Source organism: Actinomadura sp. NPDC049753, from assembly GCF_040674655.1.
Lineage (GTDB): Bacteria > Actinomycetota > Actinomycetes > Streptosporangiales > Streptosporangiaceae > Spirillospora > Spirillospora verrucosospora.
The window spans coordinates 1-56,510 of record NZ_JBFARL010000011.1 but is presented as its reverse complement, the minus strand read 5'-3'; the positions used below and the strand labels follow the sequence as shown (position 1 = coordinate 56,510).

The window sequence follows — 56,510 nt, the reverse complement described above, 5'->3', positions numbered from 1 at the left end:
CGCGGGCCCTCCGCCGACCGAGAGGAGCGGCCGATGGAACCGGACGCGTCCGGGGGACACCCCGAGTCGATAGCATCGAACCCCGTTGACCCCGACCCATCATCGCGAGGAGTACCCGTGTCCACCGTGTCTGAGCTGCGCATCACCCTCGACGGGAGCGAGCGGGCGGTGCCGGCGGGCACCACCGCGGGCCAGGCGCTGGAGGCCGACGGCCGCACCGTGATCGCCGCCCGCGTCAACGGCGAGCTGCGCGACCTCGCGGGCGAGCTGCTCGACGGCGACGCCGTCGAGCCGGTGGAGATCGGCTCGGACGACGGCCGGGCGATCATGCGCCACTCCGCCGCGCACGTGATGGCGCAGGCCGTCCAGGAGCTGTTCCCCGAGGCGAAGCTGGGCATCGGCCCGCCGGTGGAGAACGGCTTCTACTACGACTTCGACGTCCCCGAGCCCTTCACCCCCGACGACCTCAAGCGCATCGAGAAGCGGATGCGCGAGATCGTCAAGCAGGGGCAGCGGTTCGCCCGCCGCCCCGTCTCCGACGAGGACGCGCGCGCCGAGCTGGCCGCCGAGCCCTACAAGCTGGAGCTGATCGGGCTGAAGGGGGCCGGCCCGGTAGCGGACGCCGCCGACGGCGCCGAGGTCGAGGTGGGCGGCGGCGAGCTGACCATCTACGACAACCTCGACGCCAAGTCCGGCGAGCTGCGCTGGAAGGACCTGTGCCGCGGCCCGCACCTGCCGTCCACCCGGGTCATCCCCGCGTTCAAGCTGATGCGCTCGGGCGGCGCCTACTGGCGCGGCAGCGAGAAGAACCCGCAGCTCCAGCGGATCTACGGCACCGCCTGGGAGTCCCGCGAGAAGCAGGACGAGTACCTGAAGTTCCTGGAGGAGGCCGAGAAGCGCGACCACCGCCGCCTCGGCGCCGAGCTCGACCTGTTCTCCTTCCCGAACGAGATCGGCAGCGGCCTCGCCGTCTTCCACCCGAAGGGCGGCGCCGTCCGCAAGGTGATGGAGGACTACTCGCGCCGCCGGCACGAGGAGGAGGGGTACGAGTTCGTCAACACCCCGCACATCACCAAGGGCCACCTGTTCGAGACCTCCGGGCACCTCGGCTGGTACAAGGACGACATGTTCCCCGCCATGGAGGTCGACGGCGGCGACTACTACCTCAAGCCGATGAACTGCCCGATGCACAACCTGATCTTCCGGGCGCGCGGCCGGTCCTACCGTGAGCTGCCGCTGCGGCTGTTCGAGTTCGGGTCGGTGTACCGGTACGAGAAGTCGGGCGTCGTGCACGGCCTCACCCGCGTGCGGGGCATGACCCAGGACGACGCGCACATCTACTGCACCGAGGACCAGATGGGCGAGGAGATCAAGCGCCTCCTCGACTTCGTCCTCGGCCTGCTGCGCGACTACGGGCTGAACGAGTTCTACCTGGAGCTGTCCACCCGCGACGAGTCCGACAAGTTCATCGGCTCGGACGAGATGTGGGAGAAGGCGACCGCCGCCCTCCGCGGCGCCGCCGAGTCCACCGGGCTCGACCTCGTCCCCGACCCGGGCGGCGCGGCGTTCTACGGCCCCAAGATCTCCGTGCAGGCCAAGGACGCGATCGGGCGCACCTGGCAGCTGTCGACCATCCAGGTCGACCCCAACCAGCCCGAGCGCTTCGGCCTGGAGTACCAGGCGGCCGACGGCACCCGGCAGCGGCCCATGATGCTGCACCGGGCGCTGTTCGGGTCGATCGAGCGGTTCTTCGGCGTGCTGCTGGAGCACTACGCGGGCGCGATGCCGCCGTGGCTGGCGCCGGTGCAGGCGGTCGGCATCCCGATCGGCGACGCCCACGTCCCGCACCTGGAGAAGGTCGCCGCGCGGCTGCGCGAGCACGGCCTGCGCGTCGAGGTGGACGCCTCCTCCGACCGGATGCAGAAGAAGATTCGCAACGCGCAGAAGCAGAAGGTCCCGTACATGCTCCTGGCGGGCGACGACGACGTCGCCAAGGACGCGGTGTCGTTCCGGTACCGCAGCGGCGAGCAGAAGAACGGCGTCCCGATCGACGAGGCGGTCGAGGAGATCGTCGAGGCCGTGCGGACCCGCGTCCAGGTCTGAGCCGGTAGCCTCATCGATCACGTTCGAGGACCGGGGAGACAGCGGAGATGAAGTCCAGGAGGCCGGGGCGGCCGGGGCGGTCGCTCTGGCTCCGGATCGCCGGTTACACCGGCACCCTGGCGCTCGTCGCGGCCGCCGTCATCGTGCTCCTCATGCCCCTGATGGACGGGGGCACGAAGGGCGCCGCCGGTTCCGGGGGGACGGCGGCCCCGTCCGCGCCGGGAGCGGGGACGGGTCTTCCCGGAGGCGAGGGGCTGCCCGTCACCCCGACCGGTCCCGCCCCGCAGCAGACCGGGGGCGACCGGCCCTATCCGGGCGGCGGGGGCGCCGGGGCCGGCGGCCAGGGCGGCGGACCGCAGATCCCTTCCCAGAACGGATCGAGCGGCGGCGTCGGCGCCTGCCCGAAGGGGGCGGCGTACTACCGGGCCACTCCCACGGGCGTGGACGTCGTCATCGCGGTCTCCGCCAGCGGCGCGATCCGGGCGGAGCTGTCGCTGCGGGGACGGGAGCCCACCGCCCAGCAGAGGACCGTGCGCAGCGGCGGGCCGCAGACGTTCCACTTCACGGGCGTCGCGCCGCAGCTGGTGGAGCGCGTCAAGGTCACCACGATCTCGGTGGGGGGCGGGATGGAGAACTGCTACGCCCGCCCCGCCTGACGGACGTCCTCGACCGACACGTTGACGGCGGCGACCCGCGTCCCCAGCATCATGCCCGCCACCCGCGCCACGTTCGCCTTCACCTTCGTCGCCACGTCCTTGATCACGAGGCCGTACTCGACGGCGATGGCGACGTCCAGCGTGACCTCGTCGTCGTTCTGGACGACGCGCACGCCCGCGGCGGCGGGCTCCTCCCGGACGGTGAGGCCGGCGACGCCCTCCACCTCCAGCGCGGCGAACGCGGCGATCTTCCCGATCACCGCGTCGCCGATCGTGATGCGGCCGTCCACCGGCGCGCTGAGGTCGCCGGACGAGCCGTGCATGGTCATCGGCACCGCGTTCGGCCCCGACGACAGCACGCCCCGCGGGGGCGGGACCGGCTGCTGCGTCGCGGTCGCGGGAGGCGCGGACAGCGGCGCCCCCTGCGGCATTCCTGGAAGCGGCGCACCCTGGGACGGCATGTTCTGGGAGGGCAGGCTCTGGGACGGCATGCCCGGGGACGGTGTGGCCGGGGAGCCCGCGCCCTGCGACGGCGTGACGGGGGGAGGATCGGTCTCCGGGCGGCCGGTGGGCGCCCCGGGGAACCGCGGTCCGGGCCCGGCCCCCGGCCCCTGCTCGGCGTTCCCGGTCTGGCGCTTGTCGAGCCCGGTCATGATCGCTCCCTGCGGTTCGGTCGGGTGACCATGGTGTCGGAGCGACGCGCGGAACGTCACGCAGGCACCGGATCGCGGGCGCGTCCGAAGACCCGCCGACGGGCCATGCTAGGGGATCCCGGCTACAGCCCCGAGGGCGTCTCTCTCTATGCTGCTGGTCAGGCCGTGAACAAAAGGAGACCGCCGCCTTGAGCGCAGAGCCGGAGGAGTCCGTGGTGCAGCAGGGGCGCGAGGACGCGCCCGGGGCCGGCGCCGGGAACGAGCGCACGCCCCGCTTCGAGGAGGAGAGGGGCGGCGCCGGCACGCCCGACAACTTCCAGCGGCTCTGGACCCCGCACCGGATGGCCTACATCAAGGGCGAGAACAAGCCCACGGGCGCGGGTTCGGGCGACGGCTGCCCGTTCTGCGAGATCCCGAAGATGACCGACGAGGACGGGCTCATCGTCGCGCGCGGGACGTCGGTGTTCACGGTGCTGAACCTCTACCCCTACAACTCCGGGCACCTGATGGTGGTCCCGTACCGGCACGTCGCCGACTACGCCGACCTCGAAGAGCCGGAGTACGTGGAGCTGGCGACGTTCACGCAGCGGTCCCTGACGGCGCTGCGCAAGGCCAGCGGCGCGCAGGGCTTCAACGTCGGCATGAACCTCGGTCTCGTCGCCGGCGCCGGCATCGCGGCCCACCTGCACCAGCACGTCGTGCCGCGCTGGGGCGGCGACACCAACTTCATGCCGGTCGTCGGGCACACCAAGGTGCTCCCGCAGCTCCTGCGCGACACCCGCCAGATGCTGGCCGACGCCTGGCCGCACGCCTGACCTTCCGGCGCCCGCGCGCCGGCCGCCCTAGGCGGGGGGCACGGCGCGCCGCAGGCCCCCGTCGCCCGGCGCGCGGGAGGGGGCCTGCGAGACGCTCATCAGCTCCGAGACCGTGACGAACTCGAAGCCCTTGGCGCGCAGGCCGCGGATCATGGGGACGAGGTTGCGCAGCGCGACCAGGCGGTCGTGGTCGCCGGTGTCATGGGCGAGCAGGATCGTGCCGGGCCCGGTGTTGCCGACGATGTAGTCCACCAGGGCCGGCGGGTCGTCCTCGTAGGTCTTCTCCAGCATCTTGATCGACCACAGCGCGATGGCGTAGTCGAACCGGCACGCGGCGCTCAGCGTGGTCCCGCCCAGGTGGCCGAACGGGGGCCGCAGGAACCGCGGCTCCTTCCCGACGATCCGCCCGATGGCGTTGTGGGCGCGCCGCAGCTGCTCCAGGGCCCGCTCGTCGGAGAGGCGCGACAGGTCCTGGTGCTGCCAGGTGTGGTTGCCGGCCTCGTGCCGGTCCATCCGCCCGTGCACGAGCCGGGCGTGCCGGACCAGCCTCTCCCCGACGAGGAAGAACGTGGCCTTGACCCGCTCGGCGTCCAGGATGTCGTGCACCATGGGCGTCCAGTTGGGCATCGGCCCGTCGTCGAAGGTGAGGGCGACGAGCTTCTGGGCGGTGTCGACGCCCCAGACCACGTCGACGTGCGCGCTCCCGGGCCGCCACGGGCCGGCGATGGGCACCGCCATCGCCGACGACGGCGGGTTCCCGGAACCGACCACGGCGCCGACCGCCTCCGCCCCCGCGCCCAGCGTGACCGCTCCGGCGGCCGCCAGACCGAACCCCTTGATGAAGGCCCGGCGTCCGGGGGCGGCCGGAGCCCGGGGGTCGTCCACGTTTTCCATTGTGCGACCACGATGCCACCGCGGACCGGCCCTGATCATCGGTCCTGCGGCCGAATCGCGGGTCACCCTGCGGGATGAGCCCGGCTCCCCCCGAGGTCTCGTCCGCGGGCGCCGCGCGTCACCGCGGCGGAGGGGACGGGCGGGGCCCGGCCCGCGCCGGACCCCGCCCGCGGGCGTGCGGTCAGCCGTCCCTGCCGTCGGCGGCGACCTTGTCGGCGAGATGCGACGGGAGCGGCTCGTACCGCAGGAAGCCGCGGGTGAACGTGCCGGTGCCCTGCGACATCGACCGCAGGTCAATCGCGTACCGGACGATCTCCAGCTGCGGCACCTCCGCTTTGATCATCGTGCGTCCGCCGGGCACCGCCTGGGAGCCGAGCACCCGGCCGCGGCGCGAGGTGAGGTCGGACATGATCTGTCCCACGTACTCGTCGGCGATCAGCACCTCCACCTCGTCGACCGGCTCCAGGAGCAGGATCGGCACCCGGCCCGCCGCGTCCTTCAGCGCGAGCGCCCCGGCGGCCTGGAACGCCATGTCCGAGGAGTCGACCGAGTGGGCCTTGCCGTCGTGCAGCGTGACCTTGATGTCGACCATCGGGTACCCGGCGGACACGCCGCGCTCCATCTGCTGCCGGACGCCCTTCTCGACCGACGGGATGAACTGGCGCGGGACGACCCCGCCAACGATCTTGTCGACGAACTCGAAGCCCTCCCCGGAGGGCAGCGGCTCGACGTCGATGTGGCAGATGCCGTACTGGCCGTGCCCGCCGCTCTGCTTGACGTGCCGGCCGAGGCCCTTCGCCGCCCCGCCGAACGTCTCCCGCAGCGGGACGCGCAGGTCCACCCGCTCGACCTCGACGCCGTACCGGGCCCGCAGCCGGTCGATCAGCACGTCGGCGTGGGCCTCGCCCATGCACCACAGCACCAGCTGCCGCGTCTCGGCGTTGTTCTCCAGCCGCAGCGTCGGGTCCTCGGCGACGAGCCGGCCGAGCGCCTGGCTCAGCTTGTCCTCGTCGGCCTTGGACTTCGCGCGGATCGCGACCGGCAGCAGCGGGTCGGGCATGGACCAGGGAGCCATCACCATGGGAGCGCCCGGATCCGACAGCGTGTCGCCGGTCTCGGCGCGCCCGAGCTTCGCCACCGCGCAGATGTCGCCCGCCCCGCACGACGCGACGGTGCGCTGCGTCTTGCCCAGCGGCGAAGTGAGCGCGCCGACGCGCTCGTCGACGTCGTGGTCCTCGTGGCCGCGGTCCTCCATGCCGTGCCCGGAGACGTGCACGGTCGTGTCGGGGCGCAGCGTCCCGGAGAAGACGCGGACCAGCGAGATCCGCCCGACGTAGGGGTCGGACGTGGTCTTGACGACCTCCGCGACCAGCGGCCCGTCCGGATCGCAGGAGATCTCCTTCGGGGGCCCGCCCGCCACGGGGGTCACCGGCGGGATGCCGTGTTCGAGGGGGGAGGGGAACGCCTGGGTGATGACCTCCAGGAGCTCCAGCATGCCGACGACCGGGCCGGGGTGGTCGCCGTGCGGAACCGACGTCGCGAGGACGGGGTAGAAGCTGCCGCGCGCGACCGCGGTCTCCAGGTCCTCGATGAGCGCCTTGACGTCGATCTCCTCACCGGACAGGTAGCGGTCCATGAGGGTCTCGTCCTCGCTCTCCTGGATGATCCCCTCGATGAGCGAGGCCCGCTGCTCGGAGATCTGGTCCAGGTACCGGGGATCGGGGTCGCACTCGGTGCGCTTCCCGGTCGAGTAGTCGAGGCAGCGCTGCGACAGCAGCCCGATCAGGCCCTTGAGGCCGTCGTCGCCCTGGGCCGGGAAGTACAGCGGGGCGACGCCCTCGCCGAAGACGTCCTGGCAGGTCAGGACCACGTCGTCGTAGTCGCCGCGCTGCTGGTCGACCTTGGTGATGACGACCGCGCGCGGCATCCGCACCGCCGCGCACTCCTCCCAGATCATCCGGGTGAGCCCGTCGATGCCGTCCACCGCCGAGATCACGAACAGCGCCGCGTCGGCGGCGCGCAGCCCGGCCCGCAGGTCGCCGACGAAGTCGGCGTAGCCGGGTGTGTCGATGAGATTGACCTTGATGTCGCCGTGCGTCAGCGGCGCGAGCGCGAGGTTCACTGAGCGCTGCTGGCGCACCTCGACCTCGTCGAAGTCGCTGACGGTGGTGCCGTCCTCGACCTTCCCCGCCCGCTGCAGCGTGCCCGTGGCGGCGAGCAGCGCCTCGACGAGCGTGGTCTTGCCGGCCCCCGAATGGCCGACCAGCGCGACGTTGCGCACCCTGTCGCACCCGTCGGCCTCCGGTGCCCTGCCGGGGGCTCCCGGGTGGCCTCCCTTGTCCGCCATGACTACCTCCTCGGACGGGCCTCTCGCGGAGGCCCGCGTGCGGCTGGGGCCCGGCCCCGCGGGCCCGGCCCTGACGTCCGAGTGCGGCGTCCGACCTCGTCCATCGCGCGTGACCGACGTCACACCCGTGTCAACAGCCTTTCCCGTGAGGGCCGGGATCACAAGGGGTGAACGGCAAACAACCGCGATCCGTCCGGCCCCCGGGGCGGCGGCCCGGGTGACCGGCCGCGCGTCCGCGGTGTGCGCACTACGATGGGCGCGCCGCGCGGGCGCCGGTCGCCCGCGGCGGGGCCGCTCCCGGTGAGCACGACTCCCGGTGGCCGCGACTCCCGATGATCACGAGAACGGACGTCGATGCTCAACAAGATCAGGCCCGCGCTGGGGCGAGTCCTCACCCCCGTCGGACAGGCGGTCGCGCGGACCGGGGTCTCGCCGAACGCCATCACCGTCATCGGGACGATCGGCGTCGCCGCCGGCGCGCTCGTGCTGTTCCCCCGCGGGGAGTTCTTCTGGGGGACGATGGTCATCACGGCGTTCGTCCTGTTCGACATGCTCGACGGCGCGGTCGCCCGGGTCACCGGGAAGATCTCCGCGTTCGGCGCGTTCCTGGACTCCACCATGGACCGCGTCGCCGACGCCGCGATCTTCGCCGGGCTGATGATCGGGCTGTACCGGGCCGGCCAGGAGCCCCTCGCCGGGGTCGCCCTGTACTGCCTGGTCTCCGGGGTCGTGGTCTCCTACGCCAAGGCCCGCGCCGAGGGCCTCGGCTACACCTGCAACGTCGGCATCGCCGAGCGCGCCGAGCGCCTGATCGTCGCCCTGGTCGCGGCCGGGTTCGACGGGCTCGGCGTCCCCTACATCCTCGCCGTCGCCCTGTGGGGCCTCGCCGTGCTCAGCACCGTCACCGTCGGGCAGCGGTTCGCGGCGGTGTACGCCCAGGCGAGGCCCGGCGCGGGCGCGGGGGCCGGGAACGGCGCGCAGAACGGAGCCGAGAAGACGCCGGAGCCGCGTCCATGACCACGCCCCGCCGCGCGGAGGCGCCGTCGCTTCGGGACGAGGTGACCGACGCCGTCTACGCCCTGGGCTGGACGGTCGTCCGCAAGATGCCGGAGAGCGCGGCGCGCCTGGTGTTCGCCGCGCTCGCCGACCGCACCTGGCACCGCCACGGCGGCGGCGTGCGGCAGCTGGAGAGGAACCTGTGCCGCGTCCTCGGCAAGGACGCCGTCGACGACGAGGTCCGCGTCCTCAGCAAGAAGGTCCTGCGCTCCTACTTCCGCTACTGGCTGGAGGTCTTCCGGCTGCCCGAGTACGACCGGGCGCGGATCCTCGGCCGGATGCGGGTCACCGGCGAGAAGAAGATCTTCACCAACCTCGACTCCGGACGCGGCGTCATCCTGGCGCTGCCCCACATGGGCAACTACGAGCACGCCGGCGCGTGGCTGGTGCACAGCGGCCACCCCTTCACCACCGTCGCCGAGCGGCTCGAACCCGCGTCGCTCTTCGACCGGTTCGTCGAGTTCCGCGAGGGCCTCGGGATGGAGGTGCTCGCGCACAAGGGCGCCTCCGCCTACGGGCGGATGGCGCAGCGGCTGCGCGCCGGGCGGCCGGTGTGCCTGGTCGTCGACCGCGACCTGACCGAGAGCGGCGTCGACGTGCAGTTCTTCGGCGCCACCGCCCGGATGCCCGCCGTGTCGGCCGCGCTCGCCCTCCAGACGGGCGCCGCCCTCATTCCCGTGACACTCTGGTATGAGGGCGAGTACTGGGCGGCGCGGGTCCACGAGGAGGTCCCCGTGCCGGACGGGGGCGGCAGACAGGAGAAGATCCAGGCCATGACCCAGGACCTCGCGCGCGCCTTCGAGGAGGGCATCGCCGCCCACCCCGAGGACTGGCACATGCTGCAGAAGGTCTGGGTGGACGACCTCGCGGACGGCCGAAGATGAGGGCCGGCCGATGAAGGTGGGACTCGTCTGCCCCTACACGTGGGACGTGCCGGGCGGCGTCCAGCAGCACATCGGTGACCTGACCGAGGCGCTGATCGCGCTCGGCCACGAGGTGTCGGTCATCACGCCCGCCGACGACGACGCCGACCTGCCGCCCTACGTCGCGTCCGCCGGGCGCGCCGTCCCCGTCCCCTACAACGGCTCGGTCGCGCGGCTGGCGTTCGGGTTCCTGTCGGCCGGGCGGGTCCGGCGCTGGATCCGCGAGGGCGGGTTCGACGTCCTGCACGTCCACGAGCCCGCCGCGCCCTCGCTCGGGCTGCTCGCCTGCTGGGCGGCCGACGGGCCCATCGTCGGCACGTTCCACGCGTCCTACGAGAGGTCGCGGGCGCTGTCGGTCACCGCGCCGATCCTGCAGAGCGCCCTGGAGAAGATCACCGGCCGGATCGCGGTGTCGGAGGCCGCCCGCACCACCCTCGTCGAGCACCTCGGCGGCGACGCCGTGCTGATCCCGAACGGTGTCGCGACCGAGCGCTACGCGATGGCGGAGCCGCTGGCGGGCTGGCGCGGCCGCACCGGCCCGCCGCCCGGGGGCGGCGACGGGGGAGCGCTCGGCTTCCTCGGCCGGATGGACGAGCCGCGCAAGGGCCTGCAGGTGCTGCTGCGCGCCTTCGAGATCCTCGGCAGGGCGCGCCCCGGGCTGCGGCTGCTGCTCGCCGGCCCCGGCGACGCCGGCGACGTGCTGGCCCGGGTCCCGGCCGACCTCCGCGACCGCGTCGTCGTGCTCGGCATGGTGAGCGAGGCCGACAAGGTCCGCGCCTACCACTCGGTGGACGTGTTCGTCGCGCCCAACCTCGGCGGCGAGAGCTTCGGCATCGTCCTCGCCGAGGCCATGGCGGCGGGCGCGCCCATCATCGCCAGCGACATCGAGGCGTTCGACCGGGTCCTGCGCGGCGGCCGGGCCGGGGTGCTGTTCCCGGTCGGCGACCACGAGGCGCTCGCCGCGGCGGCCGGGGCGCTGCTCGACGACCCGGCCCGCCGCAAGCAGCTGTCGGCGGAGGCGCGCGCGGCCGTGCGGACCTACGACTGGTCGTCGGTGGCCCGCGACGTGGTGCGGGTGTACGAGACCGTCACCGGCGGCCGCGCCCGCGTGGTCGAGTCCGGGCTCGGGGCGTAGGGGCGGCATGTCCTACGACTGGGTCATCGACGTCCTGTTCTGGATCGCCGTCGTCTTCCTGATCGCGGTGTACGTGTCGTGGCGCGCCACCCGGCTCGACCGGCTGCACGTGCGGGTCGAGACCGCCCGCGCCGCGCTCGACGCCGCGCTCGTCAGGCGGGCCGCCGCCACGCTGGAGCTGGCCGCGTCCCGGCTCCTGGACCCCGCCACCAGCCTGGTGCTGGCCACCGCCGCCCACGAGGCGCGCACCGCCGACGCCGAGGCCCGCGAGTTCGCCGAGAGCGACCTGTCGCGGGCGCTGCGGGCCGCCGTCGACCAGCCCGGGTTCGTCGACGCGCTCGACGCCCGCGGCGGCGGCGACGGCAGGGCGGTCCTGGAGGAGCTGTCGTCCGCCGCCGCGAAGGTCGCCTACGCCCGCCGCTTCTACAACGACGCCGTCTCCCAGGCCCGGATCGCGCGCCGCAAGCTGCTCATCCGCGTGCTTCCGCTCGCGGGGAGGGCCCCGCTCCCGGACTTCTTCGAGATCGACGACGACCCGCCCGGGATCTGACGGCCCGCGATCCGCCGGGGTCGGGTTGATCCGGGGAGCCCCGCGCGGCCGTAACACCGGGCGGGCGAGCGCACGGGATCACGTTCGCTACCCTCTGGCAGATCGTCCAAAGGAGGGGTAGATCGTGCGATCTGTCTGGGACACCACCGTCCGGGGGCGCGCGGCCGCGGGGATGGGCGTCCTCGTCCTCGGCGCCGGGCTGTCGGCCTGCTCGGGGTCGGACGGCGCGAAGCCGGCGCCGCCGCCGTCGTCGAGCGCCACGGACGCGCCCCAGGCCGGCGGGACGCCGACCCCCGCGACGCACCCGTTCACCGGCGGGACCAGGGGGCTGGGCAACCCCGTCCTCGCGGTCAAGATCGAGAACACCCGCCCCGCGCTCCCGCAGAGCGGCGTCTCGGCCGCCGACATCGTCTACGTCGAGCAGGTCGAGGGCGGCGAGACCCGGCTGATGGCGGTCTACTCCTCCAAGCTGCCGAAGAAGGTCGGGCCCGTCCGCAGTGCCCGCATCTCCGACCTGCACATCCTTCCGCAGTTCGGCCGTCCCGCCTTCGCGTTCTCCGGCGTCCAGAGCAAGATGAAGAAGTACATCCGCAAGGCGCCGGTGTACGACATCTCCCAGGAGAACGCGGGCGGCGCGTACTTCCGCTCCGGCGACAGGCGCATCCCCTACAACCTCTACGCCGATCCCAGAAACCTTCTGAAGCAGGCGCCGAAGGCCGCGAAGCCGCGCGACATCGGCTTCACCTTCGGGGACGCACCCGACGGCGGCAAGCCCACCCGCTCGTTCACCGCCCGGTGGCCCGCCGCCACCATGGGCTTCACGTGGTCGGCCAAGCAGAAGCGGTGGCTCGCCAGCTGGGGAGGCACCCCCGACCGCGCCGCCGAGGGCGGGCTGCTCGGCGGCAGGACGGTCGTCGTCCAGTACGCCAGGACGACCCGCTCGAAGTTCCACGACTTCCTCGGCAGCTACACGCCGCTGATCCACACCACCGGCACCGGACGCGCGGTCGTCCTGCGCGACGGGAAGGCCTACGGCGCCAAGTGGTCGCGCCCGTCCGAGGGCGAGGGCACCACCTACACCACCCCCGACGGCAGGCCGATGAACTTCGCCCGCGGCCAGGTCTGGGTCGTGCTCGTCAACGACGGAAAGCCCTACACGCCCTAGCAGGGCGCGCCTGAGGGCCACCGCCCGTCACTCCGTAAGCGGCCGGCGCCCCCCGCTGACACTCTGCCGGGTCGAGAGGTCGTACGAGCAGGCAATATCATGGGAAAAGACTTGTCGTCCGTCCACGTGAGGAATGCCCGTGTCCACTTCCACTCCCGCCCCTGACAACGCCGCGCCCGAGACCGGGACCGCCCGCGTCAAGCGCGGCATGGCGGAGATGCTCAAGGGCGGCGTGATCATGGACGTCGTCACGCCCGAGCAGGCGAAGATCGCCGAAGACGCGGGCGCGGTCGCCGTCATGGCCCTGGAGCGGGTCCCCGCCGACATCCGCGCCGAGGGCGGCATCTCCCGGATGAGCGACCCCGACATGATCGACGGGATCATCGCCGCGGTCTCCATCCCCGTCATGGCCAAGGCCCGCATCGGCCACTTCGTCGAGGCCCAGGTGCTGCAGGCCCTCGGCGTCGACTACATCGACGAGTCCGAGGTGCTCACGCCCGCCGACTACGACAACCACATCGACAAGTGGGCGTTCACCGTCCCCTTCGTCTGCGGGGCCACCAGCCTGGGCGAGGCGCTGCGCCGCATCACCGAGGGCGCGGCGATGATCCGCTCCAAGGGTGAGGCGGGCACCGGCGACGTCTCCAACGCCACCACGCACATGCGCAAGATCCGGCAGGAGATCCGCCGCCTGCAGAACCTGCCCGAGGACGAGCTGTTCGTCGCGGCCAAGGAGCTCCAGGCCCCCTACGAGCTGGTCAAGGAGGTCGCGCGGGCGGGCAAGCTGCCCGTCGTGCTGTTCACCGCCGGCGGCATCGCCACCCCCGCCGACGCCGCGATGATGATGCAGCTCGGCGCCGAGGGCGTCTTCGTCGGGTCCGGGATCTTCAAGTCCGGCAACCCGGCCCAGCGCGCCGAGGCGATCGTGAAGGCCACCACCTTCCACGACGACCCCGACGTGATCGCCAAGGTGTCCCGCGGCCTCGGCGAGGCCATGGTCGGCATCAACGCCGCCTCCCTCGGCGAGGACCAGAAGTTCGCCGGCCGCGGCTGGTAGCGCAGGTGCGTCCGCCCGGCCCGGGTGGCCGGGCGGATCGGTGGGTACCCCCTCCACACGGGCCGCCCCGAGGGTTTACGCTGACGGCGCGGCCGGAGGGGCGAGTCCTGGCCGGCGCCCGGCCGCGGGAGGGAAGAGCATGGCTTGGTCGGTCGCGCTGGCGTGCGCGAGCGCGGGTGAACCCGTCGAGGTGTTCCGGTCGGGACTGGCGCCCGATCCGGACGCGGCCGCGAAGATCGCGCGCCGCCTGTATCCGGCGGCCTCCCTCACCGAGACCGGCGACACGGTCCTGGACTTCGCGCTCTGGCCGTACGAGGACGAGCTTTTCGTCGGCGCCTTCGAGCGGGCGCTGCTGCTGTGCGACCGGAGGCTGTTCTGCCTCGACGACGACGCCCGCCGCATCGCCGACACCGCCGCGGCGGCGCTCCCCGGCTCCCGCTGCGGAGTCCTCGTCCTGCACAACGTGATTCGCAGCTGCTGGTTCCGCTGGTACGAGTCGGGCGTGCTGCTCCGCGACGTGTACGTCACCGCCGAGGACGGCGTGGTCGTCGACCAGGGCGAGCGGCTGCCCGCCGAGCGCCCTTTCTGGCGCGCCGTCGACGCGGGCGCCCCGGACGTGCCGCTCCCCTTCGACCCCGAGGAGTTCGGCCTCGCCCTCGCCGAGGAGCACATGTTCGGCCGCGGCATCGCCGACCGCGGCAAGGACGGCTTCCTTCCACTGGAGCTTCCGGTCCGCCGATTCCGGCACGCCTGAGCGGAGTCTGCGGAGCGGAAGGCGGCGGTCAGTCCTTGTGCTTTCGGGGGTGCGGGGGTTCTCACCCACGGCTAAGCGGCTGAAGCGCCCGAAGCGGGGCGCGGAGGGTCTGGGAAGATCAGCCAGGTCGTGGGGCGTTGTAAGGAACGTCTAGGGTTGAGACGTCTCCTGTGCCCCCGGAAGGTTTCCACGTGACTGCTGTGCCCACTATCGGTGTCCTCGCCCTGCAGGGCGACGTGCGCGAGCATGCGCGCGCGCTGGAGGAGGCCGGGGCGCGCACCGTGAAGGTGCGCCGCCCAGACGAGCTGGAACGGGTCGACGGGCTGGTCCTGCCCGGCGGGGAGTCCACCACGATGTGGCGGCTGGCGCGCTCGTTCGAGCTGCTCGAACCGCTGCGCAAGCGGATCGAGGCGGGCATGCCCGCCTACGGCTCCTGCGCCGGCATGATCATGCTGGCGGACCGGATCCGGGGCGGCGTGGCGGGCCAGGAGACCGTCGGCGGGATCGACATGACCGTGCGGCGCAACGCGTTCGGCCGGCAGGTCGACTCGTTCGAGGCCGCCGTCCCGCTGACCGGTATGGGTGACACGCCGTACCACGCCGTTTTCATCCGCGCACCCTGGGTGGAGTCCGTCGGCGACGCCGTCGAGATCCTCGGACGCGCGGAGAGCGGGCCGAACGCCGGTAGGATCGTCGCCGTCCGCCAGGGGCGCCTCATGGCGACCGCGTTCCATCCGGAGTTGACAGGCGATTTCCGCGTGCACCACTACTTCGCCGATCTGGTGCGCCGGACGACAGAGGAGGATTGACAGATGTCCGGCCATTCCAAATGGGCGACGACCAAGCACAAGAAGGCGGCCCTCGACGCCAAGCGGGGCAAGCTCTTCGCCAAGCTGATCAAGAACATCGAGGTGGCGGCCCGCACGGGCGGCGGCGACCCCGACGCGAACCCCACCCTCTACGACGCCATCTACAAGGCGAAGAAGAACTCGGTCCCCAACGACAACATCGAGCGCGCCCGCAAGCGGGGCGCCGGTGAGGAGGCCGGGGGCGCCGACTGGCAGAACATCACCTACGAGGGCTACGCCCCCGGCGGTGTCGCCGTGCTCATCGAGTGCCTGACCGACAACCGCAACCGGGCCGCCTCCGAGGTCCGCGTCGCCCTGACCCGCAACGGCGGCTCCCTCGCCGACCCGGGCTCGGTCTCGTACATGTTCAACCGCAAGGGCGTCGTGATCGTCCCCAAGGCGGGCACCAGCGAGGACGACGTGATGATGGCCGTCCTGGACGCCGGGGCCGAGGAGGTCAACGACCTCGACGGGGAGAACTTCGAGGTCGTGAGCGAGGCCGGCGACCTGGTCGCGGTCCGCTCGGCGCTGGTGGACGCCGGGATCGACTACGAGTCGGCGGAGAGCAAGTTCCTGCCGAGCGTCACCGTCCCGCTCGACGAGGACAACGCCAAGAAGGTGTTCCGGCTCCTGGACGCCCTGGAGGACTCCGACGACGTCCAGGAGGTCTACGCCAACTTCGACGTGAGCGACGAGGTCATGGCCTCCATCGACGCCTGACGCGCCGTCGCCCCGCGAACGCCGCCGCCGCCCGCCCGGGTGCGGCGGCGTTCCCGTCGGCGCCGTCGCATACGGTCTGGATCATGGAGATTCGCGCTCTGGCACCAGACGAGGCGGACGCCGTCCGCGACATCCGCGCCCGCGCCTTCGGGCCGCTGTCCGACGAGGTGTGGGCGCGGCGGTCCCGGCTGGTCCGGCAGGCGGCGGAGGCGGGGAGGCAGTTCGCCGGCCTCGACGGCGGCGCGGTCGTCGCCACCGGGGCCCTGCTCGACATGACGCAGTGGTGGCACGGGCGGGCGGTGTCCACGGCCGGCGTCAGCGCGATCACGGTCGCCCCCGAGGAGCGCGGGCGGGGGCTCGGCCGCAGCCTGATGTCCGACCTGCTGGGGCGATGCGCCGATCTCGGGCACCCGCTCGCCATGCTCTACCCTGCCACGACGCGGCTCTACCGGTCGCTCGGCTGGGAGCACGCGGGCGGCTGGCACCACGTCGACCTGTCCACCGAGGCCCTGCGCACGATCGCGGCCGAGCGGGTCCCCGTCCGCAGGGCCGGGCCCGGCGAAGCCGCCGAGGTGGCCGCCGTGGTCGGCCGCGCGCACCGGGCCGCGCGCGACTGCGGTCCGGTCGGCTGGCCGGAGGCGAGATGGCGCGAGCACCTGGGGGCCCCGGACGCCTACCACTACCTGGCCGAGGACGGGTTCCTCTCCTACCGCTGGGCGGAGGGCAACGCCGGGCTGGAGGTCGAGCGGCTCGTCGCCTCGTCCGAGCGGACGCTGAGGGCGCTGTGGGCGATCGTCGGATCCGGTTCGTCCACGGCCGCGTCGGTGCGGGCCTGCGTGTCGCCGATGGACCCCGTGCTGTGGCTGCCGCGCGAGCGCGAGCACGAGACCGTCCACCGCTCCCAGTGGATGCTGCGGGTGGTCGACGCGCCCGCGGCGATCGCGGCGCGCGGCTACCCGGCCGGGGTCGCCGCGGGCGTCCCGCTGGAGATCGACGATCCGCGGTGTCCGGCGAACTCGGGCCACTGGCGCCTGGAGATCGAGGGCGGCGAGGGCCGGCTGGAGCGCTCCAGCGCCGACTCCGGCGCCGTGCGCCTCGGGCCGCGCGGCCTGTCGGCCCTCTACTGCGGGATACCCGTTCCGACCCTCCGACGCGCCGGACTGCTCCAGGGCGGGGACGCGGAGGCGCTCGGGGCCGCGTTCGCGGCCACGCCGTTCTCACTGGATTACTTCTGACCGGCCACGCGGATTGATAGCGTTGGCGGCCGAACAGATGATCGAAGGAGCGGCCGTGCGGGTGATGGGGGTGGACCCCGGCCTCACCCGGTGCGGGGTCGGGGTCGTCGAGGGCGCCCCGGGCAAGCGGCTGCGGCTGGTGCACGTGTCGGTCGTGCGGACCGCCCCCGACGAGGACCACGCCCTGCGCCTGCTGGGCGTGGAGACGGGCATCGCGGCCGTCATGGACGAGCTGCGCCCCGATGCCGTCGCCGTCGAGCGCGTGTTCTCCCAGCACAACGTGCGGACCGTGATGGGCACGGCCCAGGCCGCCGGGATCGCCATGCTGCTGGCCGCCCGGCGGGGCCTGCCCGTCGCGCTGCACACCCCCAGCGAGGCCAAGGCCGCCGTCACCGGGAACGGCCGCGCCGACAAGGCGCAGGTGACCAGGATGGTGACCCGGCTGCTGGCCCTGGAGACGGCGCCGAAGCCGGCGGACGCCGCGGACGCGCTCGCCCTGGCCATCTGCCACGTGTGGCGCGGGGGAGCGCAGCGGCGGCTCGCGCACGCGCAGCGGTCGCGGATCGAGGAGGCGGCCAGGGCCGAACGTGAGCGGCTCGCCGCCCGGACCAGAGGAGGAAGCGTCAAGTGATCGCCTTCGTCAGCGGCCGGGTGGCCGCGGCCGGGCCCGACGGGGCGGTGATCGACGTGCACGGCGTCGGCCTCTCGGTGCAGTGCAGCCCCGCCACGCTGGCGGGCCTGCGGGTCGGGGAGGAGGCGCGGGTGCCGACCTCCCTCGTCGTCCGGGAGGACTCCCTCACCCTGTTCGGGTTCGCCGACGACGACGAGCGCACCGTCTTCGAGCTGCTCCAGACCGCCAGCGGCGTCGGGCCCCGCCTCGCCCTGGCGATGCTGGCGGTCCACTCGCCGAACGCGCTGCGCCGCGCCGTGTCCACCGAGGACGTGACGGCGCTCACCAAGGTGCCCGGCATCGGCAAGAAGGGCGCGCAGCGCATCGTCCTGGAACTGCGGGACCGCCTCGGCGGCCCGGTCGGGGACGACGGCGGCGACCTGCGTGCGCCCGCCCGTGCCGAGCCGTGGCGCCAGCAGGTGCAGATGGGCCTGGTCAACCTCGGCTGGTCGGCCAAGGACGCCGACGCCGCCGTGGACGCCGTCGCCGCCGAGCTCGACGGCGGCGAGACGCCCCCGGTCGCGGCGCTGCTGAGGTCGGCCCTGAAGAAGCTGAGCAGGCAGTGAGAGAGCCGGGGGAGGCGCAGGGAGCGGGGATGAGCGGGACCGACGAGACCGAGCGGCTGGTGTCGGCAGACGCCGTCGGGGTCGACGAGCAGCAGATCGAGGCCGCGCTGCGGCCGAAGAAGCTGGCCGACTTCGTGGGCCAGGAACGGGTCCGCGAGCAGCTCTCGCTGGTGCTGCACGGCGCGCTCGGGCGCGGCCGGACCCCCGACCACGTGCTGCTCTCGGGCGGGCCCGGCCTCGGCAAGACCACCCTCGCCATGATCATCGCCGCCGAGCTGGGGCAGCCGCTGCGGATCTCCTCGGGTCCGGCGATCGAGCGGGCCGGCGACCTCGCGGCCGTGCTGTCGACCCTCGCCGAGGGCGAGGTGCTGTTCCTGGACGAGATCCACCGGCTGGCGCGGCCGGCCGAGGAGATGCTCTACATGGCGATGGAGGACTTCCGCGTCGACGTCGTCGTGGGCAAGGGGCCCGGGGCGACGGCCATCCCGCTGGACATCGCCCCCTTCACGCTGGTGGGGGCCACGACGCGGGCGGGCATGCTGCCCGGCCCGCTGCGCGACCGGTTCGGCTTCGTCGCGCACATGGACTTCTACGAGCCCGCCGAACTGGAGATCATCGTCCGCCGGTCCGCCCGGCTGCTGGACGTGGAGATCTCCGATGACGCCGCCGCCGAGGTCGCCGGGCGCTCGCGCGGCACGCCCCGCATCGCCAACCGGCTGCTGCGCCGCGTCCGCGACTACGCCGAGGTGCGCGCCGACGGCGTGATCACGCGGGAATCGGCCCGCGCCGCCCTGGCGTTGTACGAGGTGGACGAACGGGGCCTAGACCGGCTCGACCGTTCCGTCCTGGAGTCGCTGATGCGCAAGTTCGGCGGCGGACCCGTGGGTCTGTCGACACTGGCCGTGTCGGTGGGGGAGGAGCCCGAGACCGTCGAGGTCGTCGCGGAGCCTTTCCTCGTCCGGCAGGGCTTGCTCGCCAGGACCCCGCGGGGAAGGGTCGCCACCGCCGCGGCGTGGGCACACCTGGGGCTTCCCCAGCCGCCGACGGCGCCGATGGCGGGCACCCTGTTCGACCTGGACAGGGACGCCGGCGGGACGGAATAGTGATCATCTGATAACGGGTTGGGAACTTCCCGGCGTCGCCGATCGTCGCCTCGTTGCCGGGGTCTCGCGTACTCTCTAGACTCCGGGACTTGGTTCACCGTCTCCAGCCGGCGGTCCCGTTGCACGTGACCGGTCTGGTCACAGGCTGGGCAATCGACATCGGAAGGATGCCCCAGTAATGGGCAGCGACATTATTCTCGCGGCGGGCTCGGGTGGTAGCGGGTCCTTCAATCTGCTCCTGCTTCTCGCCGTGCCACTGGTCTTCTACTTCCTGCTCATCCGGCCGCAGAGCAAGCGCCGCAAAGAGCAGATGCAGATGCAGAACGCCATGGAACCGGGCGCTCGCGTCCTGACGACCAGCGGCATCCGCGCGACCGTCGTGTCGGTCGACGACGACGGCATCGTGCTGGAGATCGCCGACGGCGTCGAGGTCCGGTTCGTCAAGCAGGCCGTCATGCAGGTCCTCAAGGACGACGACCCCGAGGAGCTCGACGACGAGCACGACGAGGACGTCGAGGACGAGGGCGAGGACGGCGACCGCGTCGACCTGTCCAAGGACGGCTCCGAGGTCGACCTGTCCAAGGACGGGGACGACGAGGCCGCGGACACCGCGGGCGAGGACGGCGAGCCCGAGTCCAAGCCGAAGGGGAAGGCGAAGGTCGAGGCGGGCGACAAGCCCGCCTGACCCCTCTCACGGCGACGATACGACGGGAAGTACGACGACAAGTGGCTCCGCCCAAGAATGCTCCCAAGCCCGGGCGCACGCTCCTCGCGCTCTTCGCGATCATGGTGGTCATGGCCGGTCTGGCGGTCTGGCAGGGGCAGACGAAGCCCAAGCTGGGCCTGGACCTCGCCGGCGGCACGACCGTGACGCTCACGGCCAAGACCGCGAACGGCAAGAATCCCCCGGCGAACCAGATGGACCAGGCCGTCAAGATCATGACGAAGCGCGTCAATGGTCTGGGTGTGTCCGACGCCGAGGTCGCCAAACAGGGCAGCAACAACATCGTGGTGAACGTCCCCGGTGAGGGGCAGGGCCGCGTCGTCAACCTGATCGGGACGACGGCCAAGCTGCAGTTCCGCCAGGTGTTCGCGGTGGCCGACGGGAAGCCGTCGACCGGGGCGGCGCCCACCCCGTCCGCCAGCCCCTCGAAGAGCGCGGGGGCGAAGAAGGACGGGGGCAAGAGCCCGTCGCCGTCCGCGTCGTCCTCCCCCTCGGGGAGCGCGTCGCCGTCGGCGTCGTCCACCCCGCGGGGCCGGGCGCTGTCGGGCGCGATGACGGCCCCGACGCCCAAGCCGTCCGGGTCCGCCGCGCCGTCGGCCACGCCGTCGGCGTCGTCGCCGCTGGGCCAGCCGTCCGCGCCGCCCACCGCTCCCACGCAGGAGTACCCGGGCGTCACCGACAAGGCCGTGATCAGCCAGTTCGAGGCGCTGAACTGCTACAGCGGCGACCGGCGGGCCCCCGGGTCCAACGACCCGAACCGCAAGTTCGTCGCCGCCTGCGACCAGGACGAGGAGAGCGGCCAGGCCGCCAAGTACATCCTCGGCCCGGTCCGGGTGCTGGGCGAGAGCGTCTCCTCGGCGAGCGCGATGCCGCCGAACGCTCAGCAGGGCCAGGCCAGCTGGTCGGTCTCGCTGAAGTTCAACGGCACGGGCGCCCGGCAGTTCGGCGAGGTCACCACCGCCGCGTCCCAGGCCTACCAGCAGAACCCGTCCTCCCCGCAGGCGCAGGTCGCGATCGTGCTGGACGGCCAGGTCGTGTCCGCGCCCAGCATCCGCGAGGGCGCCATCACCGGCGGCACCGCCAGCATCGACGGTCCGCCCGACAGCTTCAACCAGCAGTACGCCACCGACCTCGCCAACGTGCTCAAGTACGGGGCGCTGCCGCTGGAGTTCAAGCAGAGCTCCATCGACGAGGTGTCGTCCACGCTGGGCTCCGACCAGCTGACCGGCGGGCTGGTGGCCGGCGCGATCGGGCTCGGCCTGGTGGTGCTCTACTGCCTGTTCTACTACCGGGGCCTCGGCCTGGTGGCGGTGACCAGCCTGGTCGTGGCGTCGGCCATCACCTACGAGGCGGTGGTGATCCTCGGTGAGGGGATGGGCTTCCGGCTCTCCCTGCCGCACATCATCGGCCTGATCGTTTCCATCGGCATCACCGCCGACTCGTTCATCGTCTACTTCGAGCGGCTGAGGGACGAGCTCCGGGCGGGGCGCAAGCTGCGCTCGTCGGTGGAGAACGCCTGGAAGCGGGCGCGGCGCACCATCCTCGTCGCCGACGCCGTCACCTTCCTCGCGGCCCTGGTGCTGTACTTCCTCGCGGTCGGCGGCGTGGCCGGGTTCGCGTTCGCGATGGGCCTCACGACGCTCATCGACGTCGTCGTGGTGTTCTTCTTCACCAAGCCGATGGTCGCGCTGCTGGCGCGCACGAACTTCTTCGGACGCGGGCATCCGATGTCCGGACTCGATCCGAGGCGCCTGCACAAGGCGCAGGACACCTCCGCCCCAGCCGCCCGCACGACGAGCCAGGAGGCCTGAGCATGGGAACGCGTGCGGCCATCTCCCGGATCTACCGGGGCGAGATCAGCGCGGACATCGTCGGCCGGCCGAAGATCTGGTACACGATCTCCGGGCTGCTGCTGGCGCTGTCGATCGCGGGCCTGCTGGTGCAGGGCCTGAACTTCGGCGTGGAGTTCAAGGGCGGCTCCGTCTTCACCTTCAAGGCGCCGAGCGCCTCGATCGAGCAGGTGCGCGGCGCCGTCGCCGACGGCGGCCCCCACCAGGTGATCGTGCAGAAGGCGGGCGGCGACTGGCGGGTCACGACCGAGAGCCTGTCCTCCGACCAGGTCACCAAGGTCAAGACGAGCGTCTCCAAGGAGCTGACCGTCCCCGCCGACAAGGTCAGCACGCAGGTCGTCGGCGCCTCGTGGGGCGGTGAGATCCAGAAGAAGGCCTGGCAGGCGCTGCTGGTCTTCATGATCTTGATCATCGCCTACCTGTCGGTGGCGTTCGAGTGGCGGATGGCCGTGGCCGCGGTGGTGGCGCTCGTCCACGACCTGGTGATCACGGCGGGCATCTACGCCTGGTCCGGCTTCGAGGTCACCCCGGCCACGCTGCTCGGCTTCCTGACGATCCTCGGCTACTCGCTGTACGACGCGGTCGTCGTCTTCGACATGATCAAGGAGGTCACCAAGCCGCTCGGCCCGACCTCCCGGACGACCTACAGCGAGGCGGCCAACCAGGCGCTCAGCAGCACTCTGGTCCGCTCGCTGAACACCTCCCTGGTGGCGATCCTGCCCGTCGGCGCGATCCTGTTCATCGGGACGACCCTGTTCGGCGCCGGCACCCTGAAGGACCTGTCGCTCGCCCTCTTCGTCGGCATGATCGTCGGCACGTACTCCTCGATCTGCGTGGCGACGCCGCTGCTCGTCCAGTTCAAGGAGCGCGAGCCGAAGTACAAGCAGATCCGGCAGAACATCGCCCGGCGCGAGCAGAGCTCGAAGCGGTCGTCGAAGGCCAGGGTCAAGGCCGGCGCCGGCGCCTCCGCCGCGACGGACGACGACCCCTCCGACGACGCCGGCGAGGACGACCACCAGGACGCCCCCGAGATCCGCAGCACGGTCACCGTGCGGAAGGTCGTGCAGAGCGGGTCGCGGCAGCAGCCGAAGCGCGGGACGCGGCAGCAGCGCCGCGGCGGCAAGTAGGGCGGGGGCGGAGTGGACCTCGGCAAGCTGATCCAGGAGCGGATCCGCGACATCCCCGACTATCCCAAGCAGGGGGTGATGTTCAAGGACATCACCCCGCTGCTGGCCGACCACGTGGCGTTCGCCGGGGTGGTCGACGCCGTGGTGAACCACCACGGCCGCGGCACCATCGACAAGATCGTCGGTATCGAGGCCCGCGGGTTCATCCTCGCCGCGCCCGTCGCCTACCACTTCGGGGCGGGCTTCGTCCCGGTGCGCAAGAAGGGGAAACTGCCCTCGGCGACGGACGCGGAGACCTATGATCTCGAGTACGGGAGCGAGACGATCGAGATCCACCTCGACGCCTTCGAACCCGGTGACCGGGTACTGATCGTCGACGACGTCCTGGCCACCGGGGGCACGGCCAGGGCCGCCGCCGAACTCGTCCGGCGGGGCGGCGGAGAAGTCGTCGGGTTGTCGGTCCTCCTTGAGCTGTCGTTTCTGCACGGACGCGACAAGCTGGGGAATCTGGACGTTCATTCCCTGGTTACGGTCTAGTACGAAATAGGGCCGGATACACTGACGCCATCAGGGTCCGGCGGGAACGGGCGCGGCCCGCGTGAACGCGCGGTGCGGCGCTCGGGTGGACTAGGGAGGCTGGGTGCCAGGTGAGGTGGTATCGACCGACGCGGTGAACACCGCCGCCGAGGAACGGCGCGCGCCCCCACCGCCCGACGTCCGGCCGCCCGAGCCCGACGAGCCCGCCGCGCGGACGCCCGCGTCCGCCCCGCCCGCCCAGCCCTCGTCGGGATCCGATGTTCCCCCAGCTCCAGGCCCTGGCGCCGCCCCGGACGACGATGACGCGTCCGGGGCCGCCGTACCGTCCAGGCCCACGCAGGCCACGATTCCGCCGTCCGCCGCCCGGGTGCGCCGTAGGCTCGCCAGGTTGGGCGCCCAGCGCGGTCCCGCTATGAACCCGGTACTGGAACCACTGATCAAGACGGTCCGCAACACGCATCCGAAGGCGGACCTCCGGCTCATCGAGCGCGCCTACGACGTGGCCGCGCACTACCACCGGCACCAGAAGCGCAAGAGCGGTGACCCGTACATCACCCATCCGCTCGCGGTCGCCACGATCCTCGCCGAGCTCGGCATGAACACCGAGACGCTCTGCGCCGCGCTGCTGCACGACACCGTCGAGGACACCCCCTACACCCTCGACCAGCTGAGCGCCGAGTTCGGCGACGAGATCGCCGCCCTGGTCGACGGCGTCACCAAGCTCGACAAGGTCAAGTACGGGGAGGCCGCGGAGGCCGAGACCGTCCGCAAGATGGTCGTGGCGATGTCCCGCGACATCCGCGTCCTGGTGATCAAGCTCGGCGACCGGCTGCACAACATGCGCACGCTGCGCTACATGCCGCGGCACAAGCAGGAGAAGAAGGCCCGCGAGACCCTGGAGGTGTTCGCGCCGCTCGCGCACCGCCTCGGGATGAACACGCTGAAGTGGGAGCTGGAGGACCTCGCGTTCGCCACGCTGTACCCCAAGCGGTTCGACGAGATCGCCCGCCTGGTGTCCGAGCGCGCCCCGCGCCGCGACGTCTACCTGCAGGAAGTGATCGAGAACGTCTCCACCGACCTGCGCGAGGCCCGGATCAAGGCCACCGTGACGGGCCGGCCCAAGCACTACTACTCGATCTACCAGAAGATGATCGCGCGGGACGTCAGCTTCGACGACATCTACGACCTGGTCGGCATCCGGGTCCTCGTCGACAGCGTCCGCGACTGCTACGCCGCCCTCGGCTCGATCCACGCGCGGTGGAACCCGGTCCCCGGCCGGTTCAAGGACTACATCGCGATGCCGAAGTTCAACATGTACCAGTCGCTGCACACGACGGTGATCGGCCCGGAGGGCAAGCCCGTCGAGCTGCAGATCCGCACCTGGGGCATGCACCGCCGCGCCGAGTACGGCGTCGCCGCGCACTGGAAGTACAAGGAGGAGACGGTCGGCGGCCGCAAGGCCGGTGACATGCAGTGGCTGCGCCAGCTCCTCGACTGGCAGAAGGAGACCGCCGACCCGGCCGAGTTCCTGGAGTCGCTGCGCTTCGACCTGTCGGTCTCCGAGGTGTTCGTGTTCACGCCGAAGGGCGACGTGATCGCGCTGCCGCAGGGCGCCACACCCGTCGACTTCGCCTACGCGATCCACACCGAGGTCGGGCACCGATGTATCGGCGCGCGCGTCAACGGCCGCCTCGTCCCCCTCGAATCGACCCTCGACAACGGCGACACCGTCGAGGTCTTCACCTCCAAGTCGCCGGACGCGGGCCCGAGCCGCGACTGGCTCGGCTTCGTCAAGAGCGCCCGCGCCCGCAACAAGATCAAGCACTGGTTCTCCAAGGAGCGCCGCGACACCGCGATCGAGTCCGGCAAGGACGCCATCGCCCGCGCCATGCGCAAGCAGAACATGCCGCTGCAGCGGATGATGTCCGGCGAGGCCCTCCTCGCCCTCGCCCGGGACATGCGTTACCCGGACGTGTCGTCCCTGTACGCGGCCGTGGGCGAGAGCCAGGTCTCCGCGCAGCACGTCGTGCAGCGCCTCGTGGACGCCCTCGGCGGTGTGGAGAGCGCCGAGGAGGACCTCGCCGAGATCGCGCTGCCGACGCGCCGCAAGCGCAGCCGTCCCGCCGGCGACCCGGGCGTCGTCGTCGCCGACGACCCGGACGTGTGGGTCCGGCTGTCGCGCTGCTGCACCCCGGTTCCCGGCGACGACATCGTCGGTTTCGTGACCCGCGGCCACGGCGTCTCCGTCCACCGCTCCGACTGCGCCAACGTCGAGAGCCTGAGGTCGCAGCCGGACCGCCTGATCGACGTCAAGTGGTCCCCGGGCGAGGACTCGGTGTTCCTCGTCGCGATCCAGGTGGAGGCGCTCGACCGCCCCCGCCTCCTGTCGGACGTGACCCGCGTCCTGTCCGACCAGCACGTCAACATCCTGTCGGCGTCGGTCACCACGACCCGCGACCGCGTCGCCGTCAGCCGGTTCACCTTCGAGATGGGCGACCCGAAGCATCTCGGCCACGTCCTGAAGGCCGTCCGGTCCATAGACGGCGTCTACGACGTCTACCGGGTGACCAGCGGCGCCACCAAGTAGGAAGCACGCACGCGAAAGGGCGGCCGCGGACGCGGCCCCCCTTTCGCGGGGGGGTCAGTTCTCGGAGGGCTCGTCCTCGGGGACGAAGTCGACCCCGGCCTCCGCGCGCTGCTCGGGGGTGATGGGGGTCGGCGCGGCGGTCAGGGGGTCGTAGCCGGAGGCGGCCTTCGGGAAGGCGATCACGTCGCGGATCGACTCCTGGCGGGCGAGGAGCATGACCACCCGGTCCCAGCCGAACGCGATGCCGCCGTGCGGGGGCGGGCCGAACTTGAACGCCTCCAGCAGGAAGCCGAACTTGGACTCCGCCTCCTGCTTGGACAGGCCCAGCACGTCGAAGACGCGCTGCTGCATCTCGGCGCGGTGGATACGGATGGAGCCGCCGCCGATCTCGTTGCCGTTCAGCACGAGGTCGTAGGCGTCGGCGAGGGCGGCGCCCGGGTCGTCCTGGAAGGAGTCGGCGTACTCGGGCTTGGGCGCGGTGAACGGGTGGTGCACCGACGTCCAGCCGATCTGCTCGCCCTTGTCGTCCTCGACGGGCTCGAAGATCGGCGCGTCCACGACCCAGACGAACTTCCAGGCGGACTCGTCGATCAGGCCGCGGCGGCGGCCGATCTCCAGGCGCGCGGCGCCGAGGAGCTCCTGGGTGGAGTGCCGCTTGCCGGCGCCGAAGAAGACCGCGTCGCCGGGGGAGGCGCCGGTCTTGGCGGCGAGGCCGTCCTTCTCGGCGTCGGAGAGGTTCTTGGCGACCGGGCCGCCGAGGGTGCCGTCCTCCTGGACGAGCACGTAGGCGAGGCCGCGGGCGCCGCGGGCCTTCGCCCAGTCCTGCCAGCCGTCGAGCTCCTTGCGGGTCTGGGACGCGCCGCCGGGCATGACGACCGCGCCGACGTACGGGGCCTGGAACACGCGGAACGACGTGCCGGCGAAGTACTCCGTCATGTCGGTCAGCTCGTTGCCGAACCGCAGGTCGGGCTTGTCGGAGCCGTAGCGGGCCAGCGCGTCGGCGTAGGTGATGTGGGGGATCGGGCGGGGGATCTCGTACCCGGCGATCTCCTTCCACAGGCGCGCCACGAGGTCCTCGCCGACCGCCAGGACGTCGTCCTGCTCGGCGAACGACATCTCGATGTCGATCTGGGTGAACTCGGGCTGCCGGTCGGCGCGGAAGTCCTCGTCGCGGTAGCAGCGGGCGATCTGGTAGTAGCGTTCGAGGCCGCCGACCATGAGCAGCTGCTTGAACAGCTGCGGCGACTGCGGGAGCGCGTACCAGTGGCCGGGCTGGAGCCGGACCGGGACGAGGAAGTCGCGGGCGCCCTCCGGGGTGGAGCGGGTGAGCGTGGGCGTCTCCACGTTCACGAAGCCGTGCGCGCGCATCACCTCGTGCGTCAGGAACGAGGCCTCCGAGCGGACCTTCATCGCCCGCGCGACGCTCTCGCGGCGCAGGTCGAGGTAGCGGTACTTGAGGCGGATCTCCTCGTTGACGTTGACGTCGCCCTCGATGGGGAACGGCAGCGGCGCCGCGTCGGAGAGCACCTCGATGCGGGCGGCGGCGACCTCGACCTCGCCCGTGGGCAGTTCGGGGTTCTCGTTGCCCTCCGGCCGGACGCGGACCTCGCCGACGACCTTGACGCAGTACTCGGCGCGCAGGTCGTGCGCGGTGTCCTCCTCGCGGAAGACGACCTGCGCGGTGCCGGAGGCGTCGCGCAGGTCGATGAACGTGACGCCGCCGTGGTCGCGGCGGCGGCCGACCCAGCCGGCCAGCGTTACCTGCTGCCCGGCGTGCTCCTTGCGGAGCGTCCCCGCCTCGTGGGTGCGGATCATTTCGAGAGCCTTTCCTTCAACGTCGTGGTGAGGTCGGTGAGCGGGACGGCGGTCTGCTCGCCCTCGGCCAGGTCCTTGACCTGGGCGACGCCGTCCGCGATATCTCGCTCCCCGAGGATCACGGCGTACCGGGCGCCCGAGCGGTCCGCGTCCTTCATGGCGCCCTTGAGCTTCTTGCCGCCGAACGCCATGTCGGCGGCGATCCCGGCTCGGCGCAGCTCGGCGACGAGCGCGAACAGGCGCCGCTCGGCGGTGTCGCCGAGCGCCACGCCGAACGCCTCGCAGCGCGGCTTGACGGCGAACGCGGGACCCTGCCCGCCCGAGGACTCGGCCTCCAGGGCGAGGATCGTGCGGTCCAGCCCGAGCCCGAACCCGATGCCGGGCAGCGGGGGGCCGCCGATGTCCTCCGACAGCCCGTCGTAGCGGCCGCCGCCGCCGATGCCGGACTGGGCGCCGAGCAGCGGGTGGTCGAACTCGTAGGTGGTGCGGGTGTAGTAGTCGAGGCCGCGGACGAGGGTCGGGGTGTCCTCCCACTCGATGCCGAGGTCGGCGAGCAGCTCCCGGACGCGGTCGTGGTGCGCCTTGCACGCCGGGCACAGGTGGTCGGCCATCAGCGGGGCGCCGACGAGCTGCTCGCGGACCTTGGGACGCTTGTCGTCCAGCACCCGCAGCGGGTTGAGCTCGACGCGGGCACGGGTGTCCTCGTCCAGGTCCAGGCCGCGCAGGAACTCCTGCAGCAGGGCCCGGTAGGCGGGGCGGCACTCCTTGCAGCCGAGCGAGTTCAGCAGCAGCCGCACCCGGGTCAGGCCGAGGGACCGGTACCAGTTCCACGCGATCGCGATCGTCTCGGCGTCGACCTGGGGGTCCTCGCTGCCGATCGCCTCCAGGTCGAGCTGGTAGAACTGCCGGTAGCGGCCCTGCTGCGGGCGCTCGGCGCGGAACGCGGGCCCGGTCGTCCACACCTTGGCCGGCAGCGACGCCTTGTGCAGGTTGTTCTCCAGGACGGAGCGCAGCACCGACGCGGTGAACTCGGGACGCAGCGTCAGCGACCGGCCTCCCCGGTCCTCGAAGGTGTACATCTCCTTGGACACCACGTCGGTGGACTCGCCGACGCCGCGCCGGAACAGGTTGGTGTCCTCGAACACCGCCAGTTCCAGGTAGCCGTAACCGGCCAGCCTCGCCTGCTCGGCGAAGGCCTCCCGGATGGCGTAGAAGAGGTCCGCTCGCGGCGGGACGTATTCGCTGACCCCCTTCGGGGCCCGGAAACTCGAACTCATGGTCTTTTAGATCAGAATCCTCTGTCAGGTCCGTCCGCGGGGACCAGCTCCGAAAGGAACGGGTTGGTCGCGCGCTCGCGGCCGATTGTGGTCTGCTCGCCGTGGCCGGGCAGGACGGCCGTCTCGTCGGGCATCGTGAGGCACACCCGGGACAGGCTGGCGAGGATCTGCTCGTACGATCCGCCCGGCAGGTCGGTACGCCCGATGGAGCCGGCGAACAGCAGGTCGCCGGTGAACATCACGTCCGGGATCTGCTGCGCCTTCGGCGTCCGGAACGTCACCGACCCGGGAGTATGGCCCGGCGCGTGGTCGACGGTGAAGTTCAGCCCGGCCAGCTCCAGCACCGCCCCGTCGGCCAGCTCGCGCACGTCGTCGGGCTCGGACAGCTCCAGACCGCCGAACAGCTGCTGCCCGGCGCCCAGGGACAGGCCCTTGGCCGGATCGGTCAGCAGGTCGCGGTCGTCCGGGTGGACGTAGGCCGGGACGTCCTTGGCGCCGCAGACCGGGGCCACCGACCAGACGTGGTCGAGATGGCCGTGCGTCAGCAGCACCGCGACCGGCTTCAGCCGGTGCTCGCGCAGGATCTCATCGATCCCGCCCTCGGCGTCCTGGCCGGGATCGATGATCACGCACTCCTCACCGGCGGCGGGCGCCACGACATAGCAGTTCGCGGCGAACGATCCAGCGGGGAACCCGGCGACGAGCACGGTCGTCCTTCCTTAGAACCATCTCGGGTGGGCGTGTTCGAGGGTACCGGCGCGGCCACGGCCACCGCGAACGAGTTGGCGCGGCCGACGTGTCGCGGGGCGCGGCCCGCCGGGGCGCGGCCGGGCGGGAGGCGCTCCCTGAACGCGGAGGCGCTTTTACCCCCCGGTACCGCTACTATGCGCTGCACGTTCACCTGATCACACCGGAAGGCGAGGCACGTGGCGGCGAAGGACCGCAAGAAGCAGCTCGCGCGGCAGCGCTACGAGCGGCAGCGGCAGCGGCAGGCGCAGGAGGCGGCGCGGGCGCGCCGCCTCAAGATCATCACCGCCGCGGCGGTGGTGGCGGTCATCGTCGTCGGAGGCGCCGCGTTCATGGTGCTCACCAAGGACGACGAGTCCACCGCCGCCGGGCCCCGGTGCACCTACAAGGCGGCCCAGCAGGACGGCGCCCCCAAGGGCATCGGCACCCCTCCGGGCAAGCCCGCCTACACGGACGTCGTCCAGACGACGATGAAGACCAACCAGGGCGACGTGGAGGTGCAGCTGTACGGTGGCAAGGCGCCGTGCACGGTCAACTCCTTCGCGTACCTGGCGCAGAAGAACTTCTTCGACAAGACCACGTGCCACCGGCTGACGAGCGGCGGGCTCAACGTCCTGCAATGCGGCGACCCCACCGCGAAGGGCACCGGCGGGCCGGGCTACCAGTTCGCGAACGAGAACACCAGCGGCGCCATGTACACCGAGGGCACGCTCGCCATGGCCCACAGCAGCCTGCCGGACTCCAACGGCAGCCAGTTCTTCATGGTCTACAAGGACTCGCAGCTCCCGCCGGACTACACGGTGTTCGGAAAGATCACCAAGGGGCTGGACGTGCTGAAGAAGATCGCCGACGCGGGCTCGGACCCGAAGGGCGACGGCAAGCCCAAGAAGAAGGTAGAGATCCAGGACGTCACGATCGCCGGGAAATAGGCGAACGGGATACTAAGGTGTGGAGGGTCCGGTCGCCGTGAGCGCGTCCGGACCCGCGATTCAGGAGGCAAGGGTGTCCAGCGCGACCGATCCCTGGGGCCGGGTGGACGAGGACGGCACCGTCTATGTCAGGACGGCCGACGGCGAGCGGGTCGTCGGCTCCTGGCAGGCCGGCGCGCCCGAAGAGGCCCTGGCCTACTTCAAGCGCAAGTACGACGCGCTCGTCACCGAGATCGGCCTTCTCGAGCAGCGGGTCCGCACCACAGACCTGCAGCCCGGCCAGGCCCAGCAGGGCATCGACCGGCTGCGCGAGGCCGTCGCCGACGCGCACGCCGTCGGCGACCTCGACGCCCTCCTGCGCCGCCTGGACGGCCTGACGGAGCAGGTCGGGCGGCGCCGCGAGGAGGTCAAGGCCCAGCGCGAGCAGCACCGGCACGAGGCCCGCGACACCAAGGAGCGGATCGTCGCCGAGGCCGAGCGCATCGCCGTCGAGGAGACGCACTGGAAGAACGGCGGCGAGCGCCTGCGCCTCCTGGTCGAGGAGTGGAAGGCCGCCGACCGGATCGACCGTCCCACCGAGACCGCGCTGTGGAAGCGGCTGTCGGCCGCCCGCAACGCCTTCACCAAGCGCCGCAAGGCCTACTTCGCCACGCTCGACGACCAGCGTGAGGAGGCCCGGCGGGAGAAGGAGCGCCTCGTCGCCGAGGCCGAGGCGATGTCGGGTTCCACCGACTGGGGCGACACGGCCGCCGCCTACCGCGACCTGATGCGCCGCTGGAAGCTCGCCGGGCGCGCCTCCCGGGACGCCGAGGAGGAGCTGTGGGCCCGCTTCAAGGGCGCGCAGGACACCTTCTTCCAGGCCCGCAGCGCGGCGTTCGCCGAGCGCGACGCCGAGTTCCGCGGCAACGCCGAGGAGAAGGAGAAGATCCTCGCCGAGGCCGAGCGGCTGCTGCCGGTGCGGGACGTCCGGCAGGCCCGCCAGTCCCTGCGCGCGATCCAGGAGCGCTGGGAGGCCGCCGGGATGGTGCCGCGCGACCAGCGCGACCGCCTGGAGGGGCGGCTCCGCAAGATCGAGGAGGCCGTGCGCTCCGCCGAGGAGAACGAGTGGCGCCGCACCAACCCCGAGGCCCGCGCCCGCGCCGAGGCCACGGTGGCCCAGCTGCGCAGCTCCATCGAGCAGCTGGAGAAGCGGCTCGGCAAGGCCCGTGAGGCCGGCCGCCAGAAGGACGTCAAGGAGGCCGAGGAGGCCCTCAGCGCCCGCCGCGCCTGGCTCGAAGAGGCCGAGCGCACCCTCGCCGAGTTCTCCTGACCCCCGCCGCCGCGCTCAGGCCGAGCGGCCCAGGAAGGCGAGCATGCGCGTCTGCTCGTCCGCGCCGCGCGGAGCGGGCAGGGGCGGCGCCAGATGCCCCTCGGACCGCAGTGAGGCGGCGACCACCTGGGCCGTGGCGAACGCGTGGTGGACGAGGTCCGGGTCGAGGCGCGACGGCTGCCCCGTGGCCCGGGCCAGGTCCCAGGCGTGCACCAGCGGCTCCAGGATGTAGCCCTCCAGGAAGTCGCCCAGCGGCAGCTCGCCCAGCCCGTCGAAGGGGATGGGGCGGTGGAGCGCGTCGGGGGTGAGCGCCGCCGCGCATTCCTTGCGGGCCGCCCGCCAGCTCATCAGGACGTCGCCCGCGACGAACCGCGCGGGGGCGGCGTTGACGTCCGGCTCGGGCTGGCCCGAGGCCAGCGCCCGGACCAGGAACTGGCCGCCGGTCACGTGGCCGGCGACGTCCCGGGCGGTCCACCCCGCGCAGGGCGACGGCGCGTCCCACCCGTCGCGGGGGACGCCGGCCACCAGGCCCTCGAAGAGGTCGAGGGCCCGGTGGTAGCCGCTGAGGTTGTGAGCCATGGTGGTCAGTGACGCGCGATCCGGCGGCGCTGTCAAGCGCTATCGCGAACCTCGCGGGGACCGGCTCACACGGCGGGGGAGCCGCGCTGCCGGAGCATCGCGTTCATCTGCGTGATCTCGGCCTGCTGCCCCTCCACCATCGTGCGGGCGAGGCGCCGCACCCGGTCGTGCCCGGTGCGCTCCAGCACCGCCCGCGCCATGGCCACGCCGCCGCGGTGGTGCGCGATCATCAACTTCAGGAACTGCACCTCGGCGTCGCGGCCGGACGCCTTCTCCAGGTCGGCGAGCCGGTCGCGGGTCGCCATGCCGGGCATCGGGGCCCCGCCGTCGCGGTGGCCTCCGTGCCCGGCCATCCAGCGCATCCGGCCGGACGGGTCGGCCTTCGGCACGCCCCACTCGTCGAGCCAGGCCGTCATCATGCCGATCTGGGCGGACTGGGTGTTGATGATGTCGAAGGCCAGCAGCCGGGTCTCGGGATCGTCCGTGCGGTCCCTGACGATGAACGACATCCGCACCGCCTGGGCGTGGTGCACGCTCATGTCCCGGGCGAAACCCGCCTCGGGGCCGTCCGTTCCGGGCCGTTCCGAGCGGGAGACGGCGAGCGCGACCAGGACGGCTCCGGCGAGCAGGACCAGGACCGCGAGGACGACGGTGGCGCGCCGTCCCCGCGGCGCCGCGGCGCCCTCGCTCACGGGGTGTCCTTGCCGCCCGAGCAGGCCGCGCCCGGCTCGGGGGTCTGCGGGCCCTTCACGAAGGCCCGCAGGAACCGGTCCACCCGCGCGTCGGTGGCCTGCTGGAGCTTCAGCTGCCTGCCCCACGCGGTGAGCGTGACCGGAGAGTCCTGGTCCGGGTAGGGGCTGAGCAGCGTGTAGTCGGTCGCGGAGACCTTGCCCTTGAGCACGTCGAGCTGGTCCGCGGGAAGGCCGGGCCGGTAGGTGATCCAGACGGCGCCGTGCTCCAGCGAGTGGACGGCGTGCTCGTTCAGCAGCGGCGTGTCGTAGACGCGGCCGTCGCAGTTCTGCCACACGGGGTTGTGGTCGCCGCCCATCGGCGGGTCGGTGTCGTACTTGACGCTGCCGCCGACGTGGCCGCGGCCGAGGTCGTCCTTGGTCACGAGGCCGGGGACGGAGGCGGAGCCGTCGGCGGACGACGACCTGGTCTGCATGAACGTGAAACCGATGGCGACGACCGCCACCAGCCCGATCACGGCGAAGAAGGCGATGCCTCCCCACGGGATCTCGCGCTGTGTCAGCGCGTTCTTCGTGGCGGTCTTGCCGCGCGCGTTGGCGTTGCGGGCGTTCTTGTTACGGGCGCTCTTGGACATGAGGGCGTCCTCTCAGGTGCTGTAGGTCAGGAAGGACAGGGCAGCGCCGCATCGGCCATGGGCGTGGACGCGGGCGGTGCGATCGGCCGGAGGGCCGGTCCTTCTACAGCCGGAGGACCTGGAGTGAGGGCCAGGACGCGGGGGCGAGCCGCGTGCAGGGCGGAGGGGCGAACGCCCAGCCGAGACGGGCGGGCAGGCGCGAGACGGGCCGGCGCAGCACGGCGGCCAGGCCCAGCAGGACGAGGGTGAACAGGACGGCCAGGCAGAGGCACGCGTCCATCGGGACGGGCGCGGGCATCTTCGTCGGGGCGGCGGCCGGGGCGTCCTGTGCGGGGCCGTGAGAGCCGCTGAGCGGCGCGGCCGCGGCGCCCGGCTGCTCGTGGCCCGTGGACGCCGACACGGCGCCGACGGGAACGCTCACGGCGTGCTGGGTGCACACGCGCGGCGGGGGCGCGTGGCCCAGCCCGTAGCTGAACACCAGCCCGCCCACGACGAACAGCGCCACGAGCAGCCCTGCCAGCCCGTGGCGTCGACGGGGGGCCGTACCGGACACCGTCACGCTCCTGGTCGCGTCTTCCGGGCTGGTCCAACGCCGCAGCCGCCCCTGGGGTTCCCGCCCGCCGGATGCGCGTGCGGAGCGGCCCCGCGCGGACCCGCGCGAGCGTCCGGGACTGTCCGCGCCGCGAGATAGTGTCGGAGCGTGACCAGCAGGGCGGATTCGGGCGAGCCGGAAGGCCTTTTCGACACTCCGGAGCGGGACGGGGCGGTCTCGGCGGACGTACGGGCGGAGCCGCCGGCGGCGCCCGCCCGGGGCGGCGCGGAGCAGCCCCTCGCCGTCCGCATGCGCCCCCGCGCCCTCGACGAGGTCGTCGGGCAGGGGCACCTGCTCGGCCCGGGCACGCCGATCCGGCAGCTCGTCGACCGGGACGTGCCGATGTCGCTCGTGCTGTGGGGGCCGCCCGGCACGGGCAAGACCACCCTCGCCACCGTCGTCAGCCATGTCACCTCCCGCCGGTTCGTGGAGGTGTCCGCGGTCAGCGACGGCGTCAAGCGCGTCCGCGCCGAGATCGACCTGGCGCGCCGCGAGCTCGGCATGACGGGCCGCCAGACGGTCCTGTTCGTCGACGAGGTGCACCGCTTCAACAAGGCCCAGCAGGACGCCCTGCTCCCCGCCGTGGAGAACCGCTGGGTGTCCTTCATCGGCGCCACCACCGAGAACCCGTTCTTCTCCGTCATCAGCCCGCTGCTGTCGCGCTCGCTGCTGCTCACCCTGGAGCCGCTCGGCGAGGACGACCTGCGCGAGGTCGTCCGCCGCGCCCTCACCGAGGAGCGCGGGCTGAACGGGGCGGTCACCCTCGATCCCGCCGCCGAGGACCACCTCATCCGGCTGGCCGGCGGCGACGCCCGCCGCACCCTCACCTACCTGGAGGCCGCCGCGCTCGTCGTCGACGACGGCGGGGCGATCGACACGGACGTGCTGGAGAAGGCCGTCGACCGGGCCGCCGTCCGCTACGACCGCGAGGGCGACCAGCACTACGACGTCATCAGCGCGTTCATCAAGAGCATCCGCGGCAGCGACGTCGACGCGGCGCTGCACTACCTCGCCCGCATGATCGAGGCCGGCGAGGACGCCCGGTTCATCGCCCGGCGGCTGATCGTGCACGCCAGCGAGGACGTCGGCATGGCCGACCCGACCGCGCTGCAGACCGCGGTCGCCGCCGCGCAGGCGGTGGAGTTCGTCGGCCTGCCGGAGGCCCGCATCAACCTGGCCCAGGCGGTGATCCATCTCTCCCTCGCGCCGAAGTCCAACGCGGTGATCACGGCGGTGGACGGGGCGCTCGGCGACGTCCGCAAGGGGCTCGCCGGTCCGGTCCCGGGCCACCTGCGCGACGCCCACTACAAGGGCGCCGCGAAGATCGGGCACGGGCAGGGCTACAGGTACGCGCACGACCATCCCGGCGGCGTGGTCCGCCAGCAGTACGCGCCCGACGCGGTCGACGGACGGGAGTACTATCGCCCGACCAGGCACGGCGCGGAAGCCCGGTTCACCGAGGTGCTCGCGCGGATCCGCTCCGTCCTGCGCGGCGCCGCGGACCGGCGGTGATCGTTCTTCGCCGGCCGGTGCTCCCGCCAAGCGGCGTGGTGGACCGGTAAGGTCTGTCAGGCCATGCCCGGCCCCGTGCCGGCCTCACGCGAACGGAAAGCCCTGATGCTTACTGGTGGACAGCTAGCAGGCCTCATCGTGGCCGTGTTCTGGGCGGTGCTCGTCTCGTTCGTCGCGCTCACCCTGCTGAAGCTCTCCAAGCTGCTCGGCGAGGCCAGCGAGCTCGTCCGCGACATCGGCGAGCAGGCCGGCCCGCTCATGGAGGACATGACCCGGACGGTGAAGCGCGCCAACGAGCAGCTCGGCCGCACCGACGTCATCACCAGGCAGGTCGCCGGCGTCACCCAGAACGTCTCGGCCGTCACCACCGTGATGACCTCGGTGGTCGGCGGGCCGCTGGTGAAGGCCGCCGCCTTCTCCTACGGCGTCCGCAAGGCCCTCGGCAACCGCGACGGGGAGGAGCGCGCCGCGTCCGGACGTCCGGAGCTGCCGGCCCGCTCCCCGGGTAGGGGACGCAGATGAGGCGGCTGTTCTGGCTCTCGGTCGGCGCGGGCGCCGGCGTCTACGCCACGCACCGCGTCAAGCGGCGCGTGGAGCGCTTCACGCGCGCCCTGTCGCCCGAGAGCGTCGCCGCGCGGGCGGTGTCGAGCGGGCAGAGCGCCGGCGAGCGGCTGAGGCTTTTCGCCTCCGACGTCCGTACCGAGATGCGGGCCCGTGAGGAGGAGCTGCGCGAGGCCGTCCGCATGGACCAGGCCCCGCCGGACGGCGGCGGGCCGCAGGCCCGCCGCGTGCTCAAGGCGAGATACACGATCATCGAGAACGACAAGGATGGCCACTGATATGGAGTCGGCAGAGGTCGCACGCCGCTTCCTCGGGTTCTTCGAGGAGCGCGGGCACACGGTGGTGCCCTCGGCCAGCCTGGTCGCCGAGGACCCGACGCTGCTTCTGGTCAACGCCGGCATGGTCCCCTTCAAGCCGTACTTCCTCGGCCAGCGCACCCCTCCGTCCCAGCGGATGACGAGCGCGCAGAAGTGCGTGCGCACGCCCGACATCGAGGAGGTCGGGAAGACCACCCGGCACGCCACCTTCTTCCAGATGCTGGGCAACTTCTCCATCGGCGACTACTTCAAGGAGCAGGCGATCCCCTTCGCCTGGGAGCTGCTGACCCGGTCGCGGGAAGACGGCGGCTTCGGTTTCCCCGAGGAGAAGCTCTGGGTCACCGTCTTCAAAGACGACGACGAGGCCCACAACATCTGGCACGAGAAGGTCGGCGTCCCCCTCGACCGCATCCAGCGGCGCGGCATGGAGGACAACTTCTGGTCGATGGGCGTGCCCGGCCCGTGCGGCCCCTGCTCGGAGATCTACTACGACCGCGGCCCCGAGTACGGCCGCGAGGGCGGCCCGATCGCCGACGAGGACCGCTACCTGGAGGTCTGGAACCTCGTCTTCATGCAGTTCGAGCGGGGCCCCGGGGAGAGCAAGACCGACTTCCCGATCCTCGGCGACCTGCCGGCCAAGAACATCGACACCGGCATGGGCCTGGAGCGCATGGCGGCGATCCTCCAGGGCGTCGACAACATCTACGAGACCGACACCCTCTGGCGGGTCCTCGACCGCGCCGCCGGGCTGACCGGCACCTCCTACGGCCGCGACCACCGCGCGGACGTATCGCTGCGCGTCGTCGCCGACCACGTCCGCAGCGGCACGATGATGGTCGCCGACGGCATCCGCCCCGGCAACGAGGGCCGCGGCTACGTGCTGCGCCGCATCCTGCGCCGCTCCATCCGCAACCTGCGCCTGCTCGGCGGGCAGGACGCCGGGCTCATGCACGAGCTGACGGCCGTCTCGATCCAGGCGATGGGCGAGCAGTACCCGGAGCTGGTGCGCACCGCCGCGAACATCCACACCGTCATCGACGCGGAGGAGGAGTCCTTCCTCCAGACGCTGCGCACCGGCACCGCGATCTTCGACACCGCCGTCGACGACACCAAGCGCTCCGGCGGCGCGACCCTGGCGGGCGAGCAGGCGTTCAAGCTGCACGACACCTACGGCTTCCCGATCGACCTCACCCTGGAGATGGCGTCCGAGCAGGGCCTCCAGGTGGACGAGGAGGGCTTTCGCCGGCTCATGAAGGAGCAGCGGGACCGCGCCAAGAAGGACGCCCGCGACAAGAAGACCGGCAACCTCGACGTCTCCGTCCTGGACGAGCTGCTCACCGGCGCCGGCGGCAGGGTCGACTTCACCGGCTACGGCAGCCTGGCCGGCGACGCCCGCCTCGTGGGGCTGCTGGTGAACGGCGCCAACGCGCCCGCCGCCGGGGAGGGCGCCGAGGTCGAGGTCGTCCTCGACCGCACCCCCTTCTACGCCGAGGGCGGCGGCCAGCTCGCCGACCACGGCCTGATCAGGTTCGGCAACGGCGCCGTGGTCGAGGTGACCGACGTGCAGGCGCCCCTCGCCGGGCTCATCGTGCACCGCGGACGGGTCCGCAGCGGCGAGGCGCAGGCCGGCGACACCGCCTACGCCGAGGTCGACGTGGAGCGGCGCCGGGCGATCTCCCGCTCGCACACCGCGACCCACATGGTGCACGCCGGGTTCCGCCGCGCGCTCGGCGAGTCCGCCGCGCAGGCCGGGTCGGAGAACTCGCCCGGCCGGTTCCGGTTCGACTTCACCGCGTCCGGCGCGGTCCCCGCGAGCGTGCTGCGCGACGTCGAGGACGAGGTGAACGAGGTCCTGGTCGGCGACCTGGACGTGCGCGCCTTCCACACCTCGATCGACGAGGCCCGCGCGATGGGCGCGCTCGCGCTGTTCGGCGAGAAGTACGGCGACGAGGTCCGGGTCGTCGAGGTCGGCGACTACTCCCGCGAGCTGTGCGGCGGCACCCACGTCGCCCGCAGCGGGCAGCTCGGCCTGGTCAAGGTGCTGGGCGAGTCGTCCATCGGCGCCGGCGTCCGGCGCGTCGAGGCGCTCGTCGGCATCGACGCCTTCCGCTTCCTGGCCCGCGAGAGCGTCCTCGTGGCGCAGCTCGCCGAGCAGATGAAGACCCGCAAGGAGGAGCTGCCCGAGCGCGTCTCCGGCGTGGTCGCCCGGCTGCGGGACGCCGAGAAGGAGCTGGAGAAGCTCCGCTCGCAGCAGGTCCTCGCGATCGCGGGATCCCTCGCCGACGGCGCCAAGGACGTGGCCGGCACCGCGTTCGTGGGGCACCGCGCCCCCGACGGCACCGGCGCCGACGACCTGCGCAAGCTCGCCGTCGACATCCGCGGCCGCCTGACCTCGCGCCCCGCGGTCGTGATGGTCGCCGGGGTGCCGAAGGACCGTCCCGTCGTGGTCGTCGCCGTCACCCAGGGCGCGCGTGACCGCGGTCTGAAGGCGGGCGCCCTCGTCGGCCTGGCCGCCAAGGCGCTCGGCGGGGGCGGCGGCGGCAAGGACGACCTGGCCCAGGGGGGCGGCGCCAACCCCGCCGCGATCGGCGAGGCCCTCGCCGCCGTCGAGCAGGCGGTAGGGGCCGCGTGAGCCCGGCACGACGGGGCAGGAGCGACGAGCCTCGCCGGCGCCGAGCGGAGGCGAGGTCGTGAGGCCTGTGAGGAGTGCGGCGCCGGGTGGACTGAGGAGCGCGCGGAGCGACGAAGGAGCGAGCACGCGACGAGGGAAGCCGGTGCCGGGTTGCGCTCCGAGCCGCCGAGCGGAGGCGAGGCAGTGAGGCAGGGCGTGCGGCTCGGGGTGGATGTGGGGAGTGTCCGGGTCGGGGTCGCCCGGTGCGATCCCGGCGGGATCCTGGCGTCCCCCCTGGAGACCGTGAAGAGCGGCAAGGGCGACGTCGACCGGCTCGTCGACCTGGTCGCCGAGCATGAGGCGATCGAGGTCGTCGTCGGGCTGCCGACGTCGCTGTCGGGCCGGGAGGGCCCGGCGGCGCAGTCGGCGCGCAGGTTCGCGGCGAGGCTCGCCGATCGCCTCCCCCCGGAGACCGTGCGGCTGCACGACGAGCGGCTCACCACCGTCACCGCCGAGAGCGGCCTGCGGGCCGGCGGCGTGCACGGCCAGGCGCGGCGCAAGGTCGTCGACCAGGCGGCCGCGGCGGTCCTGCTCCAGGCGGCCCTCGACGCCGAGCGGTTGACCGGACGCCCCCCGGGCGAGATCGTCCAGGGGAGCTCATGAACGATTTGGACCTCTTCTCCGACCCGTACGGCGACGGGCCTCCGCCCGAGGAGGCCCGCGGCAGGCGGGACCAGCGGCGGCGGCGCAAGCGCCAGAAGCGCCGCAAGCGCAGCGGGCGCGCCGCCGCGCTGTTCGCGATGGCGTTCCTCGTGGCCGTGTTCGGCACCGGCGGCGTCCTCGGGTACGCGTGGCTCGACAACAAGTGGCATCCGCCGGACTACGACGGCGCGGGCACCGGCAAGGTCACCGTCCAGATCAAGGACGGCGCGACCGGGTCGGTGATCGGGACGACGCTGGAGCAGCACAAGGTCGTCAAGAGCTCCGCGGCGTTCGTGAAGACCTACAACAAGGAGGCCCGCGCCTCCAGCATCCAGCCGGGCTTCTACCAGATGCGGCTGCAGATGTCGTCGGCCGCGGCGGTGGCGCTGCTGCTGGACCCGAAGTCGCGGGCCGGGAACCAGGTCGTGATCCCCGAGGGCCGCCGGGCCGTCGAGGTCTTCGAGCTGCTGGCGAAGAAGACCGGCATCTCCGTCAGGGAGTTCCAGGCGGTGGCGAAGCGGCCGAAGAGCCTCGGGCTGCCCGCCTACGCGCGGGGCAAGGTCGAGGGCTACCTGTATCCGGGGCGCTACGACCTGGACCCGAACGGCACGGCGGAGCAGATCCTCAAGGAGATGGTGGCGCGCTTCAACAAGGAGGCCGCCAGCGTCGACCTCGTCGCCGAGGCGCGCAAGGCGCACATGAACCCGGCGACGGTCATCACGCTCGCCAGCCTGGTCCAGGCCGAGGGCGGCAAGCCCAGCGACCTGCCGAAGATCTCCCGGGTCATCTACAACCGGGTGGAGAAGGGCATGAAGCTGCAGTTCGACACGACGGTGCTGTACGCGCTGAACGAGCGGCGGCTCACCGTCACCGAGAAGGACCTGCAGACCGACTCGCCCTACAACACCTACCTGCACGCGGGCCTGCCGCCCGGCCCGATCTCCAATCCGGGCCCGGACGCGATCGAGGCGGCGCTGGCCCCGGAGGACGGGACGTGGCTGTACTTCATCGCCACCGACCCGACGAACAAGGTCACCAAGTTCGCCACGACGGAGCAGGAGCGGCAGGCGATCGAGAAGGAGTTCCGGGCATGGCAGAGGGCGCACCCGGGCCAGTGACCGGCGGGACGGGCCGCCGCGCGGCGGTGCTCGGGTCGCCGATCGCCCATTCGCTGTCGCCGGTGCTGCACCGGGCGGCGTACGCGGCGATGGGGCTGGATCACTGGTCCTACGACGCGGTCGAGTGCGGCGAGGACGGCCTGGCCGCGGTGCTGGACGGCCTCGGGCCCGAATGGGCGGGCCTGTCGCTGACCATGCCGCTCAAGCGCGTCGCGCTCGGCCTGGTGGACACGGTCTCGGACCTCGCGGTGAAGGTCGGGGGCGCCAACACGATCGTCCTTCGGGACGGGCGGCGCCACGGCGACAACACCGACGTGTACGGCATCGAGACGGCGCTCGCCGAGGCGGGGCTGAAGGCTCCGTCCACGGCGCTGGTGCTGGGCGGCGGCGCGACGGCCGCGTCCGCGCTGGCGGCGCTCGCCGGGCTCGGCACGCGCGAGGCCGTCCTCGCGGTGCGCACCCCGGAGCGCGCCGCCGCCGCGGCCGGAGTGGGGGAGCGGTTCGGGCTCGCGGTGCGGGTCGTGAAGCTCGACGAGGCGCCGGCGCACCTCCCGGCGGAGCTCGTGGTGTCGACGCTGCCCGGGCGGGCCGCCGACGCGTTCGCCGCGCCGGTCGCCGAGTCCGGCGCGGCCGTGTTCGACGTCGTGTACGCGCCGTGGCCGACGGCGCTCGCGGCGGCCGTCGAGCGCGCGGGAGGCACGGTCGTCGGCGGCTTCGCGATGCTCCTGCACCAGGCCGTCCGGCAGGTCGCCCTGATGACCGGCCGCGACGACGTGCCGGTGGAGGCGATGCGCGCCGCGGGCGAGGCGGAGCTCGCCCGCCGCGCCTGACCCCGCCTCAGGGCGGGGCGCGCTGGGCACGGCGCCGCTTGACCGATTCGTCGATGCTGGTGAGGACGATCGGCAGGATCACGCTGAGCCAGAAGTCCTTCCAGCCCCACACGCCCGCGGCGACGCCGAGCGCGCTGCCCGCGCACACCAGGCTCAGCAGGAACGCCGCCCAGTGCCGCTGGGCCAGCGCGACCGGGTCGACGAGGCGGCGGTGCGGGAGCAGATCGGCCAGCGGGCGCTCCCGGGCGTGGGCGCGCTGCACGACCATCGCTTCCGGCAGCCAGTGCAGGACGTCGGCGTTCCGGGCGAGGGGGGTCCGGGAGAGCGCGACCAGCGTCTCCAGCCTCCACCACAGCGTCCACAGCGACGTGCGGCCGCTGCCCGGGTAGCCGTTCCAGCGCGGGTCGGCGACCTCCCCGCGCACCAGCGTCCGGAACGCGTGGGCGACGGTCGGCCCGTGCGGTCCGCGCGGGTCCCGCAGCAGCGCGGTGAGCGCGATCGGCAGCCCGTAGTGCCACAGCGCGAGCCGCCACACCGGCTCCGGTCCGGTGCCGCGTTCCGACACGATGCGCGGCGAGACACCGTAGGTCTCGATCCACGTGTGGTCGTCGTCGGGGTCGAGGTGCTTCAGCAGCCAGTCGTAGGCGTCCAGCAGCCGCTCGGTCCTCAGGTCCGGGCGCGCCTCGGACAGCGTCACCAGCGCGAACGCGGTGTGCGTGACGGTGGGCCGGGACGCCTTCGTCGGGCCCCAGGCGGGGCGGTGCGCGGTCCGGTCGGCCGTCAGCCACTCCACGCCGCGGTCGACGGCGGGGTCGTAGGGGTTGAGCTGGCTGAGCGCCCGCAGCGCCAGGCACGTCAGCCACACCCGGGACGGGCAGCCGTGCAGCGAGCCCCAGCCGCCGTCGGGGTTCTGGTTGTACAGCAGCCACCGGTAGGCGCGTTCCAGGTCGGGGGCGTCCTCGCGCAGGCCGCAGCGGGCGCGGGCGAGGAAGCGCGCGATCCAGCCGGTGGCCTCGACCACCGGCATGCCGAGGCTGGTCTTGGTGGCCCAGCCGCCGTCGCGCAGCGGGTCGTCGGACCGGGTCTGCCGGGCGGCGAGGAGTTCCAGGCCGTCGTCGAAGTGCTCGAATGCCCGCCCCGCCTCGGCGAACGCCATCAGCCCGAGGGCGGTGGCGGTGGTGCCGGGTTCCGGTCGCGCGAGCTCGTGGTACCAGCCCCCGCCGGCGCCGAGCGCGGGGGCGTAGGTGTCGCGCAGGACGTCCAGCGACTCGTTCAGCCGGGTGTCGAGGACGGCCATGTCGATGACCGGGAGGTCCGCGCGTCGCCGCCGGGCGGCGGAGCGGACTGCGCGGGGCGCGGGGGGCGCCGGGGACGGGAGCGGAGGTGTCTGGTTCACGTTCTGGCCTTCTGCTCTTGTTGTTCCCGGCGGGCCAGGATTTGTACCTCGCGGGTTCCGCGTCTGTATCCGCCGCCGCAGCGAGCACCGGGGCGCGGCGCCGGGCACGCTGGAGGCAGACCGCTCCCGCGTTCCGCGATGCTGGAGGTGGCTTGGCCGAACAGACCGTCCGGGACGGGTCCGACCCCGACTGCGTCCTGTGCCCCCCGCTGAGATTCCGCTTCAACGGCATGGCCGGCCTGCCCGGAGAGTCGGGCGTCATCGCCGGCGACCGCGACTTCTTCCTCATCCCGGACGTCGCGCCGCTCGCCGAGGGGCACCTCCTGCTGGTGACGCGCGAGCACCACCAGTGCGCCGGAGACTTCTCCGGGCCGATGTGGGAGTGCGCGCTGCGGTGGCGCGACCGCGTGGCCCGCCTCTACCGGGAGGCGTACGGATCCGGTGGGCTGGTGCTGTTCGAGCACGGACCGGCGAGCCCCCAGGGCGGCGGCGCGTGCATCGACCACGCGCACTGGCATTTCCTCCCCGGCACGACGGGCGTGCGGGCGGTCGTGGAGCGGGAGGGGCGCCCCGGCGTTCCGGCGGACCACGGGACCCTCCGGGACTGCTACCGCGCCGGCCGCTCCTACCTGCTGATCGAGGAGGACGGCGTCGCGACCGCCCACTCGGGCGACGGCGTGCGGAGCCAGTTCCTGCGCTGGGCCGTGGCGGCGGCCGGCCCGAGCCGGACCTGGCGCTGGCAGGAGAGCTTCGGGCTGCCCGCCAGCAGGCGGCGTTTCCTGCGCACGCTTCGGGCGATGCGGGCGGCGGCCGCCCCGCCGCCGGGCACGGATCAGCCTCCCGACAGCCACCAGTAGAGCTCGCACGAGGTCAGCCGGTCCCCGTACCCCGCCCGCGGCGCCCCGCGGTCGTAGCCGGTGGAGTACACCACCGGCGGCCGTCCCCGCTGGTGGGCGAGCACCCGTTCGAGGGAGGTCGGGCCGAACCGCAGCAGCCACAGGGGACCGGCGGGAACGGCGCGGTCGAGGACCGGCAGCAGATCCCGGGGTTCCCGGCCGCCGGCGGGCGGCGGATGCCCGAGCAGGCGCGCGAGGGTGTGCGCCTCGGAGACGACGAGGTCCGCCCGCCGCAGGACCGGCAGTACGCAGGACGCGGGAAGCCGCGCGTCGACGTCGTGGGGGACGACGTCGAACGCCACCCGCGTGCCCGCCGCGCGGGCCGTGCGCACCGCCTCGTGGAGCGCCTCCCGGGAGCCGGGGGCCAGCAGCGAGTATCCGTCCACGGCGAGCACGTCGGCGTCCTCGATCCCGGCCGCCGCCGCCCGCACGTCCGCCGCGGAGAGCCGCCGGGCGGGCGGCTCGTCCTGGACGACCAGCAGCCGGACGCCGGGCCCGCCGCCGTCCGCCTCACCGGCGCGCAGCATGACCGACACGCCGTTCGGGACGCCCGGCTCGACGACCAGGCGGTGGTCCGCGCCGATCCGGCGCAGTTCGCGGCGGATCGCCTCCGTGTAGTCGTCGTCGCCGACCTTGGCCAGCACGCCGACCCGGCGGAAGTAGCCCACCGCGCAGCGGGCGAGGTTGACCGCCGTCCCCGCGGTCAGCACGCGGGCGGGTGCGTAGCAGAGCCGGTCGGCGTCGAGTTCGGCGAAGCGGACGCCCGGCAGGCTCGCGCGCACCTCGATCCCCGCGTCCCCGATGACGAAGAGCGCGAAGCGGCGCTCGGCGGCGCCGTCGAGGCCCGGCCATTCGAGGGGCGATCGGAACGGCGCCATCACCCGGTCAGCCGACGGGAACCAGGAAGGCCCGCATCACCGGGCGCAGGCTCGGGATGAGGTCGTACCCGCCGAGCTCGCGCAGCGGCACCCAGGCGCACCGGTCCAGATGGTCGCCGGCGTCCTGGTTCTCCAAGGTCGCGTCCAGGGTCACGGGCCGGCAGCGGCGCGCCGCCGCGACCACCCGGATCTGCCCGGCGGGATTCTCGCGGTCGGGCATGAACCACTGCCACAGATGGAAGGGCGGACCCGGATCGATCTTCAGCCCGACCTCCTCCCAGACTTCGCGGCGGATGTGGTCGTCGAGATCGAGGTCGGCCGCCTCCTCCAGCCGCCCGCCGGGCACCTCCCAGCGTCCCGGGTGGAACGGGTCGGAGGCGGCCTTGCGGACGAGCAGAAGCCGCCCGCCCGAGACGATGAAGGCCTTCTGCGCGAACTGCAGCCGGGCCGGTGGCGCGGCGGTGAGCGGGCCGGCGGCGCCGGCGTCGACCGAGGGCATCGCGGGAGTCCTCCCTGGTGCCGGCCCCACCGGGCCGTCTCGCCTCCACCGTAACAATCGGCGGCCCGCGCGCCGAGACGCGCCCGGCCAGAACAGTCTCACTCCTCCGGGGCACGAGGGCACTGGGAATCACACCGCGTCGCGGCCTGTTGTACCGGACGGCGTACCCTCATCCGGGCCCTCGCCCGGTATGCGGCGAATGATCGTTCGGCATGGCGCACCCGGTCCCACCGGGTGGTATTCTTGGTGGTCGACCGGCCTTGTGCGCGCGACCAGACGGTGGCGCGTGCCGGGCGCTCAAGCGGAGGCCACCTCCCACCTGACCGGCTGAAAAGGCCGGTGGGTCTCGGTCCGGCGAACGGGCGTTCAGCCCGTCCCGCCGTCGTTCCCGGGCGGCATGTCCGTCCCGGGAGACCGAAGGTGGCCCCGTGCGTGAGTCGTGCGGGGCTTTTCTCGTGGAAGCCTCGGGGTACGACCGGTCCAATGAACCTGAGAACGGCCCCTAGGAGGTCCCATCAGCGCCGAACCGCGTATCAACGACCGCATTCGCGTGCCCGAGGTCCGGCTCGTCGGCCCGAACGGCGAACAGGTGGGCATCGTGCCCATCGCCAAGGCCCTTGAACTCGCGCGTGAGTCGGACCTCGACCTCGTCGAGGTGGCGCCCACCGCGCGTCCGCCCGTCGCGAAGCTCATGGACTACGGCAAGTTCAAGTACGAGTCCGCGATGAAGGCGCGTGAGGCGCGGAAGAACCAGGCGCACACGGTCATCAAGGAGATCAAGCTCCGCCCGAAGATCGACCCGCATGACTACGAGACCAAGAAGGGTCACGTGGTGCGGTTCCTGAAGGCCGGGGACAAGGTGAAGGTCACGATCATGTTCCGTGGTCGTGAGCAGTCCCGTCCCGAGCTCGGTTTCCGGCTGCTGCAGCGGCTCGCCGACGACGTCGAGGAGCTCGGCTTCGTCGAGTCGCGGCCCAAGCAGGACGGCCGAAACATGATCATGGTGCTCGGTCCGCACAAGAAGAAGACGGCCCGCGGGCAGGAGTCGGAGACCACCGTCTGACGGCCGTTCCGGGACCGGCCTCGCGGCGGCCCCCATCGCGATCTCGCGGCTGAGCGAAGTCGCGGCGTACGTACATTGAAGCCTGACCTGGCGCGTCCACGGATCGCCGTGCGGTGCGCCGATCAGGCGCGCCTTCGTGCCGGTGGCACGGAGGCCGGAAAGAGGGAGACGACGGCGACCATGCCGAAGACCAAGACCCACAGCGGTGCCAAGAAGCGCTTCAAGCTGACCGGCTCCGGCAAGGTGATGCGCCGCCGCGCCAACCGCAACCACCTGCTCGAGCACAAGCCGTCCAAGCGGACCCGGCGCCTCGACGGCCCGGCCGTGGTGGCCGACGCCGACGCCAAGAACATCAAGAAGCTGCTGCGCAAGTAGCACTCGACCAGGAACATCGCCGACCGGCCGAGGCCAGCACGGCCCCGGCCCCCACGAAGGAGTTCAGCACGTGGCACGCGTGAAGCGGGCGGTCAACGCCGCCAAGAAGCGTCGGGTCGTCCTGGAGCGGTCGAGCGGCTACCGCGGGCAGCGTTCGCGCCTGTACCGCAAGGCCAAGGAGCAGCAGCTCCACTCGATGACCTACGCCTTCCGGGACCGCAAGGACCGCAAGGGCCAGTTCCGCCGGCTGTGGATCCAGCGGATCAACGCCGCGGCCCGCGCCAACGGCATCACCTACAACCGGTTCATCCAGGGCCTCAAGGCCGCCGAGGTCGAGGTCGACCGGCGCATGCTCGCCGAGCTCGCCGTCAACGACGCCCCGGCTTTCGCCGCCCTGGTGAAGATCGCCAAGGACGCGCTGCCGGCCGAGGGTTCGGAGGCCGCCTGAGCCGGGTGACCGGCACACGGGCGATCACAGCGATATGGCGGGCCGCGAGCTGACCTCTCTCCGATCACCACGGGTGAAGGCCGCTCGCCGGCTCGCCAAACGCGCGTTCCGGCGCCGTGAGAACCGGTTCCTCGCCGAGGGGCCGCAGGCGGTGCGGGAGGCGCTGCGGATCCCCGGCGGCCTCGCCGAGCTGTTCACCACGGCCGAGGCGGAGGCCCGCCACCCCGAGCTGGTGCTCGCCGCCGAGCGCGCCGGAGCGCCGGTGCTGCGCGTCAGCGGCGAGATCATGGCCGAGCTGGCCCAGACCGTCACCCCGCAGGGGCTGCTGGCGGTCTGCGAGTTCGTCGACGTCCCGCTGGACCGGGCGCTGGAGAACGGTCCACGGCTGGTGACCGTTCTGGCGCACGTCCGCGACCCCGGCAACGCGGGAACCGTCCTGCGCACCGCCGACGCCGCGGGCTCGGAGACGGTCGTGTTCACCGACGCGTCCGTCGACCCCTACAACGGCAAGTGCGTCCGCGCCTCCGCGGGCAGCCTGTTCCACCTGCCGGTCGTCGTCGGCCCCCGGTTCGACGCGCTGATCCCGGAGCTGAAGGGCGCGGGCCTGACCGTCCTCGCCGCCGACGGCGCGGGCGACCGCACCCTCGACGAGGCGATCGACGAGGGGGTGCTCGCGCGCCCCACCGCCTGGGTGTTCGGGAACGAGGCGTGGGGGCTGCCCGAGGAGATCCTGCGGCATGTGGACGAGGTCGTCCGCGTGCCCATCTACGGGCGGGCCGAGAGCCTGAACCTGGCGACGGCCGCGGCCGTATGCCTCTATGCGTCGGCCCGGGCGCAGCGCGGCTCCGAGGGAGAGCGCCCGAGCCGCACGTGAGGCGCGGCGCGGTCCCGGTGTTTTCACTGCATTCCGTGATCGAATGGCCGCATGCGGTCGCCAATGGCGCCGCCCCGTGACGGGTGAGCTGGGAAGATGGTCTCCGCGTGGACGCGCGGCAGGGGGGCCTGCCGCCGCGCGGGGCTCGTCCGCGGGTAGGAGCGGGAACCGCGACCGGCGGGGGATCACGCCGTCGCGGTACCGCGCCTAACGTGTTGATCAGTGGGTTGACCAGGGCGGCTACGAGGCCGCACAGAGTGGGGGCGAGCGTGATGACCGAGGAGAGCAGGCGGGCCGGAAGGGCGGGCCGGCGCCCCCCGGAGGTGCGGTGCCGGGCCGGTGCGGTCCGGGCCTCCGCCGTCCCGTACGCCGTTTCGGGTGCCGCCCCTGGTCTTTCCTGTGCGCACACCGACGACGGGCTGCGCATCGAGACCGCCAGGGTCGGGGTCCGCACCGCCGTCGTCGCGGTGGCCGGGGAGATCGACCTGCGCACCGCCGGGACGCTGCGCGACCGGCTCGTCGAGATGCACGGGCGGCTGCCCGGGGCGGGGCCGCGCCGCCTGGTGGCCGACTTCGCCGCCGTCCCGTTCTGCGACGCGGCCGGGCTCGGCGCGCTGGTCGCCGCGCACAACCAGATCTCCGCCGACGGCGGTGAGATCGCTCTCGCCGGGGTGCGGCCCGCCCAGCTGCGGCTGCTGATGATCACCGGACTGCACCGGCTGTTCGCGATCCACCCCGATGTCGAGGACGCGCTGTCCGGCCAGGATTCGCCCACGAGGTCCGGATGAGGGCGCGAACCGCTGTTCCGGTCCTCCGCGGAAGACGGCGACACCCTGCACGGAGGCTACACATGCCTTGCCGCGAGGCGGTTTCCGGGTCCCGTTAGGGGCCCGACTCCGGCTAGAGTCTCTTTCCGACAGGCCGCGTTCCCATCGGTGTTCTGGAGGCCGCTGTGGGCGGAGAGGAGACCCCTCTCGTGGCCGCGCGCGGACCCGAGGCGGGGTCCGGGCCGGGCCCCGAGGAGGGCCGCCCGGACGACCTGCCCGACGGGCTGATGGTCGCCGGCCGGGACGCCCGCGTCGTCGTGTTCAACGCCGCCGCCGCGCGGATCACGGGGATCCCCGCCGGGTCGGCGGTGGGCCGCGACTTCCGCGACGTCCTGCCCCTGCACGACGCCGAGGGCCGCGACTGGTGGAAGTGCCTGGCCCCCTACGGCGGCCTGTCCACCCGGACCCGCCATCCCGAGCGGGTGCTGTTCCTTCCCGGCGGCACCGAGGTGCTCGTGACCGCGGCGTACCGGCGCGACGCCGAACGCCGCGTGGAACGGTTCACCGTGTGCCTGCGCGACGCCCTGCACCGCGCCCGGCAGGAGCGCGACCGCGCCGACCTCGTCTCCACCGTCGCCCACGAGCTGCGCTCGCCGCTCACCAGCGTCAAGGGGTTCACCGCGACGCTCCTGGCCAAGTGGCACCGCTTCAACGACGACCAGAAGCGGGTGATGCTGGAGACCGTCAACGCCGACGCCGACCGGGTCACCCGGCTGATCACCGAGCTGCTGGACGTGTCCCGCATCGAGTCGGGCCGGCTGGAGATGCGCCGCCAGGTCGTCGACATTCCCGAGGAGGTCCGCAAGGTCATCGCGGGCCGCGTCGCGGCCGGGGAGCCGGAGGACCGCTTCCGCTTCGAGGTGCGCGGCGAGCTGCCCGAGATGTGGCTCGATCCCGACAAGATGGATCAGATCCTCGGGAACCTCGTCGAAAACGCGGTGCGCCACGGAGCGGGTACTGTCACCATTGTGGTGGAGCCGGACGCGCATAAGGAGGGGGCCGCCGTGTCGGTGCGCGACGAGGGCGAGGGCATTCCGCCCGAGGCCGTCCAGCGCGTCTTCCGGCAGTTCTGGCGCGGCCCCGGCGGCAACCGCCGCGGCGGCACCGGGCTCGGGCTCTACATCGTCAAGGGGCTGGTCGAGGCGCACGGCGGTGTGATCACTGTGCGGCGGGCGCCCGGCGGCGGCGCCGAGTTCCGATTTACCGTGCCCGCAGGGGCCCCCGACTACGCCGGCTGATCCGCGGTCCACGCCGCGGCACGGCATCGGGCCCCCTGGTCGGGCCAGCGCGTCACGCGCACGCTTTCCGGATGTTCTCCGCCCGCGCACTAGACTGCGGGCGTCCCACGCCGACCGGAGTCGATCACACCACATGTCTGCACCCAACAAGTCCTATGACCCCGTCGAGGTGTCCGCGCTGCAGCCCGAGGAGCTGGAGCGGGCTCGCGCCGAGGCGCTCGCGGCGATCGCCGCGGCCGCCGACCTCGACGCCCTGAAGCAGGTCCGGCTGGCGCACGCCGGCGACCGTTCGCCGCTGGCCCTGGCCAACCGCGAGATCGGCGCGCTGCCGCCCGCGGCCCGCGCCGAGGCCGGCAAGCGCATCGGCGCCGCCCGGGGCGCGGTGGCGAAGGCGCTCAAGGAGCGCCAGGCCGAACTGGAGGACGAGCGCGACCGCCGCGTCCTCGTCGAGGAGACCGTCGACGTCACCCTCCCGTGGAACCGCGCGCCGCGCGGCGCCCGCCACCCGCTGACCACGTTGCAGGAGCGGATGGCCGACGTCTTCGTCTCGATGGGCTTCGAGGTCTCCGAGGGGCCCGAGGTCGAGGCGGAGTGGTTCAACTTCGACGCCCTGAACTTCCTGCCCGACCACCCGGCCCGCACCATGCAGGACACCTTCTTCGTCGAGTCGGAGGACTCCGGGCTGGTGATGCGCACCCACACCTCGCCGATGCAGATCAGGTCGCTGCTGTCGCGGCCGCTGCCGGTGTACGTGGTGGCGCCCGGCCGCACGTACCGCACCGACGAGCTGGACGCCACGCACAGCCCGGTGTTCCACCAGCTGGAGGGCCTGGCGGTCGACGAGGGGCTGACGATGGCCGACCTGCGGGGCGGCATCGACGCGTTCGTCTCCGGGATGTTCGGCGAGGGGCTGAGGACGCGGTTCAGGCCGTCGTACTTCCCGTTCACCGAGCCGTCCGCCGAGGTGGACATGCAGTGCTTCGTGTGCCGGGGCGCGTCCGCGGAGCCGGGCGGCGACCCGTGCCGCACCTGCGGTTCGGAGGGCTGGATCGAGCTCGGCGGCTGCGGCATGGTCAACCCGCGGGTGCTGGTGGCCTGCGGCGTCGACCCCGACCGCTACAGCGGCTGGGCGTTCGGGCTGGGCGTCGAGCGGACGCTGATGTTCCGGCACGGTGTGGAAGACATGTACGACATGGTGGAGGGCGACGTCCGGTTCACCCTCCCGTTCGGGACGGAGATCTGATGCGGGCCCCGCTTTCCTGGCTGCGCGAGTACGTCGAGCTCCCGGCCGACGTCACGGGCCGCGCGCTGGCCGCCGAGCTGATCGCGGCGGGCCTGGAGGTCGAGACGGTCGAGTCGCCCGGCGCCGACATCGCCGGCCCTCTGGTGGTCGGCGAGGTCCTGGCGTTCGAGGAGCTGACCGGCTTCAAGAAGCCGATCCGCCACTGCCAGGTGAACGTCGGCGACGCCAACGGCACGGGAGAGCCGCAGAGCATCATCTGCGGCGCCACCAACTTCGCGGTCGGCGACCGCGTCGTCGTCGTCCTTCCGGGCGGCGTGCTGCCCGGCGGGTTCGAGATCGGCGCCCGCAAGACCTACGGCCGGATGTCGGCGGGCATGATCTGCTCGGTGACCGAGCTCGGGATCGGCGACGACCACGACGGCATCCTCGTCCTGCCGCCGGACGCCCCCGTCGGCGCGGACGCGATCGAGATGCTGGGGCTGCGCGACGACGTCCTCGACATCGCCGTGACGCCCGACCGCGGCTACGCCCTGTCCATCCGCGGCATCGCCCGCGAGGCCGCCATCGCCTACGGGGTTCCGTTCAGGGACCCGGCGGACGTGGCGCTGCCGGAGGGGGACGAGAGCCCGAGTTACCCGGCGAGCATCGGCGATCCGGCGGTGTGCGACCGGTTCGTCCTGCGCGAGGTGAGCGGCTTCGACCCGGACGCGCGGACCCCGATGTGGATGCAGGTGCGCCTGCACCGCGCGGGGATGCGGCCGGTGTCGCTGGCGGTCGACATCACCAACTACCTGATGCTGGAGCTCGGGCAGCCGCTGCACGCGTTCGACCGGAACAAGCTGACCGGCCCGATCGTCGTGCGGCGCGCCGAGCCCGGCGAGCGGCTGGAGACGCTGGACCACGTCAAGCGGACCCTCGACCCCGACGACATCCTCATCACCGACGCGTCGGGGCCGATCTCGATGGCCGGCACGATGGGCGGGCTCGCCACCGAGATCGACGAGCGGTCGAGCGACATGGTCGTCGAGGCCGCGCACTTCGACGCCATGGGCACCGCGCGGATGAGCCGCCGGCACCGGCTGCACAGCGAGGCGTCCCACCGGTTCGAGCGCGGCGTCGACCGCGAGCTGCCGCTGTACGCCTCGTACCGGGCGGTGCGGATGCTCGCCGAGCTGGGCGGCGCGAAGATCGTGCCCGGCGTCACGCACGCCGAGGCGCCGGTCGAGCGGGCCGTGGTGACGATGCCCGCCGGGCATCCCGACCGGGTCGCGGGCGTGACCTACGGCAGGGACGCGGTCGTCCGGCGCCTGGAGCAGGTCGGCTGCACGGTGGCCGGCGACGACGTGCTGACGGTGACGCCGCCGTCCTGGCGTCCTGACCTCACCGCGCCCAACGACCTCGCCGAGGAGGTCCTTCGCCTGGAGGGGTACGAGAACATCCCGGCCCGGGCGCCGCGCCCGGCGGCGGGCAAGGGCCTGACCGCCGAGCAGCGGCTGCGCCGCCGGGTCGGCCGCGCGCTCGCCGGCGCCGGGTACGTGGAGGCGCTCGCCTTCCCGTTCGTCGCCGACAAGGACCTGGACGGCCTCCAGCTCCCCGAGGACGACGCGCGGCGGCGGACGCTGCGGCTCGCGAACCCGATGTCGGAGGAGGAGCCGCTGCTGCGCACCACGCTGCTGCCGGGCCTGCTCAAGGTTCTCGCGCTCAACGTGGGACGCGGCTTCGGCGACGCCGCGCTGTTCGAGGTCGGCATGGTGTTCCGGCCGCGCCCGGACGCCCCGGAGCGGGCGCCGCGCCTCGCCGTGGACCGCGGTCCGACGGCCGAGGAGGTCGCCGGGCTGGAGGCCGCGCTGCCGGACCAGCCGTACCGGGTCGCGGTGGTGCTGTCGGGCGACCGGGAGCCGTCGGGCTGGTGGGGCGAGGGCCGTCCGGCGCTGTGGGCCGACGCGGTCGAGGCCGCCCGCACGGTGGCCCGCGAGGTCGGCGTCGAGCTGACGGTGAAGGCCGACCAGCACGCGCCGTGGCATCCCGGCCGCTGCGCCGCGCTGTACGCGGGCGACACCCTGGTCGGGCACGCCGGCGAACTGCACCCCCGCGTCACGAAGGCGTACGGGCTGCCCGCGCGGTCGTGCGCGATGGAGCTGGAGCTGCGCCGCCTGGGCGAGCCGGTGAGCGTCCGCGCGCCGCACGTGTCGTCGTACCCGGTCGCGATGCAGGACGTCGCGCTGGTCGTGGACTCCGGCGTCCCGGCCGCGGAGGTCGAGGCGGCCCTGCGCGAAGGTGCGGGCGGGCTGCTGGAGGCGATCCGGCTGTTCGACGTCTACACGGGCGAGCAGGTGGGCGAGGGCCGCAAGTCGCTGGCGTACTCGCTGCGGTTCCGCGCCCCGGACCGGACGCTCACGGCCGAGGAGGTGTCGCAGGCCCGCGACTCCGCCGTGGCCGCCGCGTCCGAGCGGACCGGAGCCGTCCTGCGCGGCGCCTGACGGTACGCGCGTGCCCCGGCCCCCTGGAGGGGGCCGGGGCACGCGCGCGTCTCGGGCCACTGCGGACGGGGGCCGATTCCTAACGCTACTTGTGTTGCGATAGGTCGTCGGGTATTCTCGATCGCGTCACATCGCCGCCCGGTAGGGGAGTCCATTGAGGATCTGAGGTCCGACACCGCGCAGTGGCCGCCTTCCGGCCCGCGCACGTGACCTCAGTGCGGACTCTTACCCGCCGGGCTTTGTCATGCCCGCCGGCGCGTCGCGCGATCCGCGGTGTCTCCATGCGTTCCGCATCTTTCTCGCCACCATGGAGGCCGCTCAATGTCATTCGCCATCGTCTGCTCGGACCTGTCGTTCGCGTGGGAGGACGGCACCGTCGTGCTGGACGGGCTGGACGTCGCGTTCGGCGCCGGCAGGACCGGCCTGATCGGTGTCAACGGCTCCGGCAAGTCGACCCTGCTGAAGATCATCGCCGGTGAGCTGCGCGCGGGCTCGGGCACCGTCAGCGTCGACGGGGAGGTCGGCTACCTGCCGCAGAACCTCGTCCTCGACGACGCCGCCACGGTGTCGGACCTGCTCGGCATCACCGCGACCCGCGCGGCCCTGCACGCCATCGAGCGCGGCGAGGCCACCGAGGAGAACTTCGCCGCCGTCGGGGACGACTGGGACGTCGAGGAGCGCGCCGCCGCCGAGCTCGACCGGCTCGGCCTCGGCCACCTCGGGCTGGACCGCACGGTTCCGACGCTGTCGGGCGGCGAGGCCGTGATGGTCGGGCTGGCCGCGCGGTTCCTGGCCCGTCCCGACGTCCTGCTGCTCGACGAGCCGACCAACAACCTGGACCTGGCCGCGCGCCACCGCCTGTACGAGGCGGTGGCGTCCTGGACGGGCGTGCTCGTCGTCGTCAGCCACGACCGCGAGCTGCTCGACCGTGTCGACGAGATCGCCGACCTGCGGGAGGGCGCCGTGCGGTCCTTCGGCGGCAATCTGTCGGCCTACGAGGACCTGCTCGCGGTCGAGCGGGAGGCCGCGGAGCGGACCGTCAGGGCCGCCGAGACCGACCTGCGCCGGCAGAAGCGCGAACTGGAGGAGGCGCAGGTCAAGCTGGCCCGCCGCAAGCGCTACGGCAACAAGATGCAGGAGAACAAGCGCGAGCCGAAGATCGTGATGGGCGAGCGCAAGCGGCAGGCGCAGGTCTCGGCCGGCAAGCACCGCATCATGCACGAGGAGAGGCTCGCCGACGCCCGCACGCGGCTCACCGAGGCCGAGGGGGCCGTCCGCGAGGACGCGGAGATCCGCGTCGAGCTGCCCGCCACCCGCGTCCCGGCGGGGCGGACGGTGCTGACCGTGACGGGGCTCGCCGCTTCCGAGCCGGAGCCCGGCACGCTGGGCGAGCTGATCGTCCGGGGGCCGGAGCGGATCGCGCTGGTCGGGCCCAACGGCTCGGGCAAGACCACGTTCCTGCGGGCGCTCGTGGGCGACCGCGTCCCCGAGGGCACGGCCGTGAAGCTCGGGGTAGATGGGGTGCGGTACCTGCCGCAGCGGCTGGACGTCCTGGACGAGGACCTCAGCGTCGCCGAGAACGTCCGGGCGCAGGCGCCGTCGGCTCCGCCCGCGCGGATCCGGGCGGGGCTGGCGCGGTTCCTGTTCCGCGGAGCGCGGGCCGACCAGCGGGCCGGGACCCTGTCCGGCGGCGAGCGGTTCCGCGCCGTGCTGGCGTCGCTGCTGCTCGCCGAGCCTGCCCCGCAGCTGCTCCTGCTGGACGAGCCGACGAACAACCTCGACATGGCCAGCGCCGCTCAGCTCGGGCAGGCCCTCGCCGCCTACGAGGGGGCTCTGATCGTGGTCAGCCACGACGTGCCGTTCCTGCGCACTCTCGGCATCACCCGGTGGCTGCGCATGGACCCGTCGTGCGGCCTCACCGAGGCCGGACCGATGTAGCGCATTCCAGCGGGGTCGGCGCGGCGGCCCCGTGCGGAGACGTCTCCGCACGGGGCC

53 protein-coding genes are annotated in these 56,510 nt (G+C 72.8%); 40 read left to right on the top strand and 13 right to left on the bottom strand.

The genetic code is table 11. The features are described from left to right. The first annotated feature begins 117 nt into the window (after window positions 1-117). Together thrS and AB0K37_RS05215 are read left to right on the top strand one after the other, a co-directional pair. Entirely contained in the window at window positions 118-2,103 is a 1,986-nt protein-coding gene (thrS, locus tag AB0K37_RS05220; protein ID WP_363975064.1) for a threonine--tRNA ligase, read from the top strand. Between the two features lie 47 nt (window positions 2,104-2,150). Beyond that, on the top strand, window positions 2,151-2,759 hold the full coding sequence (locus tag AB0K37_RS05215; protein ID WP_363975061.1) for a hypothetical protein: 609 nt from the start codon (window positions 2,151-2,153) through the stop codon (window positions 2,757-2,759). Here the strand turns inward: AB0K37_RS05215 and AB0K37_RS05210 are convergent. Beyond that, a complete protein-coding gene (locus AB0K37_RS05210; RefSeq protein ID WP_363975059.1) occupies window positions 2,741-3,412 on the bottom strand; it encodes an Asp23/Gls24 family envelope stress response protein in 672 nt (223 codons plus the stop codon). The genes AB0K37_RS05215 and AB0K37_RS05210 overlap by 19 nt on opposite strands. 188 nt (window positions 3,413-3,600) lie before the next feature. Between AB0K37_RS05210 and AB0K37_RS05205 the strand changes: the two genes are divergently transcribed. Then, window positions 3,601-4,227, top strand: coding sequence for an HIT domain-containing protein (locus tag AB0K37_RS05205; protein ID WP_363975056.1), 627 nt, complete (start codon window positions 3,601-3,603; stop codon window positions 4,225-4,227). A gap of 27 nt (window positions 4,228-4,254) precedes the next feature. On the opposite strand, the gene AB0K37_RS05200 is transcribed toward AB0K37_RS05205, so the two are convergent. After that, window positions 4,255-5,112: a polysaccharide deacetylase family protein gene (locus AB0K37_RS05200; RefSeq protein ID WP_363975053.1), complete on the bottom strand. Its 858-nt coding sequence runs from the start codon at window positions 5,110-5,112 to the stop codon at window positions 4,255-4,257. A 190-nt stretch (window positions 5,113-5,302) separates the two neighbouring features. Continuing rightward, window positions 5,303-7,468, bottom strand: coding sequence for an elongation factor G-like protein EF-G2 (locus AB0K37_RS05195; RefSeq protein ID WP_363975050.1), 2,166 nt, complete (start codon window positions 7,466-7,468; stop codon window positions 5,303-5,305). A 354-nt stretch (window positions 7,469-7,822) separates the two neighbouring features. Here AB0K37_RS05195 and pgsA point away from each other — a divergent pair, with 354 nt between their 5' ends. The 18 genes from pgsA to AB0K37_RS05105 all read left to right on the top strand — a co-directional run bounded on the left by pgsA (window position 7,823) and on the right by AB0K37_RS05105 (window position 26,075). Beyond that, window positions 7,823-8,485 (top strand): phosphatidylinositol phosphate synthase, encoded by a 663-nt coding sequence (gene pgsA, locus AB0K37_RS05190; RefSeq protein ID WP_363975048.1) that lies wholly within the window; start codon window positions 7,823-7,825, stop codon window positions 8,483-8,485. After that, a complete protein-coding gene (locus tag AB0K37_RS05185; RefSeq protein WP_363975045.1) occupies window positions 8,482-9,408 on the top strand; it encodes a phosphatidylinositol mannoside acyltransferase in 927 nt (308 codons plus the stop codon). Before pgsA ends, AB0K37_RS05185 begins: the two co-directional genes overlap by 4 nt. Before the next feature lie 10 nt (window positions 9,409-9,418). Beyond that, window positions 9,419-10,582 carry a glycosyltransferase family 4 protein gene (locus AB0K37_RS05180; protein WP_363975042.1) on the top strand — a complete coding sequence of 388 codons (1,164 nt, stop codon included), beginning with the start codon at window positions 9,419-9,421 and terminating at the stop codon, window positions 10,580-10,582. Window positions 10,583-10,589: 7 nt separating this feature from the next. Then, a complete protein-coding gene (locus AB0K37_RS05175; RefSeq protein WP_363975039.1) occupies window positions 10,590-11,132 on the top strand; it encodes a hypothetical protein in 543 nt (180 codons plus the stop codon). A 124-nt stretch (window positions 11,133-11,256) separates the two neighbouring features. Next, window positions 11,257-12,297 (top strand): DUF3048 domain-containing protein, encoded by a 1,041-nt coding sequence (locus tag AB0K37_RS05170; protein WP_363975036.1) that lies wholly within the window; start codon window positions 11,257-11,259, stop codon window positions 12,295-12,297. A gap of 133 nt (window positions 12,298-12,430) precedes the next feature. After that, window positions 12,431-13,354, top strand: a complete 924-nt coding sequence (gene pdxS, locus AB0K37_RS05165) for a pyridoxal 5'-phosphate synthase lyase subunit PdxS (RefSeq protein ID WP_363975033.1) — start codon at window positions 12,431-12,433, stop codon at window positions 13,352-13,354. A gap of 139 nt (window positions 13,355-13,493) precedes the next feature. Beyond that, on the top strand, window positions 13,494-14,108 hold the full coding sequence (locus AB0K37_RS05160; protein WP_363975030.1) for a hypothetical protein: 615 nt from the start codon (window positions 13,494-13,496) through the stop codon (window positions 14,106-14,108). Window positions 14,109-14,299: 191 nt separating this feature from the next. After that, window positions 14,300-14,917, top strand: coding sequence for a pyridoxal 5'-phosphate synthase glutaminase subunit PdxT (gene pdxT / locus AB0K37_RS05155; protein WP_345179065.1), 618 nt, complete (start codon window positions 14,300-14,302; stop codon window positions 14,915-14,917). A gap of 3 nt (window positions 14,918-14,920) precedes the next feature. Beyond that, window positions 14,921-15,676 carry a YebC/PmpR family DNA-binding transcriptional regulator gene (locus tag AB0K37_RS05150; protein WP_363975027.1) on the top strand — a complete coding sequence of 252 codons (756 nt, stop codon included), beginning with the start codon at window positions 14,921-14,923 and terminating at the stop codon, window positions 15,674-15,676. 83 nt (window positions 15,677-15,759) lie between these two features. Continuing rightward, window positions 15,760-16,911, top strand: coding sequence for a GNAT family N-acetyltransferase (locus AB0K37_RS05145; protein WP_363975024.1), 1,152 nt, complete (start codon window positions 15,760-15,762; stop codon window positions 16,909-16,911). Window positions 16,912-16,966: 55 nt separating this feature from the next. Continuing rightward, window positions 16,967-17,542, top strand: a complete 576-nt coding sequence (gene ruvC, locus AB0K37_RS05140; RefSeq protein ID WP_363975131.1) for a crossover junction endodeoxyribonuclease RuvC — start codon at window positions 16,967-16,969, stop codon at window positions 17,540-17,542. Beyond that, window positions 17,539-18,147 carry a Holliday junction branch migration protein RuvA gene (ruvA, locus tag AB0K37_RS05135; protein WP_353834139.1) on the top strand — a complete coding sequence of 203 codons (609 nt, stop codon included), beginning with the start codon at window positions 17,539-17,541 and terminating at the stop codon, window positions 18,145-18,147. The genes ruvC and ruvA overlap by 4 nt, the downstream gene beginning before the upstream one ends. Before the next feature lie 29 nt (window positions 18,148-18,176). Further along, entirely contained in the window at window positions 18,177-19,250 is a 1,074-nt protein-coding gene (ruvB, locus tag AB0K37_RS05130) for a Holliday junction branch migration DNA helicase RuvB (RefSeq protein ID WP_363975021.1), read from the top strand. Window positions 19,251-19,428: 178 nt separating this feature from the next. Further along, window positions 19,429-19,935: a preprotein translocase subunit YajC gene (gene yajC, locus AB0K37_RS05125; RefSeq protein ID WP_363975018.1), complete on the top strand. Its 507-nt coding sequence runs from the start codon at window positions 19,429-19,431 to the stop codon at window positions 19,933-19,935. Window positions 19,936-19,976: 41 nt separating this feature from the next. After that, a complete protein-coding gene (secD, locus tag AB0K37_RS05120; protein WP_363975015.1) occupies window positions 19,977-21,785 on the top strand; it encodes a protein translocase subunit SecD in 1,809 nt (602 codons plus the stop codon). A gap of 2 nt (window positions 21,786-21,787) precedes the next feature. Beyond that, window positions 21,788-22,951, top strand: coding sequence for a protein translocase subunit SecF (gene secF, locus AB0K37_RS05115; RefSeq protein ID WP_363975012.1), 1,164 nt, complete (start codon window positions 21,788-21,790; stop codon window positions 22,949-22,951). Window positions 22,952-22,963: 12 nt separating this feature from the next. Next, window positions 22,964-23,488: an adenine phosphoribosyltransferase gene (locus tag AB0K37_RS05110; RefSeq protein WP_345179054.1), complete on the top strand. Its 525-nt coding sequence runs from the start codon at window positions 22,964-22,966 to the stop codon at window positions 23,486-23,488. A gap of 412 nt (window positions 23,489-23,900) precedes the next feature. Continuing rightward, window positions 23,901-26,075: a bifunctional (p)ppGpp synthetase/guanosine-3',5'-bis(diphosphate) 3'-pyrophosphohydrolase gene (locus AB0K37_RS05105; RefSeq protein ID WP_363975128.1), complete on the top strand. Its 2,175-nt coding sequence runs from the start codon at window positions 23,901-23,903 to the stop codon at window positions 26,073-26,075. Between the two features lie 54 nt (window positions 26,076-26,129). Here the strand turns inward: AB0K37_RS05105 and aspS are convergent, their stop codons facing one another. The 3 genes from aspS to AB0K37_RS05090 are packed head-to-tail and all read right to left on the bottom strand — an operon-like array spanning window position 26,130 to window position 29,874. Continuing rightward, on the bottom strand, window positions 26,130-27,890 hold the full coding sequence (gene aspS / locus AB0K37_RS05100; RefSeq protein WP_363975008.1) for an aspartate--tRNA ligase: 1,761 nt from the start codon (window positions 27,888-27,890) through the stop codon (window positions 26,130-26,132). Next, entirely contained in the window at window positions 27,887-29,167 is a 1,281-nt protein-coding gene (hisS, locus tag AB0K37_RS05095; RefSeq protein ID WP_363975006.1) for a histidine--tRNA ligase, read from the bottom strand. The genes aspS and hisS overlap by 4 nt, the downstream gene beginning before the upstream one ends. Before the next feature lie 11 nt (window positions 29,168-29,178). Continuing rightward, entirely contained in the window at window positions 29,179-29,874 is a 696-nt protein-coding gene (locus tag AB0K37_RS05090; protein WP_363975003.1) for an MBL fold metallo-hydrolase, read from the bottom strand. Window positions 29,875-30,093: 219 nt separating this feature from the next. On the opposite strand from AB0K37_RS05090, the gene AB0K37_RS05085 reads away from it, so the two are divergent. Next, window positions 30,094-30,843 carry a peptidylprolyl isomerase gene (locus AB0K37_RS05085; protein ID WP_363975000.1) on the top strand — a complete coding sequence of 250 codons (750 nt, stop codon included), beginning with the start codon at window positions 30,094-30,096 and terminating at the stop codon, window positions 30,841-30,843. A 73-nt stretch (window positions 30,844-30,916) separates the two neighbouring features. Next, complete coding sequence (locus tag AB0K37_RS05080) at window positions 30,917-32,152, top strand: DUF349 domain-containing protein (protein WP_363974997.1); 1,236 nt, start codon at window positions 30,917-30,919, stop codon at window positions 32,150-32,152. Between the two features lie 15 nt (window positions 32,153-32,167). Here AB0K37_RS05080 and AB0K37_RS05075 read toward each other — a convergent pair whose 3' ends face one another. From AB0K37_RS05075 to AB0K37_RS05060, 4 genes are all read right to left on the bottom strand, one after another. Next, a complete protein-coding gene (locus AB0K37_RS05075; protein WP_363974994.1) occupies window positions 32,168-32,731 on the bottom strand; it encodes a TIGR03086 family metal-binding protein in 564 nt (187 codons plus the stop codon). 65 nt (window positions 32,732-32,796) lie between these two features. Beyond that, entirely contained in the window at window positions 32,797-33,423 is a 627-nt protein-coding gene (locus AB0K37_RS05070) for a DUF305 domain-containing protein (RefSeq protein WP_363974991.1), read from the bottom strand. Further along, window positions 33,420-34,055 carry a DUF3105 domain-containing protein gene (locus AB0K37_RS05065; protein WP_363974988.1) on the bottom strand — a complete coding sequence of 212 codons (636 nt, stop codon included), beginning with the start codon at window positions 34,053-34,055 and terminating at the stop codon, window positions 33,420-33,422. Before AB0K37_RS05065 ends, AB0K37_RS05070 begins: the two co-directional genes overlap by 4 nt. Window positions 34,056-34,158: 103 nt before the next feature. Continuing rightward, the gene (locus tag AB0K37_RS05060; protein WP_363974985.1) at window positions 34,159-34,608 is read right to left on the bottom strand and encodes a hypothetical protein; all 450 of its coding nucleotides are present in this window, start codon (window positions 34,606-34,608) and stop codon (window positions 34,159-34,161) included. Between the two features lie 288 nt (window positions 34,609-34,896). On the opposite strand from AB0K37_RS05060, the gene AB0K37_RS05055 reads away from it, so the two are divergent. The 7 genes from AB0K37_RS05055 (at window position 34,897) to AB0K37_RS05025 (ending at window position 42,298) form a co-directional block, all read left to right on the top strand. Next, a complete protein-coding gene (locus tag AB0K37_RS05055) occupies window positions 34,897-36,159 on the top strand; it encodes a replication-associated recombination protein A (protein ID WP_363975125.1) in 1,263 nt (420 codons plus the stop codon). A 105-nt stretch (window positions 36,160-36,264) separates the two neighbouring features. After that, window positions 36,265-36,681 (top strand): DUF948 domain-containing protein, encoded by a 417-nt coding sequence (locus tag AB0K37_RS05050; protein WP_363974982.1) that lies wholly within the window; start codon window positions 36,265-36,267, stop codon window positions 36,679-36,681. Further along, the gene (locus tag AB0K37_RS05045; protein ID WP_363974979.1) at window positions 36,678-36,998 is read left to right on the top strand and encodes a hypothetical protein; all 321 of its coding nucleotides are present in this window, start codon (window positions 36,678-36,680) and stop codon (window positions 36,996-36,998) included. Before AB0K37_RS05050 ends, AB0K37_RS05045 begins: the two co-directional genes overlap by 4 nt. 1 nt (window position 36,999) lies before the next feature. After that, a complete protein-coding gene (gene alaS, locus AB0K37_RS05040) occupies window positions 37,000-39,669 on the top strand; it encodes an alanine--tRNA ligase (protein ID WP_363974976.1) in 2,670 nt (889 codons plus the stop codon). 183 nt (window positions 39,670-39,852) lie between these two features. Next, complete coding sequence (ruvX, locus tag AB0K37_RS05035) at window positions 39,853-40,311, top strand: Holliday junction resolvase RuvX (RefSeq protein WP_345179030.1); 459 nt, start codon at window positions 39,853-39,855, stop codon at window positions 40,309-40,311. Further along, complete coding sequence (gene mltG, locus AB0K37_RS05030; protein WP_363974973.1) at window positions 40,308-41,468, top strand: endolytic transglycosylase MltG; 1,161 nt, start codon at window positions 40,308-40,310, stop codon at window positions 41,466-41,468. The genes ruvX and mltG overlap by 4 nt, the downstream gene beginning before the upstream one ends. Continuing rightward, a complete protein-coding gene (locus AB0K37_RS05025; protein ID WP_363974970.1) occupies window positions 41,441-42,298 on the top strand; it encodes a shikimate dehydrogenase in 858 nt (285 codons plus the stop codon). The genes mltG and AB0K37_RS05025 overlap by 28 nt, the downstream gene beginning before the upstream one ends. A gap of 7 nt (window positions 42,299-42,305) precedes the next feature. Here the strand turns inward: AB0K37_RS05025 and AB0K37_RS05020 are convergent, their stop codons facing one another. After that, window positions 42,306-43,694: a prenyltransferase/squalene oxidase repeat-containing protein gene (locus tag AB0K37_RS05020; protein ID WP_363974967.1), complete on the bottom strand. Its 1,389-nt coding sequence runs from the start codon at window positions 43,692-43,694 to the stop codon at window positions 42,306-42,308. Window positions 43,695-43,846: 152 nt separating this feature from the next. Between AB0K37_RS05020 and AB0K37_RS05015 the strand changes: the two genes are divergently transcribed. Beyond that, window positions 43,847-44,551 (top strand): hypothetical protein, encoded by a 705-nt coding sequence (locus tag AB0K37_RS05015; RefSeq protein WP_363974964.1) that lies wholly within the window; start codon window positions 43,847-43,849, stop codon window positions 44,549-44,551. Here the strand turns inward: AB0K37_RS05015 and AB0K37_RS05010 are convergent. Beyond that, window positions 44,527-45,468: a PfkB family carbohydrate kinase gene (locus AB0K37_RS05010; RefSeq protein WP_363974961.1), complete on the bottom strand. Its 942-nt coding sequence runs from the start codon at window positions 45,466-45,468 to the stop codon at window positions 44,527-44,529. The genes AB0K37_RS05015 and AB0K37_RS05010 overlap by 25 nt on opposite strands. Window positions 45,469-45,475: 7 nt before the next feature. Then, entirely contained in the window at window positions 45,476-45,967 is a 492-nt protein-coding gene (locus AB0K37_RS05005) for an NUDIX hydrolase (protein ID WP_363974958.1), read from the bottom strand. Window positions 45,968-46,481: 514 nt separating this feature from the next. Between AB0K37_RS05005 and infC the strand changes: the two genes are divergently transcribed. The 9 genes from infC (at window position 46,482) to AB0K37_RS04960 (ending at window position 56,453) form a co-directional block, all read left to right on the top strand. Next, window positions 46,482-47,030, top strand: coding sequence for a translation initiation factor IF-3 (gene infC / locus AB0K37_RS05000; RefSeq protein ID WP_089316320.1), 549 nt, complete (start codon window positions 46,482-46,484; stop codon window positions 47,028-47,030). Window positions 47,031-47,210: 180 nt separating this feature from the next. Next, a complete protein-coding gene (gene rpmI / locus AB0K37_RS04995; RefSeq protein ID WP_021597479.1) occupies window positions 47,211-47,405 on the top strand; it encodes a 50S ribosomal protein L35 in 195 nt (64 codons plus the stop codon). A 70-nt stretch (window positions 47,406-47,475) separates the two neighbouring features. Further along, window positions 47,476-47,853 carry a 50S ribosomal protein L20 gene (gene rplT, locus AB0K37_RS04990; RefSeq protein WP_173393368.1) on the top strand — a complete coding sequence of 126 codons (378 nt, stop codon included), beginning with the start codon at window positions 47,476-47,478 and terminating at the stop codon, window positions 47,851-47,853. Between the two features lie 34 nt (window positions 47,854-47,887). Continuing rightward, a complete protein-coding gene (locus AB0K37_RS04985) occupies window positions 47,888-48,727 on the top strand; it encodes an RNA methyltransferase (RefSeq protein ID WP_363974953.1) in 840 nt (279 codons plus the stop codon). A gap of 272 nt (window positions 48,728-48,999) precedes the next feature. After that, window positions 49,000-49,515 (top strand): STAS domain-containing protein, encoded by a 516-nt coding sequence (locus AB0K37_RS04980; RefSeq protein WP_363974950.1) that lies wholly within the window; start codon window positions 49,000-49,002, stop codon window positions 49,513-49,515. A 188-nt stretch (window positions 49,516-49,703) separates the two neighbouring features. Continuing rightward, on the top strand, window positions 49,704-50,792 hold the full coding sequence (locus tag AB0K37_RS04975) for an ATP-binding protein (protein WP_363974947.1): 1,089 nt from the start codon (window positions 49,704-49,706) through the stop codon (window positions 50,790-50,792). A 133-nt stretch (window positions 50,793-50,925) separates the two neighbouring features. Then, the gene (gene pheS / locus AB0K37_RS04970; RefSeq protein WP_363974944.1) at window positions 50,926-52,035 is read left to right on the top strand and encodes a phenylalanine--tRNA ligase subunit alpha; all 1,110 of its coding nucleotides are present in this window, start codon (window positions 50,926-50,928) and stop codon (window positions 52,033-52,035) included. Then, a complete protein-coding gene (gene pheT, locus AB0K37_RS04965) occupies window positions 52,035-54,515 on the top strand; it encodes a phenylalanine--tRNA ligase subunit beta (RefSeq protein ID WP_363974941.1) in 2,481 nt (826 codons plus the stop codon). Before pheS ends, pheT begins: the two co-directional genes overlap by 1 nt. A 321-nt stretch (window positions 54,516-54,836) precedes the next feature. Beyond that, window positions 54,837-56,453 carry an ABC-F family ATP-binding cassette domain-containing protein gene (locus AB0K37_RS04960; RefSeq protein ID WP_363974938.1) on the top strand — a complete coding sequence of 539 codons (1,617 nt, stop codon included), beginning with the start codon at window positions 54,837-54,839 and terminating at the stop codon, window positions 56,451-56,453. The last annotated feature ends 57 nt before the right edge of the window (window positions 56,454-56,510 follow it).

Excerpts from the sequence above, each read along its gene's own strand:
- AB0K37_RS05215 (WP_363975061.1), top strand. The coding sequence starts at position 2,151 with ATGAAGTCCAGGAGGCCGGGGCGGCCGGGGCGGTCGCTCTGGCTCCGG.
- AB0K37_RS05210 (WP_363975059.1), bottom strand. The coding sequence starts at position 3,412 with ATGACCGGGCTCGACAAGCGCCAGACCGGGAACGCCGAGCAGGGGCCG.
- AB0K37_RS05195 (WP_363975050.1), bottom strand. The coding sequence starts at position 7,468 with ATGGCGGACAAGGGAGGCCACCCGGGAGCCCCCGGCAGGGCACCGGAG.
- pgsA (WP_363975048.1), top strand. The coding sequence starts at position 7,823 with ATGCTCAACAAGATCAGGCCCGCGCTGGGGCGAGTCCTCACCCCCGTC.
- AB0K37_RS05185 (WP_363975045.1), top strand. The coding sequence starts at position 8,482 with ATGACCACGCCCCGCCGCGCGGAGGCGCCGTCGCTTCGGGACGAGGTG.
- AB0K37_RS05180 (WP_363975042.1), top strand. The coding sequence starts at position 9,419 with ATGAAGGTGGGACTCGTCTGCCCCTACACGTGGGACGTGCCGGGCGGC.
- AB0K37_RS05175 (WP_363975039.1), top strand. The coding sequence starts at position 10,590 with ATGTCCTACGACTGGGTCATCGACGTCCTGTTCTGGATCGCCGTCGTC.
- pdxS (WP_363975033.1), top strand. The coding sequence starts at position 12,431 with ATGCCCGTGTCCACTTCCACTCCCGCCCCTGACAACGCCGCGCCCGAG.
- AB0K37_RS05160 (WP_363975030.1), top strand. The coding sequence starts at position 13,494 with ATGGCTTGGTCGGTCGCGCTGGCGTGCGCGAGCGCGGGTGAACCCGTC.
- AB0K37_RS05150 (WP_363975027.1), top strand. The coding sequence starts at position 14,921 with ATGTCCGGCCATTCCAAATGGGCGACGACCAAGCACAAGAAGGCGGCC.
- AB0K37_RS05145 (WP_363975024.1), top strand. The coding sequence starts at position 15,760 with ATGGAGATTCGCGCTCTGGCACCAGACGAGGCGGACGCCGTCCGCGAC.
- ruvB (WP_363975021.1), top strand. The coding sequence starts at position 18,177 with ATGAGCGGGACCGACGAGACCGAGCGGCTGGTGTCGGCAGACGCCGTC.
- yajC (WP_363975018.1), top strand. The coding sequence starts at position 19,429 with ATGGGCAGCGACATTATTCTCGCGGCGGGCTCGGGTGGTAGCGGGTCC.
- secF (WP_363975012.1), top strand. The coding sequence starts at position 21,788 with ATGGGAACGCGTGCGGCCATCTCCCGGATCTACCGGGGCGAGATCAGC.
- AB0K37_RS05105 (WP_363975128.1), top strand. The coding sequence starts at position 23,901 with ATGAACCCGGTACTGGAACCACTGATCAAGACGGTCCGCAACACGCAT.
- aspS (WP_363975008.1), bottom strand. The coding sequence starts at position 27,890 with ATGATCCGCACCCACGAGGCGGGGACGCTCCGCAAGGAGCACGCCGGG.
- hisS (WP_363975006.1), bottom strand. The coding sequence starts at position 29,167 with ATGAGTTCGAGTTTCCGGGCCCCGAAGGGGGTCAGCGAATACGTCCCG.
- AB0K37_RS05075 (WP_363974994.1), bottom strand. The coding sequence starts at position 32,731 with ATGGCTCACAACCTCAGCGGCTACCACCGGGCCCTCGACCTCTTCGAG.
- AB0K37_RS05065 (WP_363974988.1), bottom strand. The coding sequence starts at position 34,055 with ATGTCCAAGAGCGCCCGTAACAAGAACGCCCGCAACGCCAACGCGCGC.
- AB0K37_RS05055 (WP_363975125.1), top strand. The coding sequence starts at position 34,897 with ATGCGCCCCCGCGCCCTCGACGAGGTCGTCGGGCAGGGGCACCTGCTC.
- AB0K37_RS05050 (WP_363974982.1), top strand. The coding sequence starts at position 36,265 with ATGCTTACTGGTGGACAGCTAGCAGGCCTCATCGTGGCCGTGTTCTGG.
- AB0K37_RS05045 (WP_363974979.1), top strand. The coding sequence starts at position 36,678 with ATGAGGCGGCTGTTCTGGCTCTCGGTCGGCGCGGGCGCCGGCGTCTAC.
- alaS (WP_363974976.1), top strand. The coding sequence starts at position 37,000 with ATGGAGTCGGCAGAGGTCGCACGCCGCTTCCTCGGGTTCTTCGAGGAG.
- mltG (WP_363974973.1), top strand. The coding sequence starts at position 40,308 with ATGAACGATTTGGACCTCTTCTCCGACCCGTACGGCGACGGGCCTCCG.
- AB0K37_RS05025 (WP_363974970.1), top strand. The coding sequence starts at position 41,441 with ATGGCAGAGGGCGCACCCGGGCCAGTGACCGGCGGGACGGGCCGCCGC.
- AB0K37_RS05010 (WP_363974961.1), bottom strand. The coding sequence starts at position 45,468 with ATGGCGCCGTTCCGATCGCCCCTCGAATGGCCGGGCCTCGACGGCGCC.
- AB0K37_RS05005 (WP_363974958.1), bottom strand. The coding sequence starts at position 45,967 with ATGCCCTCGGTCGACGCCGGCGCCGCCGGCCCGCTCACCGCCGCGCCA.
- rpmI (WP_021597479.1), top strand. The coding sequence starts at position 47,211 with ATGCCGAAGACCAAGACCCACAGCGGTGCCAAGAAGCGCTTCAAGCTG.
- AB0K37_RS04985 (WP_363974953.1), top strand. The coding sequence starts at position 47,888 with ATGGCGGGCCGCGAGCTGACCTCTCTCCGATCACCACGGGTGAAGGCC.
- AB0K37_RS04980 (WP_363974950.1), top strand. The coding sequence starts at position 49,000 with ATGACCGAGGAGAGCAGGCGGGCCGGAAGGGCGGGCCGGCGCCCCCCG.
- pheS (WP_363974944.1), top strand. The coding sequence starts at position 50,926 with ATGTCTGCACCCAACAAGTCCTATGACCCCGTCGAGGTGTCCGCGCTG.
- pheT (WP_363974941.1), top strand. The coding sequence starts at position 52,035 with ATGCGGGCCCCGCTTTCCTGGCTGCGCGAGTACGTCGAGCTCCCGGCC.
- AB0K37_RS04960 (WP_363974938.1), top strand. The coding sequence starts at position 54,837 with ATGTCATTCGCCATCGTCTGCTCGGACCTGTCGTTCGCGTGGGAGGAC.